Source organism: Microvirga yunnanensis, assembly GCF_025460875.1.
On record NZ_JAMXFI010000053.1, the window covers coordinates 1 to 53292 of the forward strand.

Annotated in this window: 49 protein-coding genes; 21 read left to right on the forward strand and 28 right to left on the reverse strand. The window is 66.3% G+C overall.

From position 1 onward, the window contains the following. Positions 1 to 177: 177 nt before the first annotated feature. Both NF876_RS23405 and NF876_RS23410 read left to right on the forward strand, forming a co-directional pair. Positions 178 to 483 carry a hypothetical protein gene (locus NF876_RS23405; RefSeq protein ID WP_262270906.1) on the forward strand — a complete coding sequence of 102 codons (306 nt, stop codon included), beginning with the start codon at positions 178 to 180 and terminating at the stop codon, positions 481 to 483. A 145-nt stretch (positions 484 to 628) separates the two neighbouring features. Then, a complete protein-coding gene (locus NF876_RS23410; RefSeq protein ID WP_262270907.1) occupies positions 629 to 1123 on the forward strand; it encodes a hypothetical protein in 495 nt (164 codons plus the stop codon). Positions 1124 to 1133: 10 nt separating this feature from the next. Here the strand turns inward: NF876_RS23410 and NF876_RS23415 are convergent, their stop codons facing one another. The 3 genes from NF876_RS23415 to NF876_RS23425 form a co-directional block, all read right to left on the reverse strand. Further along, the gene (locus NF876_RS23415) at positions 1134 to 1280 is read right to left on the reverse strand and encodes a hypothetical protein (protein WP_262270908.1); all 147 of its coding nucleotides are present in this window, start codon (positions 1278 to 1280) and stop codon (positions 1134 to 1136) included. A 294-nt stretch (positions 1281 to 1574) separates the two neighbouring features. Further along, positions 1575 to 1952 (reverse strand): HNH endonuclease, encoded by a 378-nt coding sequence (locus tag NF876_RS43535; protein WP_373696708.1) that lies wholly within the window; start codon positions 1950 to 1952, stop codon positions 1575 to 1577. Between the two features lie 12 nt (positions 1953 to 1964). Then, positions 1965 to 2540 (reverse strand): hypothetical protein, encoded by a 576-nt coding sequence (locus tag NF876_RS23425; RefSeq protein WP_262270910.1) that lies wholly within the window; start codon positions 2538 to 2540, stop codon positions 1965 to 1967. A gap of 313 nt (positions 2541 to 2853) precedes the next feature. On the opposite strand from NF876_RS23425, the gene NF876_RS23430 reads away from it, so the two are divergent. Next, positions 2854 to 3801 carry an NAD(P)/FAD-dependent oxidoreductase gene (locus tag NF876_RS23430; protein ID WP_262270911.1) on the forward strand — a complete coding sequence of 316 codons (948 nt, stop codon included), beginning with the start codon at positions 2854 to 2856 and terminating at the stop codon, positions 3799 to 3801. A 9-nt stretch (positions 3802 to 3810) separates the two neighbouring features. On the opposite strand, the gene NF876_RS23435 is transcribed toward NF876_RS23430, so the two are convergent. Beyond that, positions 3811 to 4830 carry an alpha/beta hydrolase gene (locus NF876_RS23435; RefSeq protein WP_262270912.1) on the reverse strand — a complete coding sequence of 340 codons (1020 nt, stop codon included), beginning with the start codon at positions 4828 to 4830 and terminating at the stop codon, positions 3811 to 3813. Between the two features lie 163 nt (positions 4831 to 4993). Between NF876_RS23435 and NF876_RS23440 the strand changes: the two genes are divergently transcribed. The 3 genes from NF876_RS23440 (at position 4994) to NF876_RS23450 (ending at position 7949) form a co-directional block, all read left to right on the forward strand. Then, complete coding sequence (locus NF876_RS23440) at positions 4994 to 6325, forward strand: solute carrier family 23 protein (RefSeq protein WP_262270913.1); 1332 nt, start codon at positions 4994 to 4996, stop codon at positions 6323 to 6325. Between the two features lie 132 nt (positions 6326 to 6457). After that, on the forward strand, positions 6458 to 7318 hold the full coding sequence (locus tag NF876_RS23445) for an SDR family oxidoreductase (protein ID WP_262270914.1): 861 nt from the start codon (positions 6458 to 6460) through the stop codon (positions 7316 to 7318). A 457-nt stretch (positions 7319 to 7775) separates the two neighbouring features. Beyond that, positions 7776 to 7949 (forward strand): DUF1328 domain-containing protein, encoded by a 174-nt coding sequence (locus NF876_RS23450; protein ID WP_009494036.1) that lies wholly within the window; start codon positions 7776 to 7778, stop codon positions 7947 to 7949. 152 nt (positions 7950 to 8101) lie between these two features. Here the strand turns inward: NF876_RS23450 and NF876_RS23455 are convergent, their stop codons facing one another. Further along, the gene (locus NF876_RS23455) at positions 8102 to 8647 is read right to left on the reverse strand and encodes a sigma-70 family RNA polymerase sigma factor (RefSeq protein ID WP_262270915.1); all 546 of its coding nucleotides are present in this window, start codon (positions 8645 to 8647) and stop codon (positions 8102 to 8104) included. Beyond that, positions 8644 to 9006 (reverse strand): NepR family anti-sigma factor, encoded by a 363-nt coding sequence (locus NF876_RS23460; RefSeq protein ID WP_262270916.1) that lies wholly within the window; start codon positions 9004 to 9006, stop codon positions 8644 to 8646. Before NF876_RS23460 ends, NF876_RS23455 begins: the two co-directional genes overlap by 4 nt. 53 nt (positions 9007 to 9059) lie before the next feature. Here NF876_RS23460 and NF876_RS23465 point away from each other — a divergent pair, with 53 nt between their 5' ends. From NF876_RS23465 to NF876_RS23490, 6 genes are all read left to right on the forward strand, one after another. Next, positions 9060 to 9866, forward strand: a complete 807-nt coding sequence (locus NF876_RS23465; protein WP_173948522.1) for a response regulator — start codon at positions 9060 to 9062, stop codon at positions 9864 to 9866. Positions 9867 to 10169: 303 nt separating this feature from the next. Continuing rightward, the gene (locus NF876_RS23470; protein ID WP_262270917.1) at positions 10170 to 10691 is read left to right on the forward strand and encodes a hypothetical protein; all 522 of its coding nucleotides are present in this window, start codon (positions 10170 to 10172) and stop codon (positions 10689 to 10691) included. A 318-nt stretch (positions 10692 to 11009) separates the two neighbouring features. Continuing rightward, on the forward strand, positions 11010 to 11729 hold the full coding sequence (locus NF876_RS23475; protein ID WP_262270918.1) for a PRC-barrel domain-containing protein: 720 nt from the start codon (positions 11010 to 11012) through the stop codon (positions 11727 to 11729). A 222-nt stretch (positions 11730 to 11951) separates the two neighbouring features. Further along, entirely contained in the window at positions 11952 to 12188 is a 237-nt protein-coding gene (locus NF876_RS23480; RefSeq protein WP_262270919.1) for a hypothetical protein, read from the forward strand. 13 nt (positions 12189 to 12201) lie between these two features. Then, entirely contained in the window at positions 12202 to 12750 is a 549-nt protein-coding gene (locus NF876_RS23485; protein WP_262270920.1) for a hypothetical protein, read from the forward strand. Positions 12751 to 13451: 701 nt separating this feature from the next. After that, positions 13452 to 14354 carry a DMT family transporter gene (locus NF876_RS23490; RefSeq protein ID WP_262270921.1) on the forward strand — a complete coding sequence of 301 codons (903 nt, stop codon included), beginning with the start codon at positions 13452 to 13454 and terminating at the stop codon, positions 14352 to 14354. An 80-nt stretch (positions 14355 to 14434) separates the two neighbouring features. Here the strand turns inward: NF876_RS23490 and NF876_RS23495 are convergent, their stop codons facing one another. Next, positions 14435 to 14626 carry a con-10 family general stress protein gene (locus tag NF876_RS23495; protein ID WP_009494027.1) on the reverse strand — a complete coding sequence of 64 codons (192 nt, stop codon included), beginning with the start codon at positions 14624 to 14626 and terminating at the stop codon, positions 14435 to 14437. A 442-nt stretch (positions 14627 to 15068) separates the two neighbouring features. On the opposite strand from NF876_RS23495, the gene NF876_RS23500 reads away from it, so the two are divergent. Continuing rightward, positions 15069 to 15494: an HIT family protein gene (locus NF876_RS23500; protein WP_262270922.1), complete on the forward strand. Its 426-nt coding sequence runs from the start codon at positions 15069 to 15071 to the stop codon at positions 15492 to 15494. A gap of 385 nt (positions 15495 to 15879) precedes the next feature. On the opposite strand, the gene glpK is transcribed toward NF876_RS23500, so the two are convergent. The 3 genes from glpK to NF876_RS23515 form a co-directional block, all read right to left on the reverse strand. Continuing rightward, complete coding sequence (gene glpK / locus NF876_RS23505) at positions 15880 to 17376, reverse strand: glycerol kinase GlpK (protein ID WP_262270923.1); 1497 nt, start codon at positions 17374 to 17376, stop codon at positions 15880 to 15882. A 61-nt stretch (positions 17377 to 17437) separates the two neighbouring features. Further along, the gene (locus NF876_RS23510) at positions 17438 to 18958 is read right to left on the reverse strand and encodes a glycerol-3-phosphate dehydrogenase (RefSeq protein ID WP_262270924.1); all 1521 of its coding nucleotides are present in this window, start codon (positions 18956 to 18958) and stop codon (positions 17438 to 17440) included. A 169-nt stretch (positions 18959 to 19127) separates the two neighbouring features. Next, positions 19128 to 20363 (reverse strand): MFS transporter, encoded by a 1236-nt coding sequence (locus NF876_RS23515; RefSeq protein WP_262270925.1) that lies wholly within the window; start codon positions 20361 to 20363, stop codon positions 19128 to 19130. A gap of 417 nt (positions 20364 to 20780) precedes the next feature. Between NF876_RS23515 and NF876_RS23520 the strand changes: the two genes are divergently transcribed. Both NF876_RS23520 and NF876_RS23525 read left to right on the forward strand, forming a co-directional pair. Next, entirely contained in the window at positions 20781 to 22280 is a 1500-nt protein-coding gene (locus NF876_RS23520) for a DEAD/DEAH box helicase (protein ID WP_262270926.1), read from the forward strand. A gap of 415 nt (positions 22281 to 22695) precedes the next feature. Further along, entirely contained in the window at positions 22696 to 23928 is a 1233-nt protein-coding gene (locus tag NF876_RS23525) for a DUF763 domain-containing protein (RefSeq protein ID WP_262270927.1), read from the forward strand. 9 nt (positions 23929 to 23937) lie between these two features. On the opposite strand, the gene NF876_RS23530 is transcribed toward NF876_RS23525, so the two are convergent. The 10 genes from NF876_RS23530 to NF876_RS23575 form a co-directional block, all read right to left on the reverse strand. Further along, positions 23938 to 24309, reverse strand: coding sequence for a putative quinol monooxygenase (locus NF876_RS23530; protein ID WP_262270928.1), 372 nt, complete (start codon positions 24307 to 24309; stop codon positions 23938 to 23940). A gap of 90 nt (positions 24310 to 24399) precedes the next feature. Continuing rightward, positions 24400 to 25347, reverse strand: coding sequence for an acetamidase/formamidase family protein (locus NF876_RS23535; RefSeq protein ID WP_262270929.1), 948 nt, complete (start codon positions 25345 to 25347; stop codon positions 24400 to 24402). Between the two features lie 440 nt (positions 25348 to 25787). Then, positions 25788 to 26951: an ABC transporter permease gene (locus NF876_RS23540; protein WP_262270930.1), complete on the reverse strand. Its 1164-nt coding sequence runs from the start codon at positions 26949 to 26951 to the stop codon at positions 25788 to 25790. Continuing rightward, on the reverse strand, positions 26948 to 27967 hold the full coding sequence (locus tag NF876_RS23545) for an ABC transporter permease (RefSeq protein WP_262270931.1): 1020 nt from the start codon (positions 27965 to 27967) through the stop codon (positions 26948 to 26950). Before NF876_RS23545 ends, NF876_RS23540 begins: the two co-directional genes overlap by 4 nt. Further along, positions 27964 to 29877, reverse strand: coding sequence for an ABC transporter substrate-binding protein (locus NF876_RS23550; RefSeq protein ID WP_262270932.1), 1914 nt, complete (start codon positions 29875 to 29877; stop codon positions 27964 to 27966). Before NF876_RS23550 ends, NF876_RS23545 begins: the two co-directional genes overlap by 4 nt. Beyond that, complete coding sequence (locus NF876_RS23555; RefSeq protein ID WP_262270933.1) at positions 29877 to 31742, reverse strand: ABC transporter ATP-binding protein; 1866 nt, start codon at positions 31740 to 31742, stop codon at positions 29877 to 29879. The genes NF876_RS23550 and NF876_RS23555 overlap by 1 nt, the downstream gene beginning before the upstream one ends. A 31-nt stretch (positions 31743 to 31773) precedes the next feature. Beyond that, positions 31774 to 33714 (reverse strand): glycosyltransferase, encoded by a 1941-nt coding sequence (locus NF876_RS23560; RefSeq protein ID WP_262270934.1) that lies wholly within the window; start codon positions 33712 to 33714, stop codon positions 31774 to 31776. Beyond that, on the reverse strand, positions 33711 to 34841 hold the full coding sequence (locus NF876_RS23565) for a glycosyltransferase family 4 protein (protein ID WP_262270935.1): 1131 nt from the start codon (positions 34839 to 34841) through the stop codon (positions 33711 to 33713). Before NF876_RS23565 ends, NF876_RS23560 begins: the two co-directional genes overlap by 4 nt. Continuing rightward, positions 34838 to 36109 (reverse strand): glycosyltransferase, encoded by a 1272-nt coding sequence (locus NF876_RS23570; protein ID WP_262270936.1) that lies wholly within the window; start codon positions 36107 to 36109, stop codon positions 34838 to 34840. The genes NF876_RS23565 and NF876_RS23570 overlap by 4 nt, the downstream gene beginning before the upstream one ends. 7 nt (positions 36110 to 36116) lie before the next feature. Next, positions 36117 to 37391, reverse strand: a complete 1275-nt coding sequence (locus NF876_RS23575) for a glycosyltransferase family protein (protein WP_262270937.1) — start codon at positions 37389 to 37391, stop codon at positions 36117 to 36119. Between the two features lie 262 nt (positions 37392 to 37653). Between NF876_RS23575 and NF876_RS23580 the strand changes: the two genes are divergently transcribed. The 3 genes from NF876_RS23580 (at position 37654) to NF876_RS23590 (ending at position 42089) form a co-directional block, all read left to right on the forward strand. Next, entirely contained in the window at positions 37654 to 40374 is a 2721-nt protein-coding gene (locus NF876_RS23580) for an ABC transporter ATP-binding protein/permease (RefSeq protein ID WP_262270938.1), read from the forward strand. Beyond that, positions 40371 to 40814: a Crp/Fnr family transcriptional regulator gene (locus NF876_RS23585; protein WP_173945044.1), complete on the forward strand. Its 444-nt coding sequence runs from the start codon at positions 40371 to 40373 to the stop codon at positions 40812 to 40814. Before NF876_RS23580 ends, NF876_RS23585 begins: the two co-directional genes overlap by 4 nt. 174 nt (positions 40815 to 40988) lie before the next feature. Continuing rightward, positions 40989 to 42089, forward strand: a complete 1101-nt coding sequence (locus NF876_RS23590) for a transglycosylase SLT domain-containing protein (RefSeq protein WP_262270939.1) — start codon at positions 40989 to 40991, stop codon at positions 42087 to 42089. Positions 42090 to 42101: 12 nt separating this feature from the next. On the opposite strand, the gene NF876_RS23595 is transcribed toward NF876_RS23590, so the two are convergent. The 3 genes from NF876_RS23595 to NF876_RS23605 form a co-directional block, all read right to left on the reverse strand. Then, entirely contained in the window at positions 42102 to 42767 is a 666-nt protein-coding gene (locus NF876_RS23595) for a DUF924 family protein (protein ID WP_262270940.1), read from the reverse strand. Positions 42768 to 42866: 99 nt separating this feature from the next. Continuing rightward, positions 42867 to 43103, reverse strand: a complete 237-nt coding sequence (locus NF876_RS23600) for an Lrp/AsnC ligand binding domain-containing protein (protein WP_009494007.1) — start codon at positions 43101 to 43103, stop codon at positions 42867 to 42869. Positions 43104 to 43454: 351 nt separating this feature from the next. Then, positions 43455 to 44759, reverse strand: coding sequence for a UDP-glucose dehydrogenase family protein (locus NF876_RS23605; RefSeq protein WP_262270941.1), 1305 nt, complete (start codon positions 44757 to 44759; stop codon positions 43455 to 43457). A 169-nt stretch (positions 44760 to 44928) separates the two neighbouring features. Between NF876_RS23605 and NF876_RS23610 the strand changes: the two genes are divergently transcribed. After that, positions 44929 to 45942 (forward strand): asparaginase, encoded by a 1014-nt coding sequence (locus NF876_RS23610; RefSeq protein WP_262270942.1) that lies wholly within the window; start codon positions 44929 to 44931, stop codon positions 45940 to 45942. A 23-nt stretch (positions 45943 to 45965) separates the two neighbouring features. On the opposite strand, the gene NF876_RS23615 is transcribed toward NF876_RS23610, so the two are convergent. The 3 genes from NF876_RS23615 to NF876_RS23625 form a co-directional block, all read right to left on the reverse strand. Next, the gene (locus tag NF876_RS23615; protein ID WP_262270943.1) at positions 45966 to 46757 is read right to left on the reverse strand and encodes a bestrophin-like domain; all 792 of its coding nucleotides are present in this window, start codon (positions 46755 to 46757) and stop codon (positions 45966 to 45968) included. 474 nt (positions 46758 to 47231) lie between these two features. Next, the gene (gene meaB / locus NF876_RS23620; RefSeq protein WP_262270944.1) at positions 47232 to 48218 is read right to left on the reverse strand and encodes a methylmalonyl Co-A mutase-associated GTPase MeaB; all 987 of its coding nucleotides are present in this window, start codon (positions 48216 to 48218) and stop codon (positions 47232 to 47234) included. 142 nt (positions 48219 to 48360) lie between these two features. Further along, positions 48361 to 49119, reverse strand: coding sequence for a DUF3750 domain-containing protein (locus NF876_RS23625; protein WP_262270948.1), 759 nt, complete (start codon positions 49117 to 49119; stop codon positions 48361 to 48363). A 174-nt stretch (positions 49120 to 49293) separates the two neighbouring features. Here NF876_RS23625 and NF876_RS23630 point away from each other — a divergent pair, with 174 nt between their 5' ends. After that, on the forward strand, positions 49294 to 50265 hold the full coding sequence (locus tag NF876_RS23630) for an alpha/beta hydrolase (RefSeq protein ID WP_262270945.1): 972 nt from the start codon (positions 49294 to 49296) through the stop codon (positions 50263 to 50265). Positions 50266 to 50293: 28 nt separating this feature from the next. Here NF876_RS23630 and NF876_RS23635 read toward each other — a convergent pair whose 3' ends face one another. Continuing rightward, complete coding sequence (locus NF876_RS23635; protein ID WP_262270946.1) at positions 50294 to 51481, reverse strand: family 16 glycosylhydrolase; 1188 nt, start codon at positions 51479 to 51481, stop codon at positions 50294 to 50296. A gap of 21 nt (positions 51482 to 51502) precedes the next feature. On the opposite strand from NF876_RS23635, the gene NF876_RS23640 reads away from it, so the two are divergent. Next, complete coding sequence (locus NF876_RS23640) at positions 51503 to 51778, forward strand: hypothetical protein (RefSeq protein WP_262270949.1); 276 nt, start codon at positions 51503 to 51505, stop codon at positions 51776 to 51778. A gap of 132 nt (positions 51779 to 51910) precedes the next feature. On the opposite strand, the gene NF876_RS23645 is transcribed toward NF876_RS23640, so the two are convergent. Next, positions 51911 to 53292: methylmalonyl-CoA mutase family protein (locus tag NF876_RS23645; protein ID WP_262270947.1), on the reverse strand; the 1382-nt coding region annotated here is incomplete at its 5' end.

Genomic DNA, 53292 nt, shown 5'->3' on the forward strand with positions numbered 1-53292 from the left:
CCAGGCGACGCTCCTCCATCTGCTCCGCCGTCAAATGCGTCGGTCGCCAAACGTTGCCTTCCATCGCGAACCTCCTCACGATGATTGACACTGCCCTATGTTACACCCGGCGCGTGAAGATCAATAGCGACAGTTCGGGCCAATTTCGCAGTAGTCAAGTGGGCTGAGGACCGAGGATTGGATCACCGCAATGAAACCCCTGAGATGAAAGCACAATGGGCCAAGTACTACGAGGAGGCCATATCCCAGCCGCGGCAGCGCTCAGTGCCGGAAAATCTGCCGGTGGACCCGAACGACGTGGCACAGTCCTTTCTCAAGCATGGCACTGAACTCGACCAGGTCAGTCGCATGATCGCAAACGCAGAGGGCCGCCGACGATCGGTTCTGCGGCAATTTGAGCGGTACCGCACGTCAGCCCGTCGTGCTTCAGGCAGGCCAGACGTCGTTGATGTTGCGTTCACTGAACCCGCCAGGCTGCGATGATAGCAGATGGCATTGCGAGGGCGTCTCTCCGATGACGAGGAGCCGCGTACGGACAAAGGCGCGATCTCAATCCGTTGCTGCTAACGCGAGCCTCGTGCTCGTTCGCGCCGAGGATCCAAAGGCCTATCTGGCACTCCAGCAAGCCTTGACCGCTGACATCCGTCCGCGCGACGCCATTGAAGCCGCCTTGGCCCAGTCCGTCATCGATCACACATGGAGGATCCAGCGGTTCTGGAGAATTGAGCGAGACCTGCTGGCGGGCCCCGCACCAAATGATTCGGTGCGAGAGGCAAGCGCAGCCCCGCGGCGAAAGGGCCGGGCCGCCCTGTCTGAAGCAGATCGCGATGCGGAGCGAGCGGCACTCCTGGAGGCCTTCCAGAAGAACAGTACGTCTCTGGAGTTGATCGTTCGCCTGCGCACCCGGGCTGAGGCGCAGCGAGATGCGGCCATGCAAGAGCTTGAGCGGTATCGTGAGTTTGCCCGGCGTAATGCCATTCATCAGATCGAGGACGCAGAGTTCACGGAGATCACAGAGGATGGGATCAACCCGGCAACAGGAAGCCAACCGCCGCAACGCGCAGAAAAGCACCGGTCCCCGCAGTCCGGTCGGCCGCGCCCGCGCGAGCCGAAACGCGCTTAAGCATGGTCTCTCAGTAGCGAGACAGTTCCATGGTTTCAACGGGCTGGTCCATGAACTCGCACGGGAATTGCTGGTCGAACTTGGGATGAGCCGTGAGTTCGAGCCGGACCTCCTCCCGCTTGTCGAATCGGAGATCGACCTGCTGCGAGCCCGGCACATCCGTAGTATCTTGCTGCAGCAGCTTCAGTCGGCAACCAAGACTGGCAGGCCCGACGATAGTGTGAAGACCTTGCTTGATCAACTCGGCCGCGTCGACCGCTACGAGCGCCGTGCTCTGTCACGCCGCAAGTTCGCCATCCGTGATCTAGCTCGCTCAATACACGGCCGACCTTCGGCATAGGCTGGCAACTTGCGCATGCGTCATCGCAGTCAGAGTTCCTCATAAGCCAGCAGCAAGACAATTGCTGCGTCACTTGGATCGACCGTTTCAACGGAGTAAGGCTGGAGACCGTTACTCTCGTGGCACAATGGTGCCATTGATCTTCCTCTTCCAGCGACTCTGGCGGCCGCAGGGAAGCGGGTGCTTGGATCGATCAGCGCCGAGATGCCGGATCTTCTGTCGTTTGGCTTTGGCGGCATGCTGATGATCGTCGCGGGTCTTGGCGGCAGCACACGTCGTGTGCGCAGGTCCCATGTTGTCTGGCGCATCCCGGCCTCCGAGTTCCAGGGCTCGAATATGCTCGATGATCCAACGCTCGCGGACGCCATCAATGCGCCGGTTGCACAGAACGCAGACTCCTCGCGCACGCTCCCAGACGGCGAGCCGCACCCGCGGAGAGAGCCGCGCCCGCCGTGTCGTCCCGAGATCTGACGGTTCAACAAGAGGCATGCCGATCGCTCCTCAGCCTTCGTCAGTACCAGGAGGCTCTAAGCTCGATGCCCGTGCAGAAGAATTATCCGCGCTCCCACCCATTGGAGGAGTGGTGCCGTCATCAACGTCGTACGGAATAAGGCGTACCCGCACTCCGAGCGAGGCAACTGTTTGCCTTCGTGCCGCATCAGGCTCGGAAATTCGCTCGGTCCTATGCATCTGATGGGCGGTGGCGCTCCCCTGCGCTTGATGAATCCGAGCGCTGTCGTCATCGTGGTTGTCATCGGACGAGGCGAACACCCCATCCTGTGGCGGCGACGCCTCGACGAGGAAGAGCACGTGATTGGCGCGGCGGACGAGAGCTGCCGTTGCAACGGGATCAAAGCCGAGTGGTGAGTTTTGAGCCTCCAGGAGCAGGTGTGTCAGGTCGCGGATCAGGTGGATCAAGAGATCGCAGTCTCGACACGTGCGGAGGGCTGCGGCCTCGGCCGCCGTCCGATCGCGCAGGATTAGAGCTTCGACAACCGCACGGGCGGAGCGGATGGCATAGCGGAGCTGTGCCGTAGGATCGGGGACGCCGATACAGGAATCTTGGTGATCGGGCATGGGGTTTCTCCAAATCAGCTAAAGAACGTTATATCGTTATTTGGTCATTGTCAACTATCGTCTGTGAAGAGCGTGAAATGCCAATGATCACTTGGCGGAGCCAAAAGCTGACGGCTGGAACCTGTTGGAGATGAGGTGGTGGCCGCGTTCACGCGTGATTTTGGCAGAACGAAGCCAAAGCTGTTGCCCCATCACAACCTCCTCATGCAGCGAGTCCGACCGTTCCAATCACCTAGCCCGGCTGAGCCACGCGATCTTTTTCTGCCCTCAGGTGTTGTGCCTGCGGTGATGCGAGCGGGAGGATGACGCGGGAATGGGTTCGAACGGAGACATCCTGGATTGCCTGATCGTCGGCGGAGGGCCGGCAGGTCTGACGACCGCGTTGTATCTCGCCCGCTTCAAGCGGCGGTTCATCGTGGTGGACAGCGGCACGCCGCGGGCAGCCTGGATCCCGACCAGTCACAACATTCCTGTCTTCGCGGAAGGGATCTCCGGCCGGGACATCCTGGCCCGTGCCCGTGCCAATCTGGAGCAATACGGGCCGACGATCCAGCCGGGTCGGGTCACCGGCCTTCGCAAGCAGCCGGACCGCTTCATTGCGGTCGTGGAGGACAACGACGGCGGCATGACCCAGATCGCGGCCAGGCGCGTGGTGCTGGCCACGGGCTCGGTCGACATCGAGCCCGATCTGCCGGATGTGCCCAATGCCGTCCAGCGGGGGCTGGTGCGCTATTGCCCGATCTGCGACGGCTACGAGTCCCGCGACCGGAAGATCGCCGTCATCGCGTACGGCGCCCATGGCATAGGGGAGGCGGTCTTCATCGCGCGCACCTATTCCCGCGACGTGACCCTGCTCACGTTAGGTCAGCCGCTCGATCTCACGCCGGAGCAGCGAGGAAGGCTCGAGGAGCACGACATCAAGATCATGGAGACGCCCGTCGAGTTCCTGGACATGGAGGAGGATCGCATCTCCGCCGTGCATATGGGCGGCAAGGAGCACCGGTTCGACGTGCTCTATTCGGCACTCGGGCTCAAATACCGGTCGGATCTCGCAATCTCCCTGGGAGCCGAGCACGATCCCTCCGGCAGCCTCCTGGTCGACAGCCATTGCCAGACGAGCGTCAAGGGCCTCTACGCCGCCGGCGACATCGTCCGCGGTCTCGATCAGATCGTGGTCGGCATGGGCCATGCGGCGCTCGCCGCGACCCATATCCACAATCACTGCGAGCTGCCGACGGAGGACGAGCCGGGAGGGGCGTGACAGGGCCCCTCACGACAGCGCCTTGGCCAGGAGCGGCAGGCTGATGTCCATGCGGTAATCGACCGAAGAATGGTCGTCGTGGAATTCCTCGTAGGTGTGAGGGATGCCCGCGGCGTCGAGCTTCCGGTGCAGGAGCCGGGAGCCGTAGACCATGTTGTACTGGTCGATGTCGCCGCAATCGATGGAGAAGGCCTTCAGCTTGCGCAGGTTCTCCTGAAGCTCGGGGCGGTCGACCATGCGCAGGGGATCCCAGCGCAGCCAGTTGGCCCAGCGCGCCTCGATGACCTCGCAGGTCTCGAGATCCACCGGCAGGCGGACCCCGTAGAACTGGCTCGGGTCGGGGTCGAAGCTCGCCGCCTGGGCGAGGAGCATCAGCACGTGCCAGTCCTTGTCCTTGGCCTTCGGGCCGGCCTCGAACTTGCGCAGGAAAGCCTCGATGGACATGCCGTGGTCGACGAGGTGGCGCAGCGCCCCGGCGAACTCGCCGAGGTGATAGAGATATTCGAACCCGACGTCGCCCGAGTGGGAGGCCGCCGCCGACCAGACGGAACCGCCATGCCGCAGGGCCTGCACCATGGCGCCGTAGCCGCCCGAACTCTTGCCGAACACGCCCCGGCGCCCATCGCCGCCGCAGCCGAAGCGCTCCTCGACGAAGGGGAGCATCTCGCGCACGAGGAACGTCTCCCAGGAGCCCATGGCGGCGCTGTCGACATATTGATTGCCGCCGAGCCGCGTGAAGCAGTCGGGAAAGGCCACCACGACCGGCGGCATCGCGCCGGTGCCGATCAGGCGGTCGAGGCGCTCGGGCACGTTCTCGCCGTAGTTCTTCCAGTTGGTATGCGCCGGGCCGCCCGCCGTGTAGCCAACGAGATCGACGAGGAGAGGCAGGTTCCGGCCGTCATGGCCCGCCGGCACATAGACGTCGATCCGGCGACGGGAGGGATCCCCGAGAAGATTGCCTTCGAGGCTTCGGCTGTCGAGCCGGAGGGTGTGCAGCATGCCTTCCGGAACGTCATGATCTTTGCGCATGGTCATCCTCATCCTGGCCACGGGAAATGATGTGGCGGCCAAAAGGGCACTTGTCCAGAATCCGGGCTCTCGCGGCGGTTAATAAGTCCTTATCACACCTAGCCATTCCCCGGATCGCGGGTCTACGGTGCTGCTCAATAAGCCAAATCCTGGGGGAGTATTCATGTCCGACAGTTTCCTGCCGCGATGGAGCCTGAAGACCGACGGCATCATCATGCCGGACGAGCGGCTGCCGACCGGCCAGATGATCGTCGTGGGCTTGCAGCACGTGGTCGCCATGTTCGGCGCGACCGTGCTCGCCCCGATCCTCATGGGGTTCGACCCCAACGTCTCGATCCTGTTCTCGGGTCTTGCCACCATCATCTTCTTCTTCGTGGTCGGCGGCCGGGTGCCGAGCTATCTCGGCTCGAGCTTCGCCTTCATCGGGCCCGTTCTCGTGGCCACGGGCGCGAGCGTCGGCAGCCCCAACGGGAACATCCCCCTGGCGCTCGGCGGCATCATCGCGGCCGGCGCGCTCTACTTCCTGATCGGGCTCGTGGTACAGCTGGCGGGGCACCGCTGGATCGAGCGGCTGATGCCGCCGGTCGTGACGGGCGCCATCGTGGCGGCGATCGGCCTCGTGCTCGCGCCGATCGCGATCAACAGCGCGTCCGGCGTCACGCCGGACAATCAGGCCGGCAGCGACTTCGCCCGCTGGATCGCGCTCGCCACCGTGGTGGCCGTGGGCTTCGTGGCCGTCTATGCGCCGGGAACGATGCGCCGCCTGCCGGTGCTGATCGGGGGCGCCGCCGGCTACCTGATCTACTACATCTGCGCCAACGTTCTGGGCCTCGGGCAGCCCATCGACTTCACGAGGATCGGCCAGGCCGCGTGGTTCGGCCTGCCGACCTTCCAGAGCCCGGTCTTCGACGCGCGGGCCATCAGCCTCATCGCCCCGGTGGCGATCATCCTGGTGGCGGAGAATCTCGGGCACATCAAGGCCATCGGCGCCATGACGGGCCGCAACCTCGATCCCTATCTCGGCCGCGCCTTCATGGGCGACGGTCTGGCCACCATGCTGTCCGGCGCGGCGGGCGGCACGGGCATGACGACCTATGCCGAGAACATGGGCGTTATGGCGGTGACCCGCATCTACTCGACGCTGGTCTTCATCATCGCGGCCGGTTTCGCGCTCCTTCTCGGGCTGTCGCCGAAGTTCGGCGCCTTCATCGGGACCATTCCGGGGCCGGTGCTCGGCGGCCTGTCCATCGTGGTCTTCGGGCTCATCGCCGCGACGGCCGGCCGGATCTGGGTCGAGAACCGGGTCGATTTCTCGAACCCGCGCAATCTGATCACCGTGGCGGTCGCGCTGGTCCTCGGAGCCGGCAACTTCAAGCTGAACGTGGGGGGCTTCACCCTCGACGGCATCGGCACGGCGACCTTCGGGGCGATCATCCTCTACCACATCCTGCGGATGACGCCCGAAACCGCCGAGCGCCCGCACCCGGCGGAATAGCGCCGGTCCTTTCTCAGGAACACGCCCATGGAGCCCGCGTTGAGCCCCAACGCGGGCTTCGCTTCTTCGGAGACCTGCCCTCCATCCTGGCCGGTCGGAGGCCCGCATCCTCTTCTTCCACGGAACGATGCCATGAGCTCCGAACAGACGCAGACCCTTCCTCCCCAGGTGCAGGACCGGCAGCCCGGCCGCGAGACCGAAATGACCCCGCGGCCCGATTACGAGCCCCGCTATCCCGGCAGCGGCCGATTGCAGGGCAAGGTCGCGCTCATCACCGGCGGCGACAGCGGCATCGGGCGGGCGACCGCTGTTCTCTTCGCCCGCGAGGGCGCGGACCTTGCGATCCTCTACCTGGACGAGGGCGAGGACGCGCAGGAGACCAAGCGCCTGGTCGAACGGGAAGGGCGCGCATGCCTGACGATCGCCGGCGATGTCGGCGATCCCGGCTTCTGCCGCTCGGCCGTCGAGCAGGTCGTCCAGCGCTTCGGCAAGCTGGACGTCCTCGTCAACAACGCGGCCGAGCAGCATCCGAAGAAGGACATCGGCGAGATCACGCCGGATCAGATCGACCGCACCTTCCGCACCAACATCTTCGGTTATTTCTACATGGTGCAGGCGGCCATGAAGCATCTCAAGCCGGGCGCCGCGATCATCAACACCACGTCGGTGACGGCCTATCGCGGCAGCGCCGACCTGCTCGACTACAGCGCCACCAAGGGCGCGATCGTCGCCTTCACGCGCTCCCTGGCCCAGAAGCTCGCGGGCGAGGGCATCCGGGTCAACGGCGTGGCCCCGGGGCCCATCTGGACGCCCCTCATCCCCTCCACGTTCCCGGTCGAGAAGGTGAAGCAGTTCGGTGCCAACACACCCCTGAAGCGCCCAGGCCAGCCCAACGAGGTCGCGCCGTCCTACCTGTTCCTGGCCTGCGAGGACTCGTCCTACATCACCGGCTCGGTCCTGCACCCGAACGGCGGGGATGCGACGGAATCCTGAAAAAGGGAAGGGCGGCTCTTTCGAGCCGCCCTTTTTTGAAAGCACCGAAGGGCGCGTCAGCGCCTGCGGCGGACCCGAACCGGGACCAGGCTCCGCTGCGGCGTCGCCCCGGCGAAGAAAAGCATGACGGCGGAGAGAGACCCGCCAAGAAGGAAAAGAACTTCTGCAATTTCGACGTGAGACGCCGCACCAATCATCGCCGCCAGAGCAGTAACAATCGCAAAGATACAAGATGCACGAAGGGCAACCGAACGAGTCATCGACCATCTCTCCCAAGTGATCTGGAAAACGTATGGGCTAGGGGCAGGTTCCATGTGAATGAAAGCCTGCTCGATTACCTTTGAATGGCGGATGAACACAGCGGATCGTCGTTCCCGATTGGAACCCTACAGTCGCGCTTGGCGTTGTTTGAACATCGTCGGCTTGCAGTCGATTGGACATTCAGCGAGGTAACACCATGCTCGGTTGGGCAGTCACTTTTCTCATCATCGCTCTGGTCGCAGCTCTCTTCGGCTTCGGCGGCATCGCCGGCACGGCCGTCGAGATCGCGAAGCTGATCTTCTTCGTCGCGATCGTTCTCTTCGCCATCTCGGCCGTGATCGGTCTGCTGCGCGGACGAAGCCCCATGTGATGTCGGCCCCATGTGATGTTGGCCCCATCTCGCCGTTGAGGCGTCGGGGTCACGAACGCCGCCCCGCGAGGGCGGCGTTTTCGTTGATGAGGTGACGTAAGGAAAGGCAAGTGACGCAAGGAAAGGGGGTGAGTAAGGAAAAGAAGGGGCGGTCAGCTCTGCAGCGCCGCTCTCGTCATGCTGTCGGGGCCGAGATCTTCGATGTCCTCGACGTTCAGCAGGGACGCGAGGCGAAAGCGGGCACGGTTCACGCGGCTTTTGATCGTCCCGACGGCGCAGCCGCAGATATGCGCGGCTTCCTCGTAGGAGAATCCGGATGCGCCGACCAGAAGCAGAGCCTCGCGCTGATCGGCCGGGAGCTTGGCGAGCGCGCTGCGGAAATCCTCGAAATCCAGGTGCGAGCCCTGTTCGGGCTGAACCTTCAGGCGCCCCGCATAGGAGCCGTCGGGGTCCTCGACCTCACGCCGCCGCTTGCGGTATTCGGAATGGAAGAGGTTGCGGAGGATGGTGAAAAGCCAGGCATTCAGGTTCGTTCCCGGTTCGAACCGATGCAGATTGGCCAAGGCCCGGAGAAGGGTATCCTGAACGAGGTCGTCGGCCCTGTCGACCTGACCCGAGAGGGAGATGGCGAAGGCGCGAAGGCTGGGAACCGCCGCGAGAAGAGCCTCCCGTAACTCCGGTTCGGGTTCTGGGGTCATTGCGACCCCTCCTTCCCCCCGTTCTTCTTGTCCAGCTGATCGAGCAGGTCCTTGAAACGGTCTGGAACGGGCTGCTGCATCAGTTCGTCATACATGGCGCGAAGTTGGTCGCCGATGCGCTTCTGGCTGCCGCTGTCGAGCTTGGGGTCGTTGGCAAGCTTATCGTTCTCGTCGTTCACGGATGCATCCAGAATGGCCCGAGCAAGCTTGTTCCCCTTATCGACCGTCATCTTAGTCCCCTTGCTATCCCATTTTTCTGAGGGATAGCCAACCTTGGCAATATCCATATATTGGTTTTCGAGCAATAACGCTGGTTGCTGCGCCCGGTTCCATCCATGGAACTTTCGCAGCTTTGCCACGTTGAATGGTCCGTCGGTACAACGAGCCAAAAGCACAGTTTAAGGGGAAGCGAATGTCGACAGCGCAGCTTGTCGTCCAGCACTTACCATATCTTCGCCGCTACGCGCGCGCTCTCACAGGCAGCCAGATGGCTGGAGACGCCTATGTGGCCGCCACCTTGGAGACCCTCGTCAGCGAGCCGGAGACCATCGGGCCTTCCGGAAACGTGAAGGTGGAGCTCTTTCAGGTCTTTACCCGAATCTGGAATTCCCTGTCGGTGAACGGACGCAGCGAGCAGATCCAGCGCGACCTGCCGGCGGAGGTCCGCCTGGGCCAGATCACCCCGCTTCCCCGACAGGCGTTCCTTCTGTCCTGCCTCGAAGGCTTCGGAGAGGAGGAGGTCGGCCAGATCCTCGACGTCGACACGAAGACCGTCCGCGAACTCGTCGACGAGGCCGGGCGGGAGCTCGCGGCCGATATGGCGACGGACATCCTCATCATCGAGGACGAGCCTCTCATCGCCATGGACCTCGAGGCCCTGGTCGAGGGCCTCGGCCATAACGTGACGGGCGTCGCCCGCACCAGGACCGAAGCCGTCAAGCTGGCTTCCGCCAAGCAGCCGGGCCTGATCCTGGCCGATATCCAGCTGGCCGACGGCAGCTCGGGTCTCGATGCGGTCAATGACCTCCTCAAGGCGTTCGAGGTTCCGGTGATCTTCATCACGGCCTACCCGGAGCGCTTCCTGACCGGCGAGCGGCCCGAGCCCGCCTTCCTGATCGCCAAGCCGTTCCAGCCTGCGAATGTCTCGGCGGTCATCAGCCAGGCCCTGTTCTTCCAGCAGAGCGCCCGGCGCCGCGAGCCCCGCGCCGCGACAGCCTGATCCTTCAGGCTGATAGGATTACCAAGTAATTGCCCGGCCGTTGGCCGGGCTTTTCTTTTATCATGATGTATAGGCACAAAAAAAGACGGGCTCATGAGCCCGTCTAAGGTGCCGGCCAATGCACAAGGGGAATGCGGGGAGGACCAGGAGGCCGGTACTTTAAGAACGCCCTATGGAAAACAAAGGTTCCCAGCTTTTTCATCCCACTTTTTATTCGTCGCTTCGAGGGAATGAGGCAGGAACATCAAAGAAATGGTCGCGTTGTTTTTTCGAATTGTTGAGCTGAGAGAGCAGGAGAGAGGGATGTTCCGCACACCTGTAGCTTTGGTCGCGTTGGCTGGGGCTTTCTTCGTGGCCGGAAGCTTCGCCCCATCGTCCTTCACCATGTCTCCGCTTGTGCAATCGGAAGCCCTGGCTCTCGCGGCCCCGGTTCCGGTGAAAGGCGATCGGATCGCGGCGCCCGTTCCGGCGAGCAGGCCCGCGGCGGTTTCGATCGTGGAGCTGGTCGGCGTGTCCAACGCCGCCGTGATCCTGCGGGACCGGGACGGCAAGGTGCTCTACAAGTCGGATCCCCGCTCCGGCATCACGACCTTCGCCCGGGACACGGACCTGCCGGTCGTGACCCTCAAGGAGGAGGTGCCGGGCCCGGTTGCGCAGCACCCGGTCCGCCGCCAGGAGGGCAGCGAGACTCCGCAGAACCAGAGCCAGAAGCCGAAGAGCCGCAACCCCATCGGCTGCGTCGGCGACGTGTCGCCGCTCGCCCGGGCCAGCGCCAACCGGATGCCGAGCCTCTGCCTCGCCTCCCTCGAGCAGTCGCTGTCCTGATCGATTGCCGACCAGCCGCTTCGCATCGGGGAAGCGGCTTCCCCGGTCAGCCGGAGCCTTTGCGCCGGAACCAATCATCGTCAAGACGGTTGCCGTTATCGGCATGGTTGATGTTGCCTGTCGCCGTGAAGGCGGCAGAGCTTCCCTGTCATCATGCAAATATTAATAAGTATTCATTTTCGAAAAGCAGACTAGAGAAGCCGATAACATTGTCTTGATCCGGTGGATAATCGGAACGGACGCTGGTGCTGCGCGTTACATCTCCGCGCACTTGAGTGCACAACGCGATTTTCAACGGATCCTCAGGAGAAATAAGCAATGCTGAAGAAGCATATGGCAGCTTGCCTCGTCGTGACGGCTTTTGCGGCCGCGCCCGCCCTCGCACAGACTTCGTCCCCGTCGGCCCCGACCGATCGCCCGGCGGCCTCGGGCTCGGGTTCGACCACCTCGGGCTCGCCGGCCATGCAGCCTGGTGCCTCCGGATCCTCCTCGTCCACGCAGTCCACGACCACCATGGGCCAGAACAGCGCCATGCAGGGTCAGTTCATCACCAAGATGGAATCGAACCACATCATGGCGTCCGATCTGATCGGCACCAAGGTGGTCAGCGCCAACAACGAATCGATCGGCGACATCAATGACGTGATCATGGACCGCAACGGCCAGATCATGGCCGCCGTCGTCGGCGTGGGCGGCTTCCTGGGCATCGGCGAGAAAGATGTGGCCGTTCCGTTCAAGTCGCTCGAGTTCGCGACCAGCCAGCAGGCGCAGGCCATGGACAGCAGCCGCAGCGGCAGCAACAGCGTGAACACCACGGGTTCGACGGCGACCACGGGCAACACGACCGCGACGGGTTCTGGAACGGCCGGCTCGACCAACACCGCGTCCAACACCTCGTCGGGCAACCAGAACCAGCCCGAGCGCGTCGTCCTCCGGATGACGAAGGCCGAGCTCCAGGCCGCTCCGGCCTTCGATGAGGATGGCGACACCAACGCCAACCGGTCGACGACCGGCACCACGACGGCTCCGAAGCAGTAACGCACCGGCGGCCCTTGCCGGAAGGCGGCGCCTGAGGACACTCAGGCGCCGTTTTGCTGTGGGCGGGACCCGCTGTCGTGGCCCCTTCCGACAGGCGGGTGCGACGCATTCCCCGGCTGTCCCGGTCTCCAGCGCGGGACCAGACTTGTTGCCGCACAAGGAACCGAGGGTTGATGCATACGTTGCCGTTCCAAGCGCCATGAGAATGCGGAGGAAACGATCATGACTGCCACCAACGAACTCGACGCGGTTCTCTGCCAGGAAGAGCTTCCGGACGAATTCTCCCGGCTTGCCTCCAGCTCCTCGCCCAGGGACAAGCCGTCCGTGGCCTCCATGCTCAGCGGCATCATCCCGGTCAGCTCGCAGGACGAGGTGACCTGTCCGCTGCTGCTGCGGAGGCATCTTGTCGTTCCCGCCTTGCCGCATGTGGTGCCGACGGCAAGCCGCCAGCATATCTGAGGTCCGCTCTCCGATGCTTGATGTGTTCCCCGGTTCGAATGCGCCACGGGCCGTTGCGGTCCTGCTCCATCCGAGCATCGTACCCGTCATCGACGTCTTCCGGTCGCTCGACCTCCTCGAGGATCAATATGACCTCGCTCTTCTCGACGGGCCCGAGCAGGGACTGACCGCCTATACCGGGCAGGAAGCCGCCAAGGGCATCGTCTCGGACGCCCTTCTCTTGGCCTTCGCCCTGACGCGCCAGCCCGGCGGGCCGTTCGCCTATCGGCCCGTCGGATCCCGTCATGGGAGCCTCGACGAGTTCTGCCTGCTCACCCTGATCGCCTCCTCGCGCAACCTCGGCTCCGACCTGGCGGTCGAAGCCGCGTCGCTCCTGGATGTGGCGTCGCTCGATGTCATGGGACCTCTGACGGGCGAGATCCTTCGACACATGGATGCGGGAGACCTCGTGTTCGCGCTTCCGAGCCTTCCTGAATTCAGAGCCATGATGGGGACAAGATCCTCCGAGGAGGTTCTCGTCGAGGCTGCTCCCGGCAAGGCGGAACGCAACCTGAGGCACTAAAGCATCGGACCCAAAAGTGGACTTGCAATTTTGGGATCCATCCGATGCTTTCTTCTTGAATGAGAGCATCGTGGGGACGAAAGCGGGTCCCCTTTTCCCGTCCGATGCTCCAGGCCCGCGCCGCTCCCGGAGATGATCGAAACGTTCTCCCGTCATGGCACCCTCTCACGTCATGGCCGGCCTTGTGCCGGCCATCCCGATCGGAAGAGCGCGGCGTTTCAATCCATCGGGATCACCGGGACAAGCCCGGTGATGACGTGGAGAGGTGAAACGGGTCGGTGATAACACCCTCCGCACGTCATGGCCGGGCTTGTCCCGGCCATCCCGATCGGAAGGGTGCGGCGCTCCACAGCATCGGGATCACCGGGACAAGCCCGGTGATGACGTGGTGGTGGATCGGACAAGCCCGGTGATGACGTGGAGAGCGGGACAAGCCCGCTGATGACGACGGGGTGTCCATCCGGCCGAGCGGTCAAGACACGGTCCCGGACGATGCCTCAGCCAAAGGTGGAGCATCGGATTCAGGCCTGGGTCGCCTTGTCACGTCCGATGCTCGCGCGCCCGGGTTCGGCCTCCGAACCGGTGCCTGGTCGCGACAACCTCAGCCGTCCATCTGTTCAAATCGTTCGTCTGCTGCCACGATACCATTCTTCGCTCTCCCATCTTCCGGAACCTCGAATGGCCGTCATCGGGTCTGTCGCGTGAGGCGCATCGCAGCTTTCGCCCTGATGGCGCTCATCTGGGGGCTGACCTGGCTGCCGATGAAGGTCGCCTCGGAGGTCGTCCCGCCGATCTTTCTCGCCGCGATGCGCTTCCTCCTCGCGGCACCGTGCTTTTTCCTGATCGCGCTGGCCCAGGGCCTTCCTGTGCGGCCCGGCCGGTTCAGCCGCATCGTGGCCGCCTCCCTGCTGATCACGACCGGCTGCTACGGGTTCCTGTTCTGGGGCGTCGCGAGGGCGCCGAGCGGTTTGTCCGCCATCGTGAATCTCTCCCTGATGCCCATCTTCCTGGTGGTCATCGGCGCCCTTTACGGACAGGAGCGGATCACGATGCGCCGGGTGGCGGCCATCGGGTTCGGGATCGCGGGTCTTGCCCTTCTCTTCTCCGGCCGAACGGGTGCCGCCCAGGAAGGCGCCACGCCCGTCATCGGTCTCGTCGCCGTCGCCATCGGGACCGTGTCCTACGCCTGGGGATCGGTGATCAGCCGACCGCTGACCCTGGCCATGCCGCCCCTGATCCTTGCCTTCTGGCAGAGCCTCGTCGGCGGGGTCGCGCTGGTCCCGGTCTCCTTCGCGGTCGAGGGGTACGATCCTGCGTATGTCTCGGCGCTGTCCGACCCGAGGGCCCTGTTCGGCCTGGGGGTCCTGGTGCTGGGCGGCTCGCTGGTCGCCTTCTGGATCTATCTGGGACTCGTGCGTGACTGGGGCGCCTTTCGGGCGGGACTTTATTCCTTCATCAGCCCGATCATCGCGGTTGCCGCCGGGGTGGTCTATGCCCACGAACCGTTCGGTTGGGCGGAAGGTCTCGGCATGGGCATCATGCTGGCCGCCACGGCCCTGTCGCTGTCGGAAAAAAAGCCCGTGACGGCAGCCCGATCCGGGTGAGACCGCCGCAAGCCGACGAGGCTGTCCAAAAGTAAAGGGGCCGTCCAGCGGCCCCTAAACCAATCATTGTCAGAAACGAACTATTCCTGGTTGCCACGGGTGTTGCCCGAGGCCTGACCGCCCTTGCGGCCGGCTTCCGAGGCGAGTTCGCGGTCCTGGGAGAAAGACCGCTTCTCGGCCGGAACGCTCTTACCGCCTTTGCTTGCGATTTCGCGCTGCCGGTCAGAGTCCATCGACGCGAAGCCACGCTTCGAGGTCGAACCACCTGCCATTTATGCCTCCTTATCAATGGTGTCCGTGCTTCTTCAACCGCAAGGGGATTCGATGGTTCCGGTTCGTTTGAGGGAACCTTTGCAAAAATTTTCACGAAAATATTCAAATCCCGCGAATTGTTACGCTTAGCCGAGAGATTTAAGCCGCGCGAACGTGGCAACAACTTGTCCGTGGGAATAAGAACCGAAAAGGTACTTACCTCGATACACGTTCCTTGGCTGCGTTCTATTTGCGAATAGGGTCGGCACGGAGGTCAGTCGTTGATCCTCCGGGGTCGCGAACGGACATGGATCCTTCGCGGCGACTCGAGGAATCCCCGTCGAAGGCCAGCGGAGAGAGGCGAGGAGAGATGATTATCCGCCGTGATGCCTGTACAAGGCTTGGCGCGGGCGTTCACCGGCGGGCGCCTCGAACGTTCAAAGCTCAGCAAGAGAGGGCGGGATGACCTACGACGACAGCAATGTGTTCGCGAAGATCCTCCGGGGCGAGCTACCCTGTCATAAGGTTTACGAGACGGACCGGGTCCTGGCGTTCATGGACGTCATGCCCCGCGGGGACGGGCACGTGCTGGTGATCCCGAAGGCCAAGGCCCGCAATCTTCTCGATGTGGACCCGGATGAACTGGCCGAACTCGCGAAGGCGGTTCAGATCGTCGGGAAAGCGGCCAAAACGGCGCTCTCGGCCGACGGGCTGACGATCCAGCAGTTCAATGAGAGCGCCGGCGGACAGGTGGTGTTCCACATCCACTTCCATGTGATCCCCCGCTTCGAGGGCGTCGCGCTGAAGCCCCATACGGGCCAGATGGAAAAGCCCGAAGTGCTGGCGGATTTCGCCGAAAAGATCCGCGCCGCGCTGCGCACGGCGTGATGGGCGGCGGCCATGCAAGTCGTCGTTGCCGCTTGAATTCGGCCTGAAACAGCCGTCTCCGCACGTCATCACCGGCCTTGTGCCGGTGATCCCGATGCGAGGCGCTGCGCGTCATACGATCGTCCGTCATACGATCGTCATGGCCGGGACAAGCCCGGCCAGGCCGAAGAGGGCTCCAACACGCGCGGAGCGTCAGGATGGATGAGGCCTAGAGCATCGGACCCAAAAGTGGACCCACTTTTGGGATCGGATCCGATGCTCATCGCCTTAAGCAGCGCATCGTTCGGAGCGGACCCAGCGGGCCGCGCAAGCGAAAACCGGGTCCACTTTTCACTGACGTGGCCCTTCGGGTCGCTGACGCGGCCCTCTGGGTCCGCACGATGCGCTAGTCCGCCCAGTCGAGCGAGCGGGCGATGGCCTTGTCCCAGACGGCGTTCAGCCGCTCGCGGCGGGAGGCATCCATGGCGGGCGTCCACCGCCTGTCGACGGCCCAGTTGCGCACCAGTTCGTCCGTCCCGCTCCAGAACCCCGTCGCCAGGCCGGCCGCATAGGCGGCGCCCAGGGCCGTGGTTTCGATGACCCTGGGGCGCACCACGGGCACGTTCAGGATATCGGCCTGGAACTGCATCAGGAGCTCGTTGACCACCATGCCGCCATCCGTGCGCAGCTCCTTCACGGCGATGCCGGTGTCCTTGGCCATGGCGTCGAGCACCTCGCGGGTCTGGAACGCGGTGGCTTCGAGGGCCGCGCGGGCGATGTGGCCCTTGTCGGCAAAGCGCGTCAGGCCGCCGATCAGGCCGCGGGCATGCGCGTTCCAGTGCGGCGCATAGAGGCCCGAGAAGGCCGGCACGATGGTCACTCCGCCATTGTCCTCCACGCCCCGGGCGAGGGTCTCGATCTCGGTGCTGGTCCGGATCAGTCCGAGATTGTCCCGCAGCCACTGCACCAGGGCCCCGGCGATCGCGATGGATCCCTCGAGGGCATAGACGGTCTTGCCCTGGCCGAAGCGGTAGCCCACCGTGGTGAGCAGGCCGCATGTCGACGGGTAGGGGGTCTCGCCGGTGTTCATGAGCATGAAGCAGCCGGTGCCATAGGTGTTCTTGGCCTCGCCCTGCCGGAAGCAGGTCTGTCCCACGAGGGCCGCCTGCTGGTCGCCGAGGATTCCCGCGATGGGTACCCCCGCGAGCCCGTCGGTCGCCTCGCCATAGACCTCGCTCGATGAGCGGATCCGCGGCAGGCAGGCTCTCGGGATGTCGAAGAGTGTCAGGATCTCCTCGTCCCAGTCGAGGCCGCGCAGGTTCATGAGCTGGGTGCGGCTCGCATTGGTCACATCGGTGATGTGGCGGCCGCCATCGACGCCGCCCGTCAGGTTCCACACGAGCCAGGTGTCGATGTTGCCGAACAGCACGTCACCGGCCGTGGCCTTCTCGCGGGCTCCCGGAACGTTGTCGAGCAGCCAGCGCAGCTTGAGGCCGGAAAAATAGCTCGCCAGCGGCAGGCCGGTCCGGTCCCGCAGGCGATCATGCCCGCCGTCCCGGGCGAATTCCTCGACGATGGGATCGACCCGGGTGTCCTGCCAGACCAGGGCGTTGGAGAGCGGCCGCCCGGTGCGCCGGTCCCAGATCAGCGTCGTCTCGCGCTGGTTGGTGATGCCGATGGCCGCCAGATCCCGGGGCGACAGCCCCTTCTTCGCCAGCGCCTGCGCGATGACCTCCTGCGTGTTGCGCCAGATCTCGAGGGGATCGTGCTCCACATGGCCGGGTGCGGGGTAGATCTGCTCGTGCTCCTTCTGGCCGACCGAGACGATCGCTCCGGCCTTGTCGAACACGATGAAGCGCGAGCTGGTCGTGCCCTGGTCGATGGCGCCGACGTACTGAGCCATGGTCTTCCCCCGAGTCTTCTCGCTCTCAGTCTTCTTGTCCCGAGTCTTCTTGCCTCACGTCTTATTGCGCGGCGACGGAGGCCGCATTCTTCTTGGCCAAATAGGCATCGATCCTGGCCGGGGCGTCAACCGGCACATGCAGGCCGAGCTTGGAGCGGCGCCAGAGGATGTCCTCGGCCGTGCGGGCCCATTCGCGGCGCACGAGGTAATCGACCTCCGCGGCCGTCAGCCCGGCGCCGAAATCCTCCCCGAGATCGGCCATGGCGGTCGCGGAGCCCAAAAGCTCCTCGACCCGCGTGCCGTAGGCGCGGGCCAGGCGATGGGCCTGGGGCTCGGGCAGGAAGGGCCAGCGCTGGCGGACGGTGGCGAAGAAGCGGTCGAAATCCGCATCCGGCATGTCGCCGCCCGGCATCTTGGCGTTTTCCGTCCAGGCCGGCTTCATGGTCGGGAAGGAGGCTTTCAGCTCGTCGAGGGCATGCTCGGCGAGCTTGCGGAACGTGGTGATCTTGCCGCCGAAGATCGACAGCACGGGCGCCTGGCCCTGGGGGGCGTCCATGTCGAACACGTAGTCGCGGGTCACGGCGGACGCGTTGGAGGACCCGTCGTCGAAGAGCGGCCGCACGCCCGAATAGGTCCAGACCACGTCGGCCGGCGTGACCTGCTTCTTGAAGAAGTGGTTCACCACGTTGCAGAGATACTGGATCTCGTCGGGGCTGATCTCGACCTTCTTGCCCGGAACCGACTCGACCGGGATGTCCGTGGTGCCGATCAGGGTGAACTTCTCCTGGTAGGGGATCGCGAAGACGATCCGCTTGTCCGTGTTCTGGAGAATGAACGCTTCCTTGGTGTCGAAGAGCTTCGGCACGACGATGTGGCTGCCCTTCACCAGGCGCACGTTCTTCGTGGTGTTGAGGCCGAGCTTAGCGTTGAGCACGTCGGCCACGAAAGGCCCGCCCGCATTGACTATCACCTTGGCGCGCACCTCCTGGACCGCGCCGGTCTCCACGTTCTGAAGCTTGGCGACCCAGAGATCGCCCTCGCGACGGGCGGAGACGAGCTTGGTCCGGACCCGGATGTCGGCGCCCATCTCGAAGGCGTCGAGGGCGTTGAGCGCCACCATGCGGCTGTCCTCGACCCAGCAATCCGAATAGACGAAGGCGGTGTCGAAGCCGGGCTTCAGGGCCTGGCCGGCCGGGTGCCGGGTGAGCTTGATGCCTTCGGTGCCCGGCAGCTTCTTGCGCGGCGCCAGATGGTCGTAGAGGAACAGGCCCAGGCGCACGAACCAGGCCGGGCGGATGCCCTTCTCGTAGGGCAGGATGAAGCGCAGCGGCCAGATGATGTGGGGGGCGGATTCCAGCAGGCGCTCGCGCTCGAACAGGGCCTCGCGCACCAGCCGGAACTCGTAATATTCCAGGTAGCGCAGGCCGCCGTGGATCAGCTTGGTCGAGGCGGATGAGGTGTAGCCGGCCAGGTCGCCCTGCTCGCAGAGCACGACCGAGAGGCCCCGGCCCACCGCATCGCGCGCGATGCCCGCGCCGTTGATGCCGCCGCCCACAATCAGAAGATCAGTCACTGTCGTCACGAAATCCGTCTTTCATCAAAGCCAAGCGATTCTGCCGCTCAGCACATGAGTTCTTTAGAGCATCGGACGGAAAAGTGGATCCGGTTTTCCGTTCTGACCGATGCTCTCATTCAAGAAGAAGGCATCGGATGGATCCCAAAAGTGCAAGTCCACTTTTGGGTCCGATGCTTTAGCCGTCTAACGCAAGGGGTTTATCGGGGCGCCCGGGGCCCTTTTGAAACACCAATACAAGGATGAAGAAGCCGAGCGCAAGGCAGGACATGCCGAGGCACAGAGCCATGACGGCCGCATAGCCTCCCCACCAGGCCCAGAGCGCCCCGAAGACGAACGGGGCGGCCGCCGTGGTCAGGCGGACCGGCATGGCGATCATGCCCTGGACCGTGCCGTAGCTCTCGCGCCCGAACAGCTCGGAGGGCAGCAGAGCCCGGACGATGGTCATCATCCCGTTCGAGGCTCCGAACAGGAGGGCGAAGACCGCCACGAGCCAGAAGCCCGCCGGCGCGAAGGGCAGCAGCGCGAAGGCGAGAAGGCCCAGGGTCAGCACGATGATCCCGAGGCCCTTCATGCCGAAGGCGCGCTCGCCGAACGCCATGGCGAACCGGGCGACGACCTGGGCGGGCCCGATGAGGGAGAACGCCGCCACGGCCATTTCCAGCGTGAAGCCTTGCTCGACGAGAAGGGGAATCAGGTGGATCGGCAATCCCGCGGCGATCACGCCCTGCAGAACGGACGACGCGACAAAGCACCAGAAGGACACGCGCCTGAGGACCCACCGGGCATTGGCCGGAGGCGGATGGACTTGGCCGGCATCCGGATGAGGCGCCGTCCTGGGCGGGGCGCTCGGGATCGTCAGCGCATGCAGGCCCGCGCAGATGAGGATGTTGAAGGCGGCCAGGACCAGGAGCGCGCTGCGCCAGCCCAGGTGCTCGATCAGCAGATGGGTGACGGGGATGAAAACCGTGCTGGCGAGGCCTCCGACCAGGGTCATGAAGGTGATGCCCCGGCGGGCCATGAAGCCGAGCCTGCGGGTCAGGACCGCGAAGCCCGGCTCATAGAAGACTGTGCTCATGGCGATCCCCATGGCGATCCAGATCAGCACGAAGGCGGGATAGCTTCCGACCCATGACCAGAGCATCAGGAGAGTTCCGGCCAGGAGGGACCCGCCGGTCATCACCGCACGGCCATAGCCAAGGTCGATGAGCCGTCCCACCGGCACGGCGCAGAAGGCCGAGGTCCCCAGCGCCAGGGAATAGGCCGCCATCATCTCCGACTTGCCCCAGCCCAGCTCCCGTCCCATGGGATCGACGAACAGGGCGAAGGCATAGAAGATCGTGCCGTAGGAGATCAGCACGTTCAGGGACAGAGCGGAGACGAAGGCCCAGGGCATGCGGGCGGGGGCGGACATGAATCCAGTCTTATTCCGGTCGGGACCTCGATGTCAGCCCCAAAGCATCCGGCCTGGACGTGAACTTTGGGACCATTCGATGCGCCTTCCCAGGCCCGCGCCCGTCCCGGGCGGACCAGGAGGTCTCGCCGGCGGAAACCGGATCCTTTCCCCTCACCATGCGCCAGAGGTTGACGGATAGGCTTTTAGCCCCCATATGCACAGCAGGCGACGGCGTCCGGCAACCGGAACGCTTGAGCGGGACTGCGTGACGGATCTTCGCGGAACGGCGAAGACCCCGGTCCCCTTCTTCAATCGCTCACTCATACGACGGCCCCATCACGCGGGCTCTCGCCTCAAGAGCCCTGAAGCGCCTTTGCTTGACCAAGCCGAACCTGCTTTGCGGCTCACCGCATCCGTTCGAAAGACGTTACCACCTTGACACTCTTCACCGATTTCGGATTGGCCCAGCCGATCCTGAAGGCCCTTGCGGCCGAGGGCTACGAGAAGCCCACCCCGATCCAGGCCCAGACCATCCCCTATGCCATGGACGGCCGCGACGTCTGCGGCATCGCCCAGACCGGCACCGGCAAGACGGCCGCCTTTGCGCTGCCGATCCTCCACCGCCTGAACGCGAACCCGAAGCCGCGCAAGCCCAAGAGCCCCCGCGTGCTCGTGCTCAGCCCGACCCGTGAGCTCTCCGGCCAGATCGCCGACAGCTTCAAGGCCTACGGCCGCAACCTGCGCCTCACCACCGAGGTGGTGTTCGGCGGCGTCACCATCTCCCGCCAGGAGAAGGCGCTCGCCCAGGGCGTCGACGTGCTCGTGGCCACGCCGGGCCGCCTGATCGACCTGGTGGACCGCCGGTCCCTGTCCCTGCGCGATATCGAGATCCTCGTCCTCGACGAGGCCGACCAGATGCTCGATCTCGGCTTCATCCATGCCCTGAAGCGCATCGTGACCCTGCTGCCCAAGGAGCGCCAGAGCCTGTTCTTCTCGGCCACCATGCCGAAGACGATCTCGACCCTGGCCGATTCCTTCCTGCGCGACCCGGCCCATGTGGCCGTCACCCCGGTGGCGACCACCGCCGAGCGCGTGGAGCAGAGCGTCATCTTCGTGCAGACCAACCGCAAGCAGGTGCTGCTCGAGACGCTGCTGCGCGATCCCTCCATCGACCGCGTGCTCGTCTTCACCCGCACCAAGCACGGCGCGGACAAGGTCGTGCGCGGCCTCGACAAGGCTGGCATCGCCGGAGCGGCCATTCACGGCAACAAGTCCCAGCCGCAGCGCGAGCGTGCGCTCGCCGGCTTCCGCGACGGCTCCTGCCGGGTCCTCGTGGCGACCGACATCGCGGCGCGCGGCATCGACGTCGAGGGCGTGACGCACGTCATCAACTACGACCTGCCGAACGTCCCGGAATCCTACGTCCACCGCATCGGCCGCACGGCCCGGGCGGGCGCGACCGGTCTCGCCATCTCGTTCTGCAACGACGAGGAGAAGGCGTATCTCAAGGATATCGAGAAGCTGACGCGGCTGAAGGTTCCGGTCATGCCGCTGCCGGAGGGCCTGCCGGCCGCGCCGGCGGGCGGCGAGGCGCCGGATCAGCGCCGCGAGCAGCCGCAGCGCGGACGTCCGGCCCCCCATGCCCGCGGGCATCAGGGCCACGGTCAGCCGCGCAGCGCCGATCCGAATGCCGAGCGCGGTCCCAAGCGCCGCCGCGGCCGTGGCGGCAAGCCCGGGGGCAATCCTCAGCCGCAGGGCGGGCAGCCGGCCGGCAACCAGCAGCGGCCCGCCCAGGGCCAGCGCCCGGCCCAGGGCCAGCGCCCGGCCCAGGGCCAGCGTCCGGCTCAGGGAAAGCCGGCCTCCAACCGTCAGGATGGACGCCGCGGTGACGGGGCCCAGGTGGCCTGGCTCGAGAAGAGCCCCCGCCGCCGCTAACAACCTCAAAGGCGCCTTCGGGCGCCTTTTTCTTTGACCGTCCGACCCTGTTCCCGCTTGCGGGAGCGAGCCGGCAGCCGGGTGAAGCGCTTTCTCGTCACCCTCCCGGTCATGGCCGGCCGGTCATCCCGATCCGGTGAGGCACTGACACCCTCCACGTCATGGCCGGCCTCGTGCCGGCCATCCCGATATGGAAGGGCTCCGCGCCTCGAACGACCGGGATCACCGGGACGAGCCCGGTGATGACGTGGGTGAGTTCCCTGGGCCTTCGAGACCGTCCACAGGGAACGTTCGATCCGCGACGGCGTCCCATCCCGATCGACCCGTCCACCCGCACGCGGGCCTTGCGGTCCGGCCTCTCCCCATGGGAGAGGTGAGGGCCGTCACGAGCCGGATTCCAAGGAGACGTCACCTCATGGCCAAGCGCGCCGGAAGCGCCGATCTGCCGCTGCATTCGGGGCATGTGCCGAAATGGCTGGCCGACCGCATGACGCGCCTCGGCGGCGTGGTGAGCGAGGCCATCGTGCATCATTACGGCCGCGACGAGCTGCTGCGGCGGCTCGCCCATCCGTTCTGGTTCCAGTCGTTCGGCGCCGTGATGGGCATGGACTGGCATTCGTCCGGCATCACCACCAGCGTCATCGGGGCCCTGAAGCGCGGGCTCACGCCGCTCTCGAAGGAGCTCGGGATCCATGTCTGCGGCGGACGGGGAAAGCACTCGCGCCAGACGCCTCATGAGCTGATCGCCATCGGCAACCGGGTCGGCTTCGACGGAGCGGCTCTGGCCAATGCCAGCCGGCTCGTGGCCAAGGTCGACAGCGCGGCGATCCAGGACGGCTTCGACCTCTATCTTCACGGCTTCATCGTGACGGATGACGGCCGATGGGCGGTCGTTCAGCAGGGGATGAACGACGCGTCCCGCCAAGCCCGCCGCTACCATTGGCTGTCCGAGGACCTGGAAAGCTTCGTCGACGAGCCGCATACGGCGATCGACGGCAAGGGCCAGGGCACGATCGTCAATCTCACCGACCGCCGGGCGGAAGCCTCCCGGAAGGCCCAGATCGACATTCTCGATTCCCTCGGCCCCGATGGCATTGCCCGCAGGTTCCTGGCCCTGGAGGAGCGTGAGCCCGAGCCAGCGCCGCAGCCGCTGCTGCCGCACCTGGTGATGCCCGAGCATCACGATGTTCGCGCCAAGGACGTGGTGCTGCGGCGGCTGCATGGGAGCCTGGCGGCCGCGGCCGACCGCGGCCCGGCGGATTTCCCCGACCTGCTCATGACGCCGGGCGTCGGTCCGCGGACCGTCCAGGCCCTCGCCATGGTGGCGGAGGTCGTGCACGGGACGCCCTGCCGCTTCAGCGACCCGGCGCGCTTCTCCTTCGCCCATGGCGGCAAGGACCGGCACCCTTATCCGGTGCCGGTGCGGGTCTATGACGAGACCATCCGGGTGCTGAAATCGGCCGTCCAGAAGGCGAAGCTCGGGCAGCAGGAGGAGCTGTTCGCCCTGAAGCGCCTCGACGACCAGGCCCGTGAACTGGAACGCCGCGCGAGCGGGCCCGACGTGGAGGAGCACATCCGGCGGGAGCGCGCGACATCGCATTCCTACGGCGGCCGCTCCGTGTTCGGGGACGAACCGCCGCCCGCGTGATGGGCCGGCTCACCACCCGGCGAAGAACGCGAAATCCCGGCGCATGGGCTTCCAGGTCTGGACCTGCCGCGGCTCGCGCAGGAGGTCGGACAGATGCTCCCAATAGGCCATGCGGTAGTCCCGGTGCATCTGAACCTCGACCACGTCGTCGAGATCGGACCAGGTCTCGTAGATCATGAACCGGGTCGGGTCCTCGGGATCCTGATGCAGGACGGCATTGATGAAGCTCGTCTCGTGGCGCATGGCATCGAGCACAGGCGTCAGAAGGTCGAGGAATGCCTCCTCGCAGCCCGGCTTGAGGCCGATCGTCACCACGAAGGTCACGGGATCCCGCGGGCTTCCCTGAGTCACGGCCGACCTGAGAGTGCTATCGAGCTTCATCGTCGTCTCCTTCGCTTCGGTTGCGGCGGCCACAATGGGCGCGGTCCGACGCGAAGGAAATGACCTGGCAGGTAATGGGGCAGCGAAAGATCAGCGCTGCGCCTTCTGCAGCAGGCTCTTGTCGAGCATCACGTGCACGCCCTTGTTGCCGTTGACCACCTGGGTGATGCGCAGGTCCGCCGCGAGGCTGCACAGGGCATAGGCCTCCGCCTTGGTGAGGCCCGTGCGGGCGACGATCAGCTCGATCATGCTGCGCAGCGCGATGACCACGCAATCGTCGAGATCCGGATCGAACGCCATGGTCAGCACATGCGTGGCGGTCTCGGCCATGGGCCAGGTGAGATGCATGTCCTCGCGCAGGTGCAGCTCGAAGGTGCCGATGAGACCCGTTTCGATGGCCGTGACGCAGACCTCGCCGTCGCCCTGAACCCCGTGCCCGTCGCCGACGGAGAACAAGCCGCCGTCCACGTGGATCGGCAGGTAGAGGGTGGTGCCGGCCACGAGCTCCTTGTTGTCGAGATTGCCGCCGTTGCGCCGCGGCGGCAGGGTGCTCAGCGCCCCCCAGGCGGCGGGAGGAGCGACCGCCATCACGCCGAAGAACGGCTTCAGGGGCAGGTCCAGGCCCCAGGGCAGCCGCCCGGTCATCCGCTCCCGGTCGAGCGGGATGGTCATGAAGTGGATATCGTCGAAATCGTCCGGCAGGGCCCCCTTGAGCGGAGCCGAATAGGTGAAGCCCCAGTCGTAATGCAGGGCGACGTCCTTGATGCGGACTTCGAGAACCTGACCGGCTCTGGCGCCCCGCACGGCGACCGGCCCGGTGCAGATGTGGCCCGGCAGCTTCGGCCGGTGCGCCGCATGAATGTCCGTCAGCGCCTGCGGAACCACGAACGGCGCCCCCGGCATCGCCTCCGGGCCGCCGGACACGGTCGAGATCGTGACCGTATCGCCGGAATCGACCGTCAGCAGCGGCTCGAGGGCCGCATCGAAAGAGCCCCAGTGAATGGTCTCGGGGGACGCATCAATCCGGTACTGGGCCACGAAACACCTCTGCAATCGCTATCGATGCCGGGTGTCTCGCATTCTCGTGCGTGAAGGGCAACAGGTCTTCCGGCTGGCGCGTCGGACAATCGGGATGGCCGGCAAGAGGCGGGCACTGACACCCTCCACGTTATGGCACCTTCCGCCCGTCCCGCCACCCTCCCCACGTCATGGCCGGCCTTGTGCCGGCCATCCCGATGCGGAAAAGCGCCGCGCCTCAAACAATCGGGATCACCGGGACAAGCCCGGTGATGACGTGGTGTGTGTGCGGCCCGGTGCGAACACCCTCCCACGACCCTCCCCACGACCCTCCCCACGACCCTCCCCACGTCATGGCCGGGCTCGTCCCGGCCATCCCGATCACGAAAAGCACCGCGCCCCACCGGATCGCGATCACCGGCACGAGGCGGCTTCGGGATGGGAGCATCGGACCCGATGCCCTAGTGGTAGGGATCCGCCGCGTCCCTGAGGCCGTCGCCCATGAAGTTGAAGGCGAGCACCACGATCACCACCGGCACCATCGGGAAGAGCAGCCAGGGATGCAGCTGCACGGCCGCGAGGTTCTGCGCCTCGTTGAGCAGCACGCCCCAGCTCGTCACGGGCGGGCGCAGGCCCAGGCCCAGGAAGGAGAGGGCGGTCTCGCCGAGAATCATGGAGGGAATCGAGAGCGTCGCCGAGGCGATGAGGTGGCTCATGAAGTTGGGGATGAGGTGGCGGGCGATGATGCGCTGCTTGGAGGCGCCCATCAGTTCCGCCGCCTTGACGAAATCCTCCTCGCGCAGGGAGAGCAGCTTCGAGCGCACGGCGCGGGCGAGCCCCGGCCAGTCGAGCAGGCCCAGGATGATCGTGATGCCGAAGAACACCAGGATCGGGCTCCAGTTCGCCGGAAGGGCGGCGGAGAGCGCGAGCCAGAGGGGCAGTTCCGGGAGCGAGCGCAAAATCTCGATCATGCGCTGGATCACGTGATCGACCCATCCGCCGAGATAGCCGGCAAGCCCGCCGAAGAAGAGGCCGAGCGCGAACGAGACGGCGATGCCCACGATCCCGATGGTGAGCGAGATGCGCGCCCCGTAGATGATGCGCGAGAGCAGGTCGCGCCCGAGCCGGTCGGTGCCGAGCAGGAACAGGGTGCCGTTCTCGGGCGGGCAGACGAGGTGGACATCCATCTGCCAGAGGCCCCAGAACTGGTAGGCATCGCCCCGGCACAGGAACCGGATGGGCTGCGGCTTCGACGTGTCGGGCGTGTAGACGCGCCGGAAGCTCTCGAGGTCGAAGCTGTAGCTGTAGGGATAGGTGAAGGGCCCGACGAAGCGGCCTTCATGAAACAGATGCACGCCCTGCGGCGGCGCATACAGGAAGTCGCCGTGGCGCTTGGTCTGGTTGTAGGGGGCGATCACCTCGACGAAGGGCACGATCGCGTAGAAGAACAGGAGCACGAAGGCTGCGGCCACCGCCACCTTGTGGCGACGGAACTTCCACCACATCAGCTGCCAGGACGAGGCGCGGTAGAAGCTCTCGCTCTCGGCCCCGACGGGCTCGGTCTTGCCGGGATCGAAGGGCGCCGGATCGACGTAATGCCGCTTGGAGGTGATGGCCGTGTTCATCGTCCGCCTCCCATCCGGATGCGCGGATCGAGCCAGGCGAGCAGAAGGTCGGAGATCAGCATGCCGACGACCGTGAGCAAGGCGACGAACATGAGGATGAACCCGGCCAGGAACTGATCCTGGCTCTTCAGCGCGCTCAGCAGGATCGGCCCCACGGTCGGAAGGCTCAGGACCAGGGAGACGAGAACCGAGCCGGACACCAGATGCGGCAGGAGATTGCCGATATCGGCGATGAAGGGGTTGAGCGACATGCGGAAGGGATATTTCAGCAGGGCCTTGGTGGGGCCGAGGCCCTTGGCCTTCGCGGTCACGTAATATTGCTTTCCGAGCTCGTCGAGCAGGTTCGCCCGCATGCGCCGGATCATGGCGGCCGTTCCGCCGAGCCCGATCACGACGGTCGGGACGAGGAGATGCGAGAGCAGGGACTGGGTCTTGGCCCAGGTCCAGGGCTCGCCCGCATATTCCGCGTCGTAGAGCCCGCCGATGGAGACGCCGAACCACCGGTTCATGTAATAGAGCAGGATCAGCGCGAGCAGGAAGCTCGGGGTCGCAAGGCCGATATAGCCGATGAAGGTGGCGAGGTAATCGCCCACGGAATATTGCCGGGTGGCCGAATAGATCGCGATCGGGATCGACACCACGTGGATGAAGATCACCACCGCGAGGTTCACGAGGAGGGTCAGCCACAGGGCGTCGCCGACCACTTCGACCACGGGCTTGTCGTACTCGAAGGACCAGCCCCAATCGCCCTGAAGAAGGCCGGAAAAGCCGTTCGGGCCCGGCATGACGCCGAGCCAGACCAGGTATTGCTGCCAGGCGGGCTTGTCGAGCCCGTACTGCTTGATGAGGAACTCGGCCTTCGCGATGGAGGCGGATTCGCCTTGGGCCCGCAGCTCGGCGATCTGATTGGACAGGAAGTCCCCCGGCGGCAGCTTGATGATGAAGAAGATCAGGGCCGAGATGATCAGCAGGGTCACCGCCATGGTGAGGATGCGACGCGACAGGAAGCGGATCATCGGCGGGCCTCTTTGCCGGCGGTCTTGTTCCAGTGGATCTCGTCCAGGCGGTAGATCCCGACCATCGCGGTCGGCTCCCAGCTGTAGAGGGCCTTGGCCGGAAGCCCCTGCAGGCCGTTGCGGACGACGATCGGCTGCAGGGCGCCGGAGATCGTGCCGATGGACCATTGGTTCTCGGCGTGATTGCGGAGCATCTCGGTCCAGACGTCCCGCTGCACGGTCCGGTTTCCGGTGTTCATCCAGGTCGTGTAGAGATCGAGAAGGCGCTGCGCCTCCGGAATGTCGACCTGCTCGCCGTTTTTGCCCTTGGTTTCCACGTACTGGCCCCATTTCGGCCAGGTGTAGTTGTCCTGGCGCATGGGAGCCAGTTCGGTCGGCGGCATGATGGCGGTCGGGATCGCGTTGTCGAGGCCCGGGGCCGCGACCATCACGGTCAGGCCCGCGTAGGAGCGGTTGCGCAGGACGGTGCGGTCCTGCGGCTTCACGAAGAGCCTGACGCCGATCTCGCGCCAGAACTCTCCGATCAGGGTCAGGCCGTCGACCACGAGGCTGCTCTCGCCGTCCGTCTCGACGATGATCTCCAGCTCGCGCCCGTCGGGCAGCAGGCGGATGCCCGCGCCATTGCGCTTCGTCAGGCCGATCTCGTCGAGAAGGCGGGAGGCTTCGCGCGGATCGTAGCCGGCATTCTCCGTGCGCAGCTCGGCGGAGAAGAGCGGGCTTTCCGCCACGATGGTGTTGTTGCCCTCGGTGCCGAGCCCGAACAGCAGCGCGTTGTTCAACGTCTTGCGGTCGATGCCGAGCGACAGGGCGCGGCGGAACCGCAGGTCCCGGTTGAGCTGGCGCCAGACCGGGTCCACGGTGTTGAGATTGGGATAGAGCGCAAGCTCCGTGCCGCGGGCATAGGGCCAGAGCAGGGTGGTGTAACCCTTGGCCTTCTCGCCCTCCTTCAGGACCGGGATGTCGCTCATGGAGAGGCCGCGGAACAGGAGATCGAGCTCGCCCGCATTGGCCTTGGCCGCGAAGAGGCCCGGGGCCGAGACATCCATGATGAGCCGGTCCACATAGGGCAGCTGCTGCCCCTCGTGGTCGACCCGGTGGTAATAGGGATTGCGCTCGAACACGAAGCGGTTGGCCGGCGCCGCGTTCGTCACGCGCCAGGGCATTAGCGTGGGCAGGGCCGGGTTGGTCTGCTCCTTCATGTCGTCCATGCGGTTGTGCAGGGCGGCCCAGGATTTCAGCTTCTGCTGCTTGGCCTTCTCGTCGATGGCGGCCTTGTCGGCATATCTGGCGTGGAACTGCTTCAGATAGGCGGAGGCGCGGTAGATTCCCGGGTCGAGGGATCCGGCGAGCTGCGGCAGGAAGCGCGGATTGGGCTTGTCCCAGGTGAACCGCACCGTCCGTTCGTCGAGGACCTCGAAGCGCGGGGGTGCGCCGTCCACGAGCATGAATTCCGGCGGGCCGGCGGGCGAGAGATCCGCGTTCTGGGCGATGTCCTCCCAGTAGTAGCGGAAATCCTCCGCCGTGAAGGGCGAGCCGTCCGACCAGCGATGGCCGGCGCGCAACGTGAACGTGAAGACCCGGTCGTCCTCGTTCTCGAACCTCTCGAGCAGGTCGGGCTTGAGATGCAGGTCCCTGTCGTAGCCGACGAGCCGGGTGTAGGTGTAGGTCGAGATGTAGCGGATGTCGCGCGGCCGCGGCACCAGGGTGACCATGTCGCCGCCGTACCGGCCGGTCGAATCGACCACGATGGGGGTTTTCGGCAACCGCTCGGCCAGGGGCGGCAGCTTCTTGTCCTTCACCTGCTCGGCGAAGAAGGGAACGTCCTTGAAATCCTGCGCCGCGGCGGGCAGCGCCAGCCATGCGAGAGCGGCGGCCAGGACGAGCGGTCTGGTTCTGATATCGAGCAGCATCACGCAGCCTCCCGGGCTGTCAGGTGCCCCACGCGAACCTTGTGGCCGGGTTCGATTTCTTTCATTGCGCCGAACTCGCCGGGCTTGATGCGGAAGGGCTCGGGCCATTCCGACGGCTGCGAGAAGCGGCCGGTCCGCAGTTTGGCGAAGTCCAGCGGGCGGTCGATGTCGGGATCCGGCACGGCGGCGAGAAGCGCCTGGGTGTAGGGATGAACCGGATTGCGGAAGAGGGAGGATTTCGGCGCCTCCTCGACGATGTAGCCCCGGCACATGACCGCGATGGTATCGGCGATGTAGTCCACGACGGCCAGATTGTGGGACACGAAGAGGTAGGACAATCCAAGGGCCGATTGCAGATCCTTGAGCAGGTTGAGCACCTGCGCCTGGACCGACACGTCCAGGGCGGAGACCGGCTCGTCGCAGAGCAGCACCCGCGGCTCGAGGGCGAGCGCCCGCGCGATGCCGAGCCGCTGGCGCTGGCCGCCGGAGAAGGAATGCGGGTAGCGCCGGAGCGAGCGCTGATCGAGCCCCACCATGTCGAGGAGCTGCTTCACCCGCTGGTAGCGTTCGTCCGAGGTGCCGATGTCGTGGATGCGCAGGGGCTCGGTCAGCAGCTCGTAGACCGTCATGCGCGGATTGAGCGACGAGAACGGATCCTGGAAGATGAACTGCACGGAACGGCGGTAGGCGGTCAGCACGTCGCCTTCCAGCTTGTGCACGTCCTTCGGGCCCGTGCCGTCGTCGAAGAGGACGCGGCCCGAATTGGGCGTCAGGGCCCGCATGATCATCTTGGACACGGTGGTCTTGCCGCAGCCGGATTCGCCCACGAGTCCCAGGGTTTTCCCGACAGGAAGGGTGAGATCGACCTCGCTGACCGCGCGGATCTGCTGCGTCTTGCCGGAGAACCATCCCGACCGCAGCGTGAAGCATTTGGTGAGGTGCTCGGCCTTCAGGATCGGACCTTGCGGCTGGATGCGCTGCGGCGCGCCGGCGGATGCGAGAGCCGCGCTCTTCACCTCGCGGATCGGCGTCAGCCGCTCGTTCTCCCCCATGGCGAAGCGCGGGACGGCGCGCATGAGCGCCTGGAGATAGGCGTGCTGCGCATTGCGGAAGATGTTCTCCCGGGAGCCGGCCTCCATGATCCTGCCGCGATACATGACCACGACCTCGTCGGCCACGTTGGCGACCACGCCGAGATCGTGCGTGATGAGGAGCACCGACATGCCCGTCTCGATCTGGAGTTCCTTGATGAGATCGAGGATCTGCGCCTGCGTGGTCACGTCGAGCGCCGTTGTGGGCTCGTCCGCGATCAGGAGGGCCGGGCGGGTGATGAGCGCCATGGCGATCATGGCGCGCTGGCGCAGACCGCCGGACAGCTCGAACGGGTAGGTGGTGAGGGCCCGCTTGGGATCGGGAAATCCGACCCGGGCCAGCACGTCCACGGTTTTCCGGTCCGCCGTGGCCTGATCCACATCCGCATGGATCATCAGCGCTTCGGAGATCTGGTCGCCGATGGTGTGGAGCGGGGACAGGGACGTCATCGGCTCCTGGAAGATCATGGCGATGCGCCCGCCGCGCAGAGCATGCATGGCGTCGCTCTCGGGCGCGAGCGCCGCGATGTCGACGGCGCCGCCGTTGGCCGGATCGTTGAAGAGGATCGATCCATTGGTGATCCTGGCCTTCTTCGACAGGATCTGGAGGATGGCCTGCGCCGTGACCGATTTGCCCGATCCGGACTCGCCGACGAGCGCCACCGTCTTCCCCTTGGGAATGTCGAACGTCAGGCCGTCGACCGCGCGGAAGTCTCCGGCATCGGTGCTGAAGTCAACTGTCAGCTGGCGTACCGACAGGAGTGGCGCTTCCATATGCTCCTCCAGGATCTATGAGCATAACGCATCAGATCCCATTAGATCTCAATTGTGATCTTGTTTCCAAGCCGAAACAGGCATCCGGACACAGGAAACGTATGTCTCTGGCGGCCAGGTGGGCGATAAGCCTTTCGCATAACGACCAGATGACGTCGTCATGGGCGAGATGGTGGGTCAGGAACCCGATCGGCTCGCCGCGATCCGCCCGGCCCGTCGCGCGCCGTTCGACCGCGCTGGCGAGATCGGCGATGATCGAGGCCGGATCGGCCAGGCCTCTCGTCCCGTGCCAGTCGATGGGATCCACATGGGTGTTGATCTGAAGGAGACCCGGCACGGGATGGGCGGATGCCCGGTCCGTGAAGGCGGACATGCCCCGGAATCCCAGCCGCGGCAGGCCGGCGACGAGATCCCGGGAGATCCGGTTCCAGGGGGGCACGAAGACCGGCAGGAGCCTCGATCCGAGGCGCTCCCGCGCCCCGTGCAGAGCCCGTTCCAGGTCCGCCGCCATGACGTCCAGGCCGCGATGGCGGCCGAATTCCGCCTTCTTCTCGCCCGCGGGCGCATGATTGGCATGGCTCCATCCATGGACGAGGGCGAACGCTGTCCGCTCCTGCGCCAGTCGCGCCGCAAGGGAGGCCTCGATTCCCGCCGGCACCACCGCGAGGCCGATCCCGGCCTCGTACCGGCGGGCGAGGCCGAGAAGCCGGTCGAGTTGGGGGGTATCGGCCACCGCGTCGTCGTCCCGCCACCAGAAGCCGACCGGGCAATCCCTGTCCCGGGCCCGGTCGAGCGCCCGGTCGAGGGGCGACCAGTCCAGGGCCCGGTGAAGCGCCGGCCGGGACTGCGCCAGCTCCTCGGCCAGGGCGACGCTCCGCCGGGCGCCGTCGGTGGACACGGCCGGCCTCCGGGCGGATGGCCACGACAGCGCGCGCCGGATCGCCCGGGCGAGGTTCGTCGGCGACAGGTCCGCCTCGGGCAGGATGTCCGCCAGACCCAGGGCCGCCAGGCGCTCGGCCCGCAGGCGCTGTTCCGTCTCCTGGCCGGCTTCGAACGGCACGAGGACCGATCTCACGCCGCATCGCAGCAGGTCGACGGCGGTGTTGTACCCGGCCTGGCTCACGGACAGATCGGCCCCGGCGAGGAGGGCCCGGAAGTCGGGCCGCGCGCGCTCGACAACCACGTGCGCCGGAGCGCCCGCCCGAAGCTCCAGGAAGTCGGGCTCGGCCACGCCCCGTCCGACGAGGATGCGCCAGGGACGGTCGGTGATCTCCCGGGCCGCCGCGAGGGCCGCGCGGTAGAGCGGCAGGCTCGCGGCGCTCGACCCGCCCGAGACGACGATCCCGTGCCGGCGGGCTTCCGGCACCGGGCCCTCGTTCTCGTCCACGTAGCCGGTGTAGCGGATGAGCGGCCCGATCCGCTCGTCCACGGGCCACGAGGCGTCCAGGGGCACCAGCTCCGGATCCCCGTGGACCAGGACGGCGTCGTAATGCCGGAGCACGCGTTCATGGGCCTCGGCGATCCGCGACGCCTTGGAGGAGGGCACCAGGATGTCCCGGATCGAGCACACGATCCGCGGGCTCGGATCGGTTTTGCGCGCGGCCTCGATCAGCGCGCGGAACTCGTCGGCCAGAACGCGCCGCCCGAAGGGAAACAGTTCGGTGACGAGGATATGGGGCCGCACCGTCTTCAGTGTGTCGAGGAGGAGGGCGCGGCGGCTTGCGAGATAGGCTGCATCCACGGGCGCGAGGTCTTCGTCGAGCAGCGTCCTGAAATCCGTTCCGACCGTTCGCACCGGGGGCAGCTGAACCAGGGTGGCGGTGCCGAGATCGGACAGGCGGGCGGGGCTGCCGCCCGACACCAGGGTGGTCTCGTGCCCTTCCCGTGCGAAGGCCCGTGCCAGGGCGGCGGCCCTGGTCAGGTGGCCCGCGCCCAACAGATGCGTGACGGCGATCAGAACGCGCAAAGTCATCCTCCCGTCTCATCCGTGAGCGGTTCGAGCGCGCGGCGCAAGCGCAAAGAAGCATGATCGAGGTCGCGGTCCTGCCGGACGAACCGCACCGCGTTGGCGCCGAGTTCCCGCAGCCGTCCGCGGTCCCCCAGAAGGTCGCTCAACGCTCCTGCGAAGGCCGCGGCGTCGCCCGGAGCGGTCAGCGTTCCGGTTTCGCCGTTCCGCACGACGCTGGCGACCCCGCCATACGCGCCCGCAGCCACCGCGCAGCCCAGGGCCTGCGCCTCCAGCAGCACCATGCCGTAGGCCTCGTTGACGGCCGGCCAGACGAAGAGATCGGCGCTCCCGTAGAACGCCGCCAGATCGGCCCTGCCGTCGATCCGCCCATGGAAGCGCACGCGCTGCGCCATGCCGGAGAAAAGCCGCGCGACCTCGTCGCGGGCCTCGCCGTCGCCCACCACGTCCAGGGTCCAGGGCAGGTGCCGGAGCCGGTCCAGGGCGGCGGCCAGAATGCGATAGGAGGCGAGCTTGTCGCCCTCCCGCATCATCGCCACCGTCAGGAGGCGCGGCGGGGCTTCCGGCCGCGGGCGGGCGGGCGGCGCGGGCCAGTCGCGCAGATCGAGAAACGGCGGCAGGTCGACCAGAACCTGCCGCTGCGGCTTGACCCGCTCCAAGGCTTCCCGGTCATGCGCCGTCATCACGAAGACCACGTCGGCCCGGTCGAGGGCCGCTTCCGACCCTTCGTGCCCGAGCGCCCAGGATCCCCGGGCGCGCTTGGTCGCCCGCGAGCCTTCGGCAACGGCATAGGGAATGCCGAGAGCCTCGGCGACGGGCGGGCCGATCCAGTCGGGCGCCTTGTAATAGACGTGATAGGTGAACCACAGACGCGGTCGCATCGCGTCGGGCAAGGCCCTGTAGCGGGCGATGAGGCGATCGGCTTCCGCCAGCGAGCGCCGTCGGAGCTCATCCTGGCGCTGCCCGTCGCCGGCCTTTTCGAGGGTCCTCAGCTCGCTGGCGAGAACAGGCGGGAAACCGGCCTGGCCGAGACCCTTCATCAGCAGGCGCGCCATGGTGCGGTCGCCCGAGGGCAGCGGATGGTTCGGGCTCTTCAAGGGGGCGTAGAACGCAACGGGCCTCGAGAGGGTCACACGCGCTCCGGTTCTCGTGTCGGGCTCTGCGTCACGGCGCGCAGGCGGGCTTCCAGCACGTCGATCCCGCCTTCCATGGAAAACTCCCGGCGCAGGCGCGAGAAAGCCGCGTCGCCGAAGGATGTCCGGCGCTCGGGGTCGCGGGCGAGGAGGTTGAGCGCGTTCGACAGGGCCTCCCAATCGCCCGGCGGCACGAGCCAGCCCTCCAGGTCGTTGCGGATGAATTCCGGAATCCCCGCGAAGTCCGTCGCCACGATGGCGAGCCCCTGGCTCGCCGCCTCCATGATCACGTTCGGCAGACCGTCCCGATCGCCCGATCGGGCTTCCTTGGACGGCAGCACGAACAGGTCGGCCTCGCGCAGGAGCGCGATGATGTCGGGCTGCGCCTTCGCGCCCAGGAACGCCACCCTGTCGGCGATTCCGGCCTCCTGCGCCTGCCTCTTCAGGCTGGCGAGCAACTCTCCGCCGCCCACATGGGCGAAGCGCCAGTGGAGGTCCTGCGGCAGGGCCGCGAGAGCCTGGACGAGGTCGCCGTAGCCCTTCTTCGCCACGGCCCGACCCACGGACACGATGCGCACGGGATCGAGCGGGTCCGCGCCGTTCCTGGCGGAGCGGCTTTCGGGAGGCGACGGAAAGCGCGAGAGGTCGAGCCCGTGATAGACGAGCGAGACGCGATCGGGCCGGGACAGCGACCGGAGATTGCCGGCGCCCTGCGCCGTGCAGGTGACCCCCCAGAGCGCCTCCGCCATCTTCTCGCGCTTCTCCCAGTCCGGCGTCGTCCAGATGTCCTTGGCATGGGCCGAGAAGGTCCAGGTCCGGCCCGTGAGCAGCGCGGCGTACCGGACGACGGACGCCGGCGTGTGCAGGTAATGCACGTGCAGGTGACCGACGTCCTCCGGCATCTCCCGCGCCATCACGAAGGCCTGGCCGAGGCGGCGCACCCGGTTGGCGGTGAAATCGCGCTTCAGGTCGCGCCAGAACGCCCTGACGGCGGGGGCGAAACCCTTCTGTCCCAGGCTCCAGACGGCGCCGCGCAGCACGCGCAGGGGCTCCTCGTAGAGATATTCCGGCAGATAGGTCACCCGCGCCTCGATCGCCTTGTGCATCGGATGCACGGCCCGCTCCGTCGGATGGCGGAGCGACCAGATCTCGAGGTCGAGGCCGCGCTGCTGCAGGGCCAGGATCTCCTGCGCGATGAAGGTTTCCGAGAGGCGCGGATATCCTTTCACCACGATGGCGATGCGCCGGGCTGTCGTCGAGGCGAGCATGGGGCGGTTACTCGGCCGCCTGATGATAGGGGGCGAACGGCGCCTGCGGATCCGTCAGGGCCCTGAGGCGCTCCTGCACCCGGTCCAGCCCGTCGAGAAGCCCCGGGACCGTGACGTCCGACGGGCGCGGCTGCGACGACAGGGAGCGCAGGGCGGCGGCCATGCGCTCGGGCGTGCGCGGCTCCTTGTAGTCGCTCAGCATGCTCACGAGCCCGAGCCGCTCGCCCTCGACGGCCCGGATGTACTGCTCGAGGCGGGGACGGGTGCGCGGCACGATGAGCGTGCGCTTGTCGAACGACAGGGCCTCGCAGAACGTGTTGTACCCGCCCATGGCCACGATGGCGTCCGCCTTCTTCATGAGCCATTCGATCTTGTTGTCGAACGACATCACGTCGAGTTTCGGCTGCCTGGCGATGCGCTCCACGAAGGACCGGCGCGTGTCCCGGTCGATGAAGGGGCCGAACAGGATCAGAGCCGGCTGGTCGAGCTCCGCGTCGGCCTCGTAGGCCGAGATCACCCAGTCGATCAGGTCGTCCCCGTCGCCCCCGCCGCCGGTGGTCACCAGGATGAAGGGCTGCTTCGTGATCTTCGGGTAGCGGGTCAGGGACGGGGTCGGCGGGACGTCCCGGCGCAGATAGCCGGTATAGGTGATGCGCGCTTCCACATGGGCGGGCAGGTCGAGGGCCTTGAGGGGCTGATAGACGTCCCTGAGGCCGTAGACCCAGATCTCGTCGTAATACTGGACCAGGGCTTCCTTTGCGCCCTTGCGCTCCCATTCCGGTACGAGAAGAGCCGGCTCGTCCATCACGTCGCGGATGCCGAGCACGAGGCGGCAGCCCGCCGCCTTGAGATAATCGAGCGCCGGCACGACCTCGCCGCGGAAGCCGGTCGGCTCCTTGTCGACGATGAACACGTCCGGCCTGAAGGCCTTGGCGGCCTGAAGGATGAGGGCCTGGCGCAGGCCGACGGCCTCGTCGAGATCCACGTTGAGGTTGAGGCTGCGGTAATCCCCGTCCGGCAGCTTCGTGACCCCCGGAATCCGGATGTAGTCGACGCCGCTGTCGAACTCGAAATTGCCGATGACCGGCGAGCCCGAGATGATGACCACCGAGGTGTCCGGACGCCCCTGGACGATGGCGTTGGCGATCGCCCGGGACCTGCGAAGATGCCCGAGGCCGAAGGTGTCGTGGCTGTAGATGAGGACACGGGTTCCGCGGCTGCTCGCGGGCTGCACCGGGGAAGGACCTGCGTCCTGATCGAAGTCCTTCACCAGGTCTGCCATGCGGCTGCCCCTACGGTCAGTCGGGCGGGTCGAACGACGCCCCGTCCGCCTTCTCTACCTTCAAGAACACCGGATCCAAAGGTGAATTTGCACGCTTGGGATGGATTCCGATGCTCTCTCCTATAAGTAGCACATCGCCGGGGGCGGAGAACCGGATCCACTTTTCCGCACGACGCGCTCAGGTCCCTATCGATCAAATAAGGCGTCGCCCGAGATCGGAAAGAGGTTCATCCAGGCGTACAGAAGTGGTAACCGTTGGGCAATGGAAAAGAGCCTCTTCAGGTATATTTGGACACATTCAAAGCGCGACCAGCTCATCGTCTGCGCGGTAGTGCTCGCTTCCCTGCCGTTCTACTTCATGTCCCTGGATCTGCCCCGGCAGATCGTCAACCAGGCGATTCAGGGCGAAGCCTTCCGGGACGGCAACGCCACGGCCCCGTTCCTTCACCTGAGCTATGAATGGCCGAAATGGCTCGGGGGCGGGACCCTGGAGATCTTCCAGGGCTTCCAGGTCGGCCGGCTCGGCCTGCTCCTCGGCCTCTCGACCCTGTTCCTGTTCTTCGTCATCGTCAACGGGGCGTTCAAGTACTGGATCAACGTGGCCAAGGGCGCTCTGGGCGAGCGGATGCTCCGCCGGATGCGCTTCGACCTGTTCTCCATGGTGCTCCGGTTCACCCCGGACGCCCTGCGCACGGTCAAATCCTCCGAGACGGCGACGATCATCAAGGACGAGGTCGAGCCGATCGGCGGCTTCATCGGGGATGCCTTCATCACGCCGATCTTCCTCGGCATGCAGGCGATCACGGCGCTTGCCTTCATCATGATCCAGAACGTGTGGCTCGGCCTGATCGCCCTGGCGGTGATCGCCGTCCAGTTCACGATCATTCCGAAGCTGCGGCGCGAGCTCCTGCGCCTGGGCAAGCAGCGCCAGATCGCCTCCCGTCAGCTGGCGGGACGCATCGCCGAGGTCCAGGACGGCATCGAGGTCGTCCACGTCCACAATGCCTACAACTGGGAGCGGGCGGAGATCGGACACCGGCTGTTCAATCTCTTCACCATCCGGCTCAAGATCTATAACCGGAAATTCTTCGTCAAATCCCTCAACAACTTCCTGGCGCAGCTGACGCCCTTCTTCTTCTATGCCATCGGGGGCTATTTCGCCCTGCGCGGCACCCTCGACATCGGCCAGCTCGTCGCCGTCATCGGCGCCTACCGGGAACTGCCCCCGCCCTTGAAGGAGCTGATCGACTGGGACCAGCAGCGTCTCGACGTTCAGGTGAAATACGATCAGGTCACCCAGCATTTCGCCGAGGAGCGGCTCGTGCCGCTGGTCGAGGTCCGCGAGGAGGCCGAGGAGGATCAGCCCCTGGTCGGCGAGCTCGTGGCCGAGGACATCCGTGTGGCCGGTCCCCATGGCGACATGATCATCGAGGGCGGCGCCTTCGCCGTCACCCTGCCTGCGAGCGTCGCGCTGGTGTCCAACGGCGGGGCGGCCGCGAGCTCCCTGGCGCGCATCCTGGCCCGCCGCATGTCGGAGTTCAGCGGGCGGATCCGGATCGGGGACCGCGACCTCACCCAGCTGCCCGTTCCCGTGGTCGGTCGCCGGATCGCCTATGCGGGGGTCGATCCCATCCTGTTCCCCGGCAGCATCCGCGACAACCTGATCTACGGCCTCCGGACCAAGCCCCTGGCCCGTTCGGAGGAGGAGAAGAAGGAGATGGACCTTCGGATCGCCGAGGCGTTCAAGACCGGCAATCCGATCGAGAGCATCGGCGACCGCTGGGTGGATTACGAGCGGGTCGGCGCACGGGACGAGAACGATCTCGACCGGATCCTCCTCGACCTTCTGGACCGCATCGGCATGGGAGACACGGTCTACCTGTTCGGCCTCGCGGGCAGGATCGATCCCGAACGCCACATGGCTCTTGCGGAGCGCGTCGTCGAAGCCCGGCGGCGGCTGCGCGAGACCTTCCTGTCGAACGGCATGGCCGATCTGGTCGAGCCCTTCGATCCGGACCGCTACAACAGCCAGGCCACCATCGCCGAGAATCTTCTCTTCGGGGTGCCGATCTCGGAGGAGTTCAGGGGGCGCAATCTGGCCGAGAACGGCCAGTTCCGCAGCGCCATCGACCGGGCCGGGCTGACCGACGATCTCGTCCGCATGGGTCTACAGATCGCCGAGACCATGACCGAGATCTTCGAAGGCCTGCCCCCCGGACATTCGCTGTTCGAGCAGTTTTCGTTCATCGGCGCCGAGGAGCTGTCCGAGTTCGAGGCGATCCTGCGCCGGCACGGCAGGGGCGAGGGCACCCTGAGGCGGGAGGACCGGACGCGGCTCCTGGCGCTGCCGCTCGCCTATGTCGAGGCCCGGCACCGCCTCGGCCTCCTGGACGGCCAGCTCACGACCCGGATCGTGGAGGCGCGGGCCCTTGTCCGCGAGGTCCTGGAGAAGGCCGGCTCCGACGGGGTGGAGTTCCTCGACCCCGAACGCTACTGCGCGGCGGCGCCGCTCCGGGACAACCTCCTGTTCGGGCGCGTCAGCTACCAGGTCGCCAATGCCCGCGCCCGCGTCGCGGAGGCCATCGCCGCGGTGGTCCGGGAGCTCGACCTCCTGGAGGGCATCGAGCGGGTCGGCCTCGACTACCAGGTCGGCACGGCGGGCAGGCTCCTGTCGCCGCAGGAGCGGGCGAGCGTCAATCTCGTGCGCTGCCTGGTGAAGCGCCCGGACATCATGGTCATCGACGGGGCCTTCTCACCCTTCGACGAGGCCCGCAGCCAGCAGCTGCTCGAGCTGCTGCTCGAGCTTCTCGACCAACAAAGCCTGTTCATGGTCCTTCCGAATGATCGACAGGCAGGCGCTTTCGATGTTCAGTTGCGCTTCCGCGACGGACAAATCATTACGGACAAGACGGCCGCTCCGGCTCCCAGGCCCGCCAGGCCTGAGCCGGCTGCCGCGCAGAGGATAACAGGAGAGGTGGCATGACGCTTGAGACAGAGGTTCAGTCCTTGCGGCAGGTACCCATGTTTCGAGATGTGGATCCGGCCCGCCTGAAGCTCCTCGCCTTCACGAGCGAGCGGGTCCAGTTCTCCAACGGGCAGCGCTTCTTCTCGCAGGGGGACCCGTCCGATGCCGCCTACGTGATCCTCGACGGCCGGGCCAGCGTCCTGCTCAACACGCCCGGGGGCGACATCCAGGTGGCCGAACTCGGGAGCAACGCCCTGGTGGGCGAGATGGGCATCCTGTCGGACACGCCGCGCTCGGCCACGATCATGGCGGCCGAGCCCACCACGGCCCTGCGAATCGACAAGCGGGTTTTCCTGGAGCTCCTGGCGCAGTTCCCGCAGATGTCCCTGGCGATCATGCGGGAGCTCGCGAAGCGCCTCGAGCGGACGAACGCGCAGCTCGTCGCGCAATCATCCTAAATTTCCGGCCGGCCCCCGGGATTTTTTCGGGGAAAATGCCGACACGGTTAGCAAAATCCTACTTCTTACGGCCAAGCTGACCGATTCTCGTCACATCTACCCGTCAACCCTTGTCCCAGAACAACACAAGGGAAGGCCCGGTCGTCAGGTCGGGCTGTTGCGGGATAAGTGATGATGAGTAACGCGAGAACGCTGCTGTGCGCGGTTCCGCAGCCTGTTGCGGATGTGCGCAAGACCGGACGTCGCCGCTTCCTTCACTTGACCTTGGCCGCGGGACTGCTCCTGGGCCTTCAGGGCCTGGCGGCCGGACCCGCGGCCGTCGCCACCCTCCCGAGCGCCCTCATGGCAAGGCCTGTCGCGGCCTCCGCCGAGCAGCCGCTGACCACCGGCTCGCTCATCACGGCGTCGATGGATTTCACCCCGAAGCTGCTCAAGGAGCCGGGCCTCTTCAAGGCGATCCTCGAGGGTGCCTTCACGTTCAAGAAGCCGCATGCGGTCAAGCCGGCGCCGCAGGAACTGGCCGACGAGACGGCGGGCGATCCGGATGAGCTGATCCCCTTCAACGGGCGCACCGTGCCGCGCTGGCTGGTGCATTCCATCCTGAAGGCGGCTCACGTGACCGGGGTCGACCCGGTCTACATGATGACCCTGGCGGACGTGGAATCGAGCCTCTCGCCCGGGGCCAAGGCGCCCACCTCGTCCGCCCAGGGACTGTTCCAGTTCATCGACCGGACCTGGCTCGAGATCGTCCAGCTCCACGCCGCCGATTACGGCTTCGCCGCCGCGGCCGAAGCCATCAGGACGGTCGACGGCGAGCCTTCCGTGAGCGACAGGGACCGCACCTGGATCATGAACCTGCGCACCGATCCGTATTTCTCGGCCCTCATGGCCGGCGAGCTGATCAAGGACGTGGAGCGCGCCCTTCAGGCCGAGGGCGAGCGGGAGCTGGCCGAGGCCGAGCTCTACCTGGCCCATTTCCTCGGCGCCTCCAGCGCCGTCCGGTTCCTCGAGGTCCTCGACCAGGACCCGAACATGAAGGCTTCCAAGCTCTTCCCGAAGGCCGCCAAGGCCAATGCCGGGCTGTTCACGGAAGGCAAGGGGCGCAAGCGCCGCTCGGTCAGCGTGGCGGAGCTCTACAACAAGATCGACTCCAAGATCGTCCGCCGCCTCGACCGCTACGAGGGGATCGGCCCCTATCTGGCCGAGATCTCCCGCCAGGCCGACCGGACCGCCGCGGCCGACGCGGCGGGCGAGGAACCGCCCCTCGTGCAGTAACGGCCGCGCCGGTCAGCCGACCGCGCTGATCGCCGACGACGCCGAGGCCGGAAGCGAGCGGGTGTGGACGAAATCGCCCTTGGCCAGATAGGTCAGCTCATCCCGCGTGGAGGCTCGCCCGAGCACCGGATTCCGGTGCGGGAAGCGGCCGAAACGGGCGATGATGTCGAAATTGGCCCGGGCCTGGCTGAGGGAGAACTGCCAGACCGGCTTGAGATGGTCCGGGGCCTCGTCGAGGGCCTGCTCCGAGATGGCCACGATGCGCCTCATCCGGTCCAGGTGATCCGGACCTTCCGCATGGGCCAGCGGCAGGAAATAGAAGAATTTCTCGTACGGGCTCGTCAGGGCCTCGTAGTGCCCGTTCCCGAACCCTTCCTCGGCCAGCCTCACCGTATCCGGATCGGACGCATAGGCGTCGGGCGTGCCGGCGAACAGGCCGCGCGGGAACTGGTCGAGCACGATGATCAGGCACAGCCGGCCGAGCGGGGTGGAGCGCCAAGGATCCAACTCGCTGGCCTTGGCGGCGCGCACCAGGGGGGCGAACCGGTGCAGCTCCGCATTGGCTCCCCCGCGCATCCACCAGGCCAGCATCTGCCAGTGCGCCGGGATATCGGCCTCCGCGAGGTCGATCGGGAACCAGAAGTCGTAGACCTCGCGCCAATCCGTATGGGATGCCATCGGCTCCTCCTCGAAGGAGCCTACATCCTATCGCGGGCGCAGTCGCCGGGCTGTGCTTGGCGACACCTGACAGGGCCGGAGGGCGGAGCAGGGCCGCGGTCAGAACGCCTTGAACGTGATGATCGTGTGCGTGTCGGCGATTTCCGGGATGACCTGCACGTTCTCGGCGATGAAGTGGCCGATATCGACCCCGTCGTCCACGTGGAACTTGGCGAGAATGTCGTAATTGCCCGCCGTGGAGTAGATCTCCGAGGCGATTTCCCGGTCGGCGAGGGCGTTGGCGACCGCGTAGGTCTTGCCGAGCTTGCATTTGATCTCGACGAAGAAGGTCTGCATGGGGTCTCCGGGGCGGCGTCTCGAATCTGTCGATCAGGGAGATATGGCACGGGACCGCGCCGGTGAGAACCACTTCGGCCCTTCCTGCCACCCTCCCACGTCATGGCCGGCCTTGTGCCGGCCATCCCGATCGGAAAAGCGCGGCGCCTCACAGAAGCGGGATCACCGGGACAAGCCCGGTGATGACATGAGAATGGCATATCGGGATGCACGACCTTTCCACGTCATGGCCGGCCTTGTGCCGGCCATCCCGATCCTGTGAGGCCCGGCGCGTCAGACAAGCGGGATCACCGGGACGAGCCCGGTGATGACGTGGCGGGGGGCACAAGGCCAATAACGACGTGGGGCCGGTCAGCCGCGTCCGACGCTGACATAGGTGAAGCCGTGGCGGCGCATTTCCTCGGGCCGGTAGACGTTGCGCAGGTCCACCACCACCGGGGCGGCAAGCGTCGCCTTGAGGCGCGCCAGGTCGAGGGCCCGGAAGGTGTCCCATTCGGTCACCAGCACCAGGGCGTCGGCCCCGCGGGCGCAATCGTAGGCATCCCGGGCGTAGGCCACGTCGGTCAGCACCGAGCGGGCCGCCTCCATGCCCTCCGGGTCGTAGGCTTTCACCCGCGCCCCGGCATCCTGGAGCGCCGTGATCACGTCGATGGCCGGCGCATCGCGCATGTCGTCGGTGTTGGGCTTGAAGGTCAGGCCGAGCACCGCCACGGTCTTGCCGCGCACTGAGCCGCCGCAGGCGGCGATCACCTTGCGGCCCATGGCGCGCTTGCGCTGGCTGTTGACCGCCGCCACCGTCTCGACGATGCGCATCGGCGCCTCGTGGTCCTGCGCGGTCTTGATCAGGGCCAGCGTGTCCTTGGGAAAGCACGAGCCGCCATAGCCCGGGCCGGCATGGAGGAACTTGGCCCCGATCCGGTTGTCGAGGCCGATGCCGCGGGCCACGTCCTGGACGTTGGCGCCCACCTGCTCGCACAGATCGGCGATCTCGTTGATGAAGGTGATCTTGGTGGCCAGGAACGCGTTGGCGGCATACTTGGTCAGCTCGGCGGTGCGCCGGGACATGGTGAGCAGGGGCGACTGATTGAGGTAGAGCGGGCGGTAGAGTTCGGTCATCACGTCCTTGGCGCGCTCGTCCTCGGTGCCCACCACGATGCGGTCCGGGCGCTTGAAATCGGCGATCGCCGCGCCCTCGCGCAGGAATTCCGGGTTCGACACCACGGCGAACTGCGCCTCGGGCCGGGTCTCGCGGATGATGCGCTCGACCTCGTCGCCCGTGCCCACCGGCACGGTCGATTTGGTCACGATCACGGTGTAGCCGTCCATGGCGGCCGCGATGTCGCGGGCGGCCTGATAGACATAGGACAGGTCCGCATGGCCGTCGCCGCGCCGCGACGGGGTCCCGACCGCGATGAAGACGGCCTGCGCGCTCCTGACCGCCTGCGCCAGGTCGGTGGTGAAGGTCAGGCGGTCCTCGCGCACGTTCTTGGCCACCAGATCGTCCAGGCCCGGCTCGAAGATCGGGATCTCGCCCCTGTTGAGCGCCTCGATCTTGGCCGGCTCCTTGTCGACGCAGCAGACCTCGTGCCCGAAATCGGCAAAGCAGGCGCCGGACACCAGCCCCACATAGCCGGCTCCGATCATCGCGACACGCATCAGAGACTCCCTGTCTGTTCGAACCTTGGGTTTAGAGTGGCGCGGGCTTCACAGCAACCCGTGCCGCCGGACGATTCCGAGGCACCATTTTTGGCTTTTGCAACAATGCCCCCTTTGACTTCTGGAATAAGTGCCTCCACAACACCGCCGCTTTTCAAACGGGGCATTGATGGACAATCCTTTTCTTGTCGAGGTCACCCGCGGAAACCTGGTCGAGTCGCGCCACAGGGGCAGCATCTCGGTGGTGGATTCCGAAGGGGCCACAGTTCTGTCGATTGGCGATGTCGACCGGCGCGTGTTTCCGCGCTCCGCCGTGAAGGCGCTTCAGGCGATGCCGCTGGTCGAGAGCGGGATTGCGGACAAATACGGGCTCACCGACGAGGAGATCGCGCTGGCCTGCGCGTCCCATTCGGGCGAGCCCGAGCACGCGGCGACCGCCAAGGCCATGCTGGCCAAGGCCGGGCAGGATGTCGGCTGCCTGGAATGCGGCGTGCACTGGCCCATGGGCGAGGCGGCCAACCGGGCGCTCGCCGCCTCGGGCGGCACCCCGAGCGCGCTCCACAACAACTGCTCGGGCAAGCATGCGGGCTTCATCTGCCTGGCCTGCGGTCAGGGCCGGAACCCGAAGGGCTACGTGCTGGCGGACCACCCGGTGCAGCGCAGCGTGCGCGAAGCCCTGGAGGAGATCACCGGCGCCTGCCACACGGTCGAGAAGAGCGGCATCGACGGCTGCTCGATCCCCACCTATGCGATTCCGCTCCCCTCGCTCGCCTTCGGCTTCGCCCGGTTCGGCACCGGGAGCGGCCTTCCGGGCGATGGAAGGGCCGCCGCCGCGTGGATCCGCCGGGCCGTGGCGCGCCACCCCTTCATGGTCGCCGGCACCGGCCGCTTCGACACCAGGCTGATGGAGCTTCTCGGCGAGCGCGCCTTCGTGAAGGTGGGGGCCGAGGGCGTCTATTGCGCGTCCTTCCCCGACCTCGGCTACGGCGTCGCCCTGAAGGCCGAGGACGGCAACGGCCGCGCGGCCGAGGCCATGATGGCCGGCCTGGTGCTGCGCTTCCTCACCCTGGACGCCGCGGAACGCCGGGCGGTCGAGGAGCTGGCTCAGCCCGTGTTCAAGAACTGGAACGGGATCGAGGTCGGGCGGATCCGCCTCGCCTCCGAGGTCCTGGGGGCGCTTTAAGCCAAGCCTCCTTAAGCCAAGCCTCATGGTCTGGGATTCATCTGCTGGCGGGCGTGGAGGAGGTCGTCGGGCTTGAGCCCGTGCGCGCCATGGAACGGCCGGTCGAGGACGCCCACCATGTAGACGACCAGCCCGACGAAGGTCATGAGGACGCCCCCGAGAAGGAGATGCGTCGTCCGCTTCAGGTCGAACAGCCAGAGCGTGAAGACGTTCAGGGCCGCGCCCGCGAGCACGACCGACCAGATGACCGTGGGAATGCTGGTCCCGGCCGCCTGGATGCGCAGGCGGCGCTGCTCGATGAAATTCTCGAAGATCCGCAGCGCCGCCTGGTGGATCAGGTCCTCGCCGGCCTCCCGGCTGGGACGGAAGCTCAAGAGCTGGTGGCTGAGCCGGTCGACGAGGAGCGTTCCGCGGGTCGAGGCCTGATCGCGGCGCTGGAACGACCAGCCGGGGCCTGTTTCCTCATCCACGTATTGGCGAAGATTGTCCAACAGGGAGGTTCGGATCGGCTCCGGATAGCCGCTGAAGGTGCGGTAGAGGGCGATGATGCTTGACGCTTCGCGCCCGACCGCGTCCTGAGCCTTGCCGTAATTGTCGAACACCGCGATCGAGAGCAGCGCGAGGAGAACGCCGTAATAGAGGGTGAAGGAGTTCAGCAGCAGCCCGACGAGCGTGTTCGGATCCCGCTCGTCGCGCAGGAGGCGTCCGACGGCAGGCTGCAGCAGCACCGAACCGATCAGGGTCGGCACCAGGAAGAAGAGGCACACGATGACGGCGCCCATGAAAATGGGCAGCTGATGCAGCCGATCGATCACGACCCGGTTCACTCTTTGCGGATGCCCGTCGGGCACCCGTCGAGTGAAGCGGATTTCGCGCGCGAGATCAGGTGGAATTCCGGATAGGGACGGCGGGATTCATGGGCTCCTCCCGTCATGGCCGGCACAGGGCCGGCCATGACGGGAGGAGTGTCGTCACCCGCTCGCACCACCCTCTTCACGTCATCACCGGGCTTGTCCCGGTGATCCCGATTGTTTGAGGCGCGGCGCTCTTCTGATCGGGATGGCCGGCACAAGGCCGGCCATGACGTGGAGAGGGTATCATCACAAGGATGCTCCACTCTTGGCTGGCGCACCGTTGAGGGCGAAAAACCCGGTCCACTTTCTCGCACGCTGCGCTAAAGCATCGGACCCAAAAGTGGACTTGCACTTTTGGGATCCATCCGATGCCTTCTTCTTGAATGAGAGCATCGGTCAGAACGGAAAACCGGATCCACTTTTCCGTCCGATGCTCTAGAGCCCCAGCAGCGTCGCGATCTCGATGGCCCCGGCGGTCGGCGACAGGGTGCCGTCCGCGATGGCCCGTTCGAGCTCCGGCACGCGCCGGCGCAGGGCCGGATCGTGGTGCAGGCGCTCGTGCAGGCGTTCATGGACGAGGGCCCACATCCATTTGGTGTCCTGGGCGCGGCGCTTGGCGGCGAGCTCCCCGGTGGCCTCCAGGCGCGCGCGATGGTCCTGCACCTTGGCCCAGACCTCGTCGAGCCCCTGGCCGGTCAGCCCCGAGATGGTGAGCACGGGCGGCGTCCAGGCGGCGGAAGACGGTGCCAGGATGTGCAGCGCGGCCTTGTACTCGGCGGCGGCCGCCTTGGCCTTGGCGCCCGCATCGTCCGCCTTGTTGACGGCGATCAGGTCGGCGAGCTCCAGGATGCCTTTCTTGATCCCCTGCAGCTCGTCGCCGGCGCCGGGCAGCATGAGCACGAGGAAGAAATCGGTCAGGTCCGCGACGGCGGTCTCCGACTGCCCGACGCCGACCGTCTCGACCAGGATCACGTCGAAGCCGGCCGCCTCGCAGAGCAGCATGGTCTCCCGCGTCTTGGCCGCGACGCCCCCCAGGGTGCCGGAGGACGGGGAGGGGCGGATGAAGGCGTTGGGATCGGCGGCGAGCCGGGCCATGCGGGTCTTGTCGCCGAGAATCGCGCCGCCCGTGCGGGTGGACGAGGGGTCCACGGCCAGAACGGCGACCTTGTGCCCCCGTTCGGTGAGCATCGCGCCCAGGGTGTCGATGGTGGTGGACTTGCCGACGCCGGGAACCCCCGTGATGCCGATGCGGACCGCCCGGCCGGTGCGGGGCATCAGCGCCTGCAGGAGCGCGCGGGCCGCCTCCCGGTGATCCTGGCGGCGCGATTCCATCAGGGTGATGGCGCGCGCGAGCGCGGCGCGGTCGCCTCCCGCCACGGCTTCGGCCGTGATCTCGGTCTTTCGCTGTGAGCCCCCGGTCATGGGAGAGCTTTAGCGCATCGTGCGGAAAAGTGGACCCGGTTTTTCGCCCTCAACGATGCGCCAGCCCGATGCTCTGGCGCGGCCCTCCGGGTCCGCGTCCCAGGTTGCGCTCGGCGCGACCGGAAGCGCCTCGACGCCGCGCCTACCAGGTGATCGGATCCATGCCGATCCGTCCCCAGGCGGGAATCTTGACGGCGGGGCGGCGCAGGTCGAGGCCGGCGACGAGCCCCATGAAGTCGATCTCGATCCCTTCGACCCAGCCGAGCGCGAGGCCCGCATAGCCGCCGAGCGAGATCTGGATGCCCGTGCGGCTCGGCGTCAGGCCGACGATGTCGCGCCACGGCTGCCAGTCCTTCCCCAGGGCGGTCGGCGGGAGGGCCGCCCCGAGCTCCGGGACGGAGCGCACCACATGGGCCACGAAGGTGTTCGAGTTCGGACCCGGCCAGGCATTGTAGGCGCCGAAGGTCTGGTAGGGATAGCTCGCCACGGCGCGGCGCACCTGCGGGATCAGGCGCTCCGCCGCCTCGCCCTCGATCAGGACGACCGGATGCGGCGCGTTGCCGAACCAGCGGCCGTCCGGCGCCCAGCCGTTGGTGCGGACCGGGCTGCCCCATCCGACCTTGTCGTAGCGGGTATAGGTGTTCGCGCCGGCCTCCTTCACGACCACCCAGGTGTGGTGGGCGAAGATGCCGCGCCAGCGCCCGACGCGGGCCGCATAGACGGCCACGATGGCCTGAGGCGCCTCGGAGGCCGCCGGCAGCAGCTTCGCGCTCGACCAGTCGGCGGCCCGCCAGCTCGGCGCCACGTCGTCGCGCAGCGCCCACCAGAGCGCATGAGCCCCGAGAGGCAGGAGAAACAGGCCGACGATGACGAGGAGGACCCGGGACAGGAAGGCAAGCATCACCCGAAGGTACGGATGCGCCCGCGCCCCATCAAGGCGACACGGGGACACCGCCGTTCACCTTTGGTTTACCGTCTTCCTGCTTGAACGCGCGGCCGACGGTCCTCTGCCTTGCGCATGCCATGATCGGGGACAACACAGCACTGCCCTCCTTGTCTCTTGAAACCCGGCCCCATGCTCTTCCCCGTTTCCCGCCTTGCTCTCGTCTGCCTTGCCGGCCTCGCCCTGTCCGGATGCCTCGGAGAGGATTCGGCCCTCACCAGCCCGGTCTCGTCGCAGGTCGGTCTCGCCCGGGATCCGAAGCTCCTCGTGGCGACCACGCGGCTCCCCGTGGGCGATCCGCCGAAGAAGCCCTGGTTCAGCAGCGAGCGCTCGGCCGATCTCGTCTTCGCGGAGGCGCGCCTCGCGCCCCCGGCGGATTCCCTGCTCGGGCACAGCGGCTGGAGCATCGCGAAGGTCGAGAACGTCGATCACAGCAAGGCCGCCCAGGCCTTCGCCCAGGCGGCCTTCGGGCACAACCTGCTGCTCTACATCCACGGCTATCGCGAGAGCTTCGAGACCGCCGCGACCTCGACCGTCGACCTGTCGGAGGGCATCAAGTTCGCCGGGGTCACGGGCCTGTTCACCTGGCCGTCCGCGGCCTCGACCTTCAGCTACGTGGCCGACCGCGAAAGCGCCATGTGGTCCCGCGACGCCCTGGAGGATCTGCTCACCGCCATCGCCAAGACTCCGAGCGGCGGGCGGATCCACATCGTGGCCCACAGCATGGGCACCCTTCTGACCCTCGAGACCCTGCGGATGCTGCGCGCCTCCGGAGGCGAGAACGCCATGGACCGCATCGGCGCCGTGGTGCTGGCGGCCCCCGACATCGACATCGACCTGTTCGCCCGCGGCCTCGAACGTCTCGGGCCCGACGCGAAGAAGATCACCGTCATCAGCTCCACCAACGACCGGGCGCTTGCCGTCTCGAGCCGTCTGGCCGGCGGCATCATCCGGGCCGGCGCGGCGGATCGCGAGCGGCTCGAATCCCTGGGCGTGCGCGTGGCCGACGCTTCCGAGTTCGGCGGCGGCATCATCAACCACGACCTGTTCCTGACGAACAAGGACGTGCAGCAGGTGATCAAGCGGGCGATCGAGCGGTCGTAGCGCGACGCCGCGCCCGCCTGCCGCAATCTCACACGATGAAGAAGTCGTCGTAACCGAGCTGCGCCTTGCTGACGCCCTCGAACGTGATGGAGCCCCCATCCGACAGCTTGAGGACCGCATCGCCCGACGGGTTGTCCTTGATCATCCGGTAGAGGCCGGAGAAGTTCTTCTGGCCCAGGATGGCCTTGGTGACGCGCACCGCGTCCCCGCTCAGGGGATCGAAGTCCACGATGACGTCGTTCCCGCTCGGGCCCGTCCGGTAGAGGAACGTGTCGGCCCCATGGCCGCCGGCGAGCGTGTCGTTGCCCCTCAGGCCCTCCAGCGTATCGTTGCCGCCGTACGCGAAGACGATGTCGTTGAGAGCATTCGCATTCGCGTCGCCGACGAGAAGGTCGGCCCCGGAGGTTCCCTTCAGGCTCGGCGTGATCGTCGGCGTCGACGGCAGGATGTCCGCCGACCAGGCGCGGATGTAGTCGATCTGGAACTCCGCCGGGAAGCGCGTCGTCTGGTCGGGCGCGCCCGGCCAGTTGCCGCCGACGGCGAGCCCGGCGAGCAGATACATCGGCTCGCTCATGCCCGCGGGCGTCTGCATGGAATAGACCGCCGTCCCGTCGAGATAGAAGGTGATGCTATCGGCCGTCCACATCGTCCCGTAGGCGTGGAAGCCCTGGGAGAGATCGATTCCCGTGGAGATGCCCTGCGTGTCGTAGGCATGGCTCCCATGGCTGTCGGTCCAGTGCGAGCCGACGTAGTAGGTTGAGGGATCGTGTCCGAGCAGTTCCAGGACGTCGATCTCCGGCGGCCAGTTGCCGCTCTGCGGCAGAAGCCAGAAGGCGGGCCACAATCCCTGGCCCGACGGCACCTGGGCCGAGATCTCGAAGTACCCGTAGGTCTGGGAGAAGGTGCCGTGCGTGTTGATGAGGCCCGACACGTAGGGAAGCCCGTCGGTCAGACCTGTATCGGGCGAGGGCCGCGCCGTGATGGTCAGGATGCCGTCGCCGGCTTCTCTCGGATCCGCCACGATGGCGAAGGGATCGAGAGCCGGGTTCCGCTGAATGACCGGCGTCGAGCGGTCGGCGAAATACTGCATCTCGCCATTGCTCGCGAGCGTGCGGCCGCCCCACCAGTATTGCGTGCTCCAGATCGACGTATTGAGGGAGGAGCCGGTAAATTCGTCGGAGAAGGTCAGTGAATACCCGTCGAGATTGAGCGACATCGGTGCTCCGCAAAGGAATGCATGAAAAACTTTGTCTTTGAGACAAGCTTCTCACGGAGGCGGGCACAGGCAATTAGGTGGAACTACCTATTCTCGGGCGATGATGAAGGCCGCGTTAACAGGCCACGGCTCGAACGCCTCGGGCCCGACGCGAAGACGATCACCGTCATCAGCTCCAGCGACGACCGGGCGCTCGCCGTCTCGATCCGTCCGGCCGGCGGCATCATCAACCACGACCTGTTCCTGACGAACAAGGACGTGCAGCAGGTGATCAAGCGGGCGATCGAGCGGTCCTGATTGGCGCCTCCTCGTCATCACCGGCCTTGGGCCTGTGATCTCGATACGGATAAGCGCGGCGCTTCACGGAATCGGGATGGCCGGGACACGCCCGGCCATGACATGCAGAGGCTTGTTCAAGACGGCTCGCGTTTACTCCGCGGCCTGCTTCGGCCCGTAACCGAGGCGGCGGTTGAGGTCGTCGATCAGGTTCACGGCCGCGTCGGCGATGACGGTGCCGGGCGGGAAGATCGCCGCGGCGCCGGCCTGATGGAGGGCATCGAAATCCTGCGGCGGGATCACGCCGCCGACCACGATCATGATGTCGTCGCGGCCGTACCTGGCGAGTTCCCCCTTCAGCTCCGGCACCAGCGTGAGATGGCCGGCCGCCAGCGACGACACGCCGATGATGTGCACGTCGTTCTCGATGGCCTGGCGGGCCGCTTCCGCCGGCGTGGCGAACAGGGGGCCGATATCCACGTCGAAGCCGAGGTCGGCGAACGCGGAGGCGATCACCTTCTGGCCGCGGTCGTGTCCGTCCTGGCCCATCTTGGCCACCAGGATGCGCGGGCGCCGGCCATCGTCGTGCTCGAACTGCTCGACCAGGGCGCGAACCTTCTCAACCGCTGGCGACGCCATGCCGACCTCCCGCTTGTACACGCCCGAGATCGCCTTGATCTCGGCCCGGTGGCGGCCCCAGACTTTCTCCAGCGCGTCGGAGATCTCGCCCACAGTGGCCTTGGCCCGCGCCGCCTGCACGGCGAGGTCGAGCAGGTTGCCCTCGCCCGAGGCGGCGACCGTGGAGAGGGCGGACAGGGCCGCGTCCACGTCGGCCCGGCTGCGCTCGGCCTTCAGGCGCGTGAGCTTCTCGATCTGGCTCGCGCGCACGGCCGCGTTGTCCACTTTCAGGATGTCGATGGCGGCTTCGTCCGCGGTGCGGAAGGCGTTCACGCCGATGATCTTCTGGTGGCCGGAATCGATGCGCGCCTGCGTGCGGGCCGCCGCCTCCTCGATCTTCAGCTTGGGGATCCCGGCCTCGATGGCCTTCGCCATGCCGCCGAGTTCCTCGACCTCCCGGATATGCGCCCAGGCCTTCTGCGCGAGCGCGTGGGTCAGGCGCTCGACGTAATAGGAGCCGCCCCACGGGTCGATGATGCGGGTCGTGCCGCTCTCCTGCTGGAGGAAAAGCTGCGTGTTGCGCGCGATGCGGGCCGAAAAGTCGGTCGGCAGGGCGAGCGCCTCGTCGAGCGCATTGGTGTGCAGCGACTGCGTATGGCCCTGCGTGGCCGCCATCGCCTCGATGCAGGTGCGGGTGACGTTGTTGAACACGTCCTGCGCGGTCAGCGACCAGCCCGAGGTCTGCGAATGGGTGCGTAAGGGAAGCGACTTGTCGCTCTGCGGGTCGAAACCCTTCACGAGCTTCGCCCAAAGCAGGCGCGCGGCGCGCATCTTGGCCACTTCCATGAAGAAGTTCATGCCCACCGCCCAGAAGAAGGACAGGCGCGGGGCGAACTGGTCGATGGTGAGCCCGGCCG

Coding starts and splice junctions, on each gene's coding strand:
- NF876_RS43535 (WP_373696708.1), bottom strand. CDS start 1,952: ATGCCTCTTGTTGAACCGTCAGATCTCGGGACGACACGGCGGGCGCGG.
- NF876_RS23425 (WP_262270910.1), bottom strand. CDS start 2,540: ATGCCCGATCACCAAGATTCCTGTATCGGCGTCCCCGATCCTACGGCA.
- NF876_RS23430 (WP_262270911.1), top strand. CDS start 2,854: ATGGGTTCGAACGGAGACATCCTGGATTGCCTGATCGTCGGCGGAGGG.
- NF876_RS23435 (WP_262270912.1), bottom strand. CDS start 4,830: ATGCGCAAAGATCATGACGTTCCGGAAGGCATGCTGCACACCCTCCGG.
- NF876_RS23440 (WP_262270913.1), top strand. CDS start 4,994: ATGTCCGACAGTTTCCTGCCGCGATGGAGCCTGAAGACCGACGGCATC.
- NF876_RS23445 (WP_262270914.1), top strand. CDS start 6,458: ATGAGCTCCGAACAGACGCAGACCCTTCCTCCCCAGGTGCAGGACCGG.
- NF876_RS23450 (WP_009494036.1), top strand. CDS start 7,776: ATGCTCGGTTGGGCAGTCACTTTTCTCATCATCGCTCTGGTCGCAGCT.
- NF876_RS23455 (WP_262270915.1), bottom strand. CDS start 8,647: ATGACCCCAGAACCCGAACCGGAGTTACGGGAGGCTCTTCTCGCGGCG.
- NF876_RS23465 (WP_173948522.1), top strand. CDS start 9,060: ATGTCGACAGCGCAGCTTGTCGTCCAGCACTTACCATATCTTCGCCGC.
- NF876_RS23470 (WP_262270917.1), top strand. CDS start 10,170: ATGTTCCGCACACCTGTAGCTTTGGTCGCGTTGGCTGGGGCTTTCTTC.
- NF876_RS23475 (WP_262270918.1), top strand. CDS start 11,010: ATGCTGAAGAAGCATATGGCAGCTTGCCTCGTCGTGACGGCTTTTGCG.
- NF876_RS23480 (WP_262270919.1), top strand. CDS start 11,952: ATGACTGCCACCAACGAACTCGACGCGGTTCTCTGCCAGGAAGAGCTT.
- NF876_RS23485 (WP_262270920.1), top strand. CDS start 12,202: ATGCTTGATGTGTTCCCCGGTTCGAATGCGCCACGGGCCGTTGCGGTC.
- NF876_RS23495 (WP_009494027.1), bottom strand. CDS start 14,626: ATGGCAGGTGGTTCGACCTCGAAGCGTGGCTTCGCGTCGATGGACTCT.
- NF876_RS23500 (WP_262270922.1), top strand. CDS start 15,069: ATGACCTACGACGACAGCAATGTGTTCGCGAAGATCCTCCGGGGCGAG.
- glpK (WP_262270923.1), bottom strand. CDS start 17,376: ATGGCTCAGTACGTCGGCGCCATCGACCAGGGCACGACCAGCTCGCGC.
- NF876_RS23515 (WP_262270925.1), bottom strand. CDS start 20,363: ATGTCCGCCCCCGCCCGCATGCCCTGGGCCTTCGTCTCCGCTCTGTCC.
- NF876_RS23525 (WP_262270927.1), top strand. CDS start 22,696: ATGGCCAAGCGCGCCGGAAGCGCCGATCTGCCGCTGCATTCGGGGCAT.
- NF876_RS23530 (WP_262270928.1), bottom strand. CDS start 24,309: ATGAAGCTCGATAGCACTCTCAGGTCGGCCGTGACTCAGGGAAGCCCG.
- NF876_RS23540 (WP_262270930.1), bottom strand. CDS start 26,951: ATGAACACGGCCATCACCTCCAAGCGGCATTACGTCGATCCGGCGCCC.
- NF876_RS23545 (WP_262270931.1), bottom strand. CDS start 27,967: ATGATCCGCTTCCTGTCGCGTCGCATCCTCACCATGGCGGTGACCCTG.
- NF876_RS23550 (WP_262270932.1), bottom strand. CDS start 29,877: ATGCTGCTCGATATCAGAACCAGACCGCTCGTCCTGGCCGCCGCTCTC.
- NF876_RS23555 (WP_262270933.1), bottom strand. CDS start 31,742: ATGGAAGCGCCACTCCTGTCGGTACGCCAGCTGACAGTTGACTTCAGC.
- NF876_RS23560 (WP_262270934.1), bottom strand. CDS start 33,714: ATGACTTTGCGCGTTCTGATCGCCGTCACGCATCTGTTGGGCGCGGGC.
- NF876_RS23570 (WP_262270936.1), bottom strand. CDS start 36,109: ATGCTCGCCTCGACGACAGCCCGGCGCATCGCCATCGTGGTGAAAGGA.
- NF876_RS23575 (WP_262270937.1), bottom strand. CDS start 37,391: ATGGCAGACCTGGTGAAGGACTTCGATCAGGACGCAGGTCCTTCCCCG.
- NF876_RS23580 (WP_262270938.1), top strand. CDS start 37,654: ATGGAAAAGAGCCTCTTCAGGTATATTTGGACACATTCAAAGCGCGAC.
- NF876_RS23585 (WP_173945044.1), top strand. CDS start 40,371: ATGACGCTTGAGACAGAGGTTCAGTCCTTGCGGCAGGTACCCATGTTT.
- NF876_RS23590 (WP_262270939.1), top strand. CDS start 40,989: ATGAGTAACGCGAGAACGCTGCTGTGCGCGGTTCCGCAGCCTGTTGCG.
- NF876_RS23595 (WP_262270940.1), bottom strand. CDS start 42,767: ATGGCATCCCATACGGATTGGCGCGAGGTCTACGACTTCTGGTTCCCG.
- NF876_RS23600 (WP_009494007.1), bottom strand. CDS start 43,103: ATGCAGACCTTCTTCGTCGAGATCAAATGCAAGCTCGGCAAGACCTAC.
- NF876_RS23605 (WP_262270941.1), bottom strand. CDS start 44,759: ATGCGTGTCGCGATGATCGGAGCCGGCTATGTGGGGCTGGTGTCCGGC.
- NF876_RS23610 (WP_262270942.1), top strand. CDS start 44,929: ATGGACAATCCTTTTCTTGTCGAGGTCACCCGCGGAAACCTGGTCGAG.
- meaB (WP_262270944.1), bottom strand. CDS start 48,218: ATGACCGGGGGCTCACAGCGAAAGACCGAGATCACGGCCGAAGCCGTG.
- NF876_RS23625 (WP_262270948.1), bottom strand. CDS start 49,119: ATGCTTGCCTTCCTGTCCCGGGTCCTCCTCGTCATCGTCGGCCTGTTT.
- NF876_RS23630 (WP_262270945.1), top strand. CDS start 49,294: ATGCTCTTCCCCGTTTCCCGCCTTGCTCTCGTCTGCCTTGCCGGCCTC.
- NF876_RS23635 (WP_262270946.1), bottom strand. CDS start 51,481: ATGTCGCTCAATCTCGACGGGTATTCACTGACCTTCTCCGACGAATTT.
- NF876_RS23640 (WP_262270949.1), top strand. CDS start 51,503: ATGAAAAACTTTGTCTTTGAGACAAGCTTCTCACGGAGGCGGGCACAG.